Raw genomic sequence first — 42,664 nt, 5'->3', positions numbered from 1 at the left:
GGCGTCGAAAGCGCCCGGTGGGAGGGCGCCCGGCGAGTCGGAACCGGCCGGGCGCGCCCCCTGGCGCCAGAACGTCAGACGTTGACGCCGAAGTCCTGGGCGATGCCGCGCAGACCGGAGGCGTACCCCTGGCCGATGGCGCGGAACTTCCACTCGGCGCCGTTGCGGTAGAGCTCGCCGAAGACCATCGCGGTCTCCGTCGAGGCGTCCTCGCTCAGGTCGTAGCGGGCGAGCTCGCTGTTGTCGGCCTGGTTGACCACGCGGATGTACGCGTTACGGACCTGGCCGAAGCTCTGCTGACGGCTCTCGGCCTCGTAGATCGAGACCGGGAAGACGATCTTGTCGACGTCGGCGGGGACACCGGCGAGGTTCACCTTGATGACCTCGTCGTCGCCCTCGCCCTCACCGGTGGTGTTGTCACCGGTGTGCTCGACGGAGCCGTCGGGGCTCTTCAGGTTGTTGAAAAAGACGAAATTGCCGTCGGCGGCGACCTTGCCCTCGGCGTTCGCCAGCAGCGCGCTGGCGTCGAGGTCGAAGTCACCACCGGTGGTGGTGCGGGCGTCCCAGCCCAGACCGACGATGACCGCGGTCAGGTTGGGCGCGGCCTTGGTCAGCGAGACGTTGCCGCCCTTGCTGAGGCTGACTCCCACGAGTCCTCCAGTAGTTTTCTCAGGGGCCGGCAGACACCAGCGTCCCCGTCGTTCGTTGGCATCGGATCAACGATTGGATCCTAGTGACCGGTTCCCGGCCAAAACAGGCTTTTGACCGGGCGTCGCCAGGAGATCGTCTCAGAGCGCTTCGAGCGCCTTGACGTAGTCGTTCAGGTCGCGCGCGTCCGGGAGGCCGTTGACGACGCTCCAGCGGACGGTACCCGCCTTGTCGATCACGAAGGTGCCGCGCACCGCGCAGCCCTTGTCCTCGTCGAAGACGCCGTACGCCCGCGAGGTCTCCCCGTGCGGCCAGAAGTCGGACAGCAGCGGGTACTCCAGGCCCTCCTGCTCGGCGAAGACGCGCAGGGTGTGGATGGAGTCGTTGGAGACGGCGAGGAGCTGGGTGCCCTCGTTCTCGAAGCGGGGCAGCTCGTCGCGGAGCGCGCACAGCTCGCCGGTGCAGACGCCGGTGAAGGCGAACGGGTAGAACACCAGCACCACGTTCTTCTCACCGCGGAACTCCGACAGCCGCACGGTCCGGCCGTGGTTGTCCTTGAGCTGGAAGTCCGGGGCCTGGCTGCCGACCTCGATCGTCATGGAACACGCATCCCTTCGCCGCTTCTCCGCATCCCGGGCCGGGTCCGTCCGGGTGACACCCACCCTACGCAGGAGCCGCGGGCCGGCCCCGGAGGGGCCGTGGACGCCGGTCGCGGGCATACGAGGCCGGGTCGCGGGCGTACGAAGGCCCTCACGGGCGCGGTGTGCTCCCGTGAGGGCCTCGGGTGGTGCGAAACGTGGTTCAGCGCTTGGCCTTGGCCCCCTTGGGGGTGACCAGACGGCTGCCCGTCCAGTCCTTGCCCGCGCTGATGCTCTTGGTCTGGGCGAGACCGGCTGTCTGGGCAGCCTCATTGATGTCGCTCGGTTCGACGTATCCGTCACGGCCGGTCTTCGGCGTCATCAGCCAGACCGTACCGCCGTCCTCGATCAGACCAATGGCATCCACCAGCGCGTCCGTAAGGTCGCCGTCCTCGTCGCGGAACCAGAGCAGGACGACGTCTGCGACGTCGTCGTAATCCTCGTCGACGAGTTCCTGGCCGGTAGTGGCCTCAATGCCCTCACGGAGCTCCAGCTCGACGTCTTCGTCGTAGCCGATCTCCTGGACCACTTGTCCGGGCTCGAACCCCAGGCGTGCTGCCGGGTTGGTCCGCTCCTCCGCGTGGTCCGCGGTCGCGCTCACGGGTTGCCTCCTGATCATGTCTTCGGAAAATGCTGCAGCCACGCGCGTGCGCGGGGCGTAGGCCGTAGTCCACACGGGCCCGGCGAATCGCGCAAGTACCCAGTGTGCGAGACCGCCTATACGGTGACGTTCCCTGCCACGTCGCCGCAAGTTCCGGCATGTCTCTCCGGCGGCTTCCAGGGGCCTCCCCGAGGTCGCTCCATCCGTTTACGTCCTTCCTCAGCTTATGCGGTTTCGATCCGCCAATAGGAGTCGAACAGCCTTTGGGAACGCTTGGACGCCTTGGGCGTAAGGTTGCGGTTTGCCCGTACCCAGCCGTGTACTGCCCACACTCGTGCCCCGTGGACGAGTTTTCCGAACCTCCGGGTTACCCCCCGGTAGAGATGACGTTCGGGCCCTCGCGGTAGCACGATGGAAGCGGCGCACGCAGAGTTGGCGCACAGAGTTGACAGCGTCGTTCGGGGGGTACGTCCCCCGTAACAGGCCCCGTAGAGCACCATCGAACAGCGAAGGAACAGTGTGGCTTCCGGATCCGATCGCAACCCGATCATCATTGGCGGCCTTCCGAGCCAGGTCCCGGATTTTGATCCTGAGGAAACCCGGGAATGGCTCGACTCCCTCGACGCCGCCGTCGACGAGCGCGGCCGTGAGCGGGCCCGCTATCTGATGCTCCGGCTCATCGAGCGCGCGCGGGAGAAGCGCGTCGCGGTGCCGGAGATGCGCAGCACGGACTACGTGAACACGATCGCCACGAAGGACGAGCCGTTCTTCCCCGGCGACGAGGAGATCGAGCGCAAGGTCCTCAACGCGACCCGCTGGAACGCCGCCGTGATGGTCTCGCGGGCCCAGCGCCCCGGGATCGGCGTCGGCGGCCACATCGCCACCTTCGCGTCCTCCGCCTCGCTGTACGACGTGGGCTTCAACCACTTCTTCCGGGGCAAGGACCAGGGCGACGGCGGCGACCAGATCTTCTTCCAGGGGCACGCGTCGCCGGGGATCTACGCCCGCGCGTTCCTGCTGGACCGGCTGAGCGAGGCGCAGCTCGACGCGTTCCGCCAGGAGAAGTCGAAGGCCCCGAACGGTCTGTCCAGCTACCCGCACCCGCGGCTGATGCCGGACTTCTGGGAGTTTCCGACCGTCTCGATGGGCCTCGGCCCGCTCGGCGCGATCTACCAGGCGCGGATGAACCGCTACATGGAGGCGCGCGGGATCGCCGACACCTCCAAGTCGCACGTCTGGGCCTATCTGGGCGACGGCGAGATGGACGAGCCGGAGTCGCTGGGCCAGCTGTCCATCGCGGCCCGCGAGGGGCTGGACAACCTGACCTTCGTGGTCAACTGCAACCTCCAGCGCCTCGACGGCCCGGTGCGCGGCAACGGCAAGATCATCCAGGAGCTGGAGTCGCAGTTCCGGGGCGCCGGCTGGAACGTCATCAAGCTGGTCTGGGACCGTTCCTGGGATCCGCTGCTGGCGCAGGACCGCACGGGCATCCTGGTCAACAAGCTGAACACCACGCCGGACGGCCAGTTCCAGACGTACGCCACGGAGACCGGCTCGTACATCCGCGAGCACTTCTTCGGCGACGACCCGCGGCTGCGGGACATGGTCAAGGACATGACCGACCAGCAGATCCTGCACCTGGGCCGCGGCGGTCACGACCACCGCAAGGTCTACGCGGCCTACGCGGCGGCCAAGGCGCACAAGGGGCAGCCGACGGTCATCCTGGCGCAGACGGTCAAGGGCTGGACGCTGGGGCCGAACTTCGAGGGCCGCAACGCGACCCACCAGATGAAGAAGCTCACGGTCGAGGACCTCAAGCGCTTCCGGGACCGCCTGCACATCCCGATCACGGACAAGCAGCTGGACGAGGGCTACCCGCCCTACTACCACCCGGGCCGCGACTCGGAGGAGATCCAGTACATGCACGACCGCCGCCAGGGTCTGGGCGGTTACGTCCCGACCCGGGTCGTGCGGGCGAAGCCGCTGCCGCAGCCCGAGGACAAGACGTACGCGGCCGCGAAGAAGGGGTCGGGCTCGCAGTCGATCGCCACCACCATGGCGTTCGTCCGCGTACTGAAGGACCTCATGCGGGACAAGGAGATCGGCAAGCGTTTCGTGCTGATCGCCCCTGATGAGTACCGCACCTTCGGCATGGACGCGTTCTTCCCGAGTGCGAAGATCTACAACCCGCTCGGTCAGCAGTACGAGGCGGTCGACCGCGATCTGCTGCTCGCGTACAAGGAGTCGCCGACGGGTCAGATGCTGCACGACGGCATCTCCGAGGCGGGCTGTACGGCCTCGCTGATCGCCGCCGGTTCGGCGTACGCGACGCACGGCGAGCCGCTGATCCCGGTGTACGTCTTCTACTCGATGTTCGGGTTCCAGCGCACCGGTGACCAGTTCTGGCAGATGGCCGACCAGCTCGCGCGCGGCTTCGTGCTGGGCGCGACGGCCGGGCGCACCACGCTGACGGGCGAGGGCCTCCAGCACGCGGACGGCCACTCGCAGCTGCTCGCGTCGACGAACCCGGGCTGTGTCGCGTACGACCCGGCGTACGGGTTCGAGATCGCGCACATCATGAAGGACGGGCTGCGCCGGATGTACGGCGAGGCCAACGAGGACGTCTTCTACTACCTCACCGTCTACAACGAGCCGATCCAGCACCCGGCCGAGCCCGAGAACGTGGACGTCGAGGGCATCCTCAAGGGCATCCACCGCTTCGGCCCCGGCGAGAAGGGCGAGATCCCGGCCCAGATCATGGCGTCGGGTGTGGCGGTCCCCTGGGCCCTGGAGGCGCAGAAGATCCTCGCGGACGAGTGGAACGTCAAGGCGGACGTCTGGTCGGCGACCTCCTGGAACGAGCTGCGCCGCGAGGCGGTGGACGTGGAGCGCTACAACCTCCTGCACCCGGAGGAGGAGCAGCGCGTCCCGTACGTGACCAAGAAGCTCGAAGGGGCCCAGGGCCCGTTCGTGGCGGTCTCGGACTGGATGCGTTCGGTGCCGGACCAGATCGCGCGCTGGGTGCCGGGCGCGTACCAGTCGCTGGGCGCGGACGGCTTCGGATTCGCGGACACCCGGGGCGCGGCCCGCCGGTTCTTCCACATCGACGCGCAGTCGATCGTGCTGGCGGTGCTGACCGAGCTCGCCAAGGAGGGCAAGATCGACCGGTCGGCCCTGAAGACGGCTGTCGACCGCTACGAGCTCCTGGACGTGGCCGCGGCCGACCCGGGCGCGGCGGGCGGCGACGCGTAAGCGGGAAACGCTGTAGCGGGAGACGCTGTGAAGGGGCGGTGACGCGGGCGCGTCGCCGCCCCTTCGCGTGTCCGGGGCAGGCGGCCTCAGTTCTCCCAGATCTTGAAGGCGCGTACCTGGTACGGCGACCGGGGCGTCCAGGTGCCCCCGCCGGGGTACGTCTCGAACTCCCCCGTCTCCGCGCACTCGGCGGACTGGTAGGTCGTGACGGGCCGGCCGGTGCGGTTGGCGAGGGACTGGGCGTCACCGCCCTTCGGCAGCGGGACGCAGCTCTCGATGTCGGTGTCGGAGAGCTCGAAGGTGTGGCGGGCCCCGGTGAAGTCGGGCTTCTTCCAGAGGCAGAGCCTGCCCGCCTCACAGGCGCCGAGGCTGACGCCCGGGGGCCGCTCGGGCGCCGCTGCCGCCCGGTCGTGGGCCATGGCCTGGGGAACGAGTGCGGCGGTGGCCAGGGCGGCCGCGAGAACGGCCGTACGCGTGAGATTCGTGCGCGTGAGGTTCGTGCGCATGGTGGATCAACCCCCGTGGTCGGTCGGTGCTGTGCATGCTTCCGCCGATCACTCTGAGTCACCGAGCGCGGTGCGCGGAAGGCGTGGCGGGGGTGTTCCACCCTGATAGGCGACAGCCCCGCCGAAAGGATTCGGCGGGGCTGTGACCTGCGCTGTGTTGACGAACTGCGCCGTCGGCGACCGGTGTCGCGCCGGCGTCAGATGTGGCCGACTCCGGCACCCGCCTCGGCGTTCTCGCCGCGCTTGGTGAGGGTGGCGACGAAGGCGGCGACGACCGCGACGACGCCCGCGACCGTGAAGGCCAGGCCCATCCCGGACATGAAGGTGTCGTGGATGACCCCGCCGATGCGGTCGATGACGTCCGGCGTCATGCCGGGGGCCTTGGCGAGCGCGTCGGCCGGGACCATGCCGAACTCGGCGGCCTCCTCCAGCTTCGGGTCGGGGGCGCCGGGCAGTCCCGCGCCCGCCCAGTTGTCCGCGAACTCGGCGCTGACCTTGGAGGACATGACCGCGCCGAGAACGGCGGTGCCGAGCGCGCCGCCGACCTGCATGGCGGCCTGCTGGAGGCCACCTGCCACGCCGGACAGCTCCATGGGCGCGTTGCCGACGATGACCTCGGTGGCGCCGACCATGACCGGGGCGAGCCCGCAGCCGAGCAGGGCGAACCAGAGGGACATCGCGAAGGTGCCGGTGGACTCGCTGAGCGTGGTCATGCCGAACATCGCGGTGGCCGTGCAGACCATGCCGCCGACCAGCGGGACGCGCGGGCCGAACTTGGTGATCAGCAGGCCGGCGACCGGCGAGGAGACGATCATCATGGCGGTCAGCGGCAGCAGGTGCAGACCGCTGTCGACCGGGCTGAGGCCATGGACGCCCTGGAGGAAGAACGTCACGAAGAAGAGGCCGCCCATGAAGGCGAAGGCCATCAGCATCATGAGGACGACACCGGCCGTCAACGGGACGGAGCGGAACATCCCCAGCGGAACGAGGGGCTCCTTGACCCGGGTCTCCCAGAGGCCGAAGGTGATGAAGAGCGCGATGGCGGCGGCCAGCCAGGCCCAGGTCCGCCCGTCGCCCCAGCCCCAGGACTCACCGGCCTTGATGATGCCCCAGATGAGGGCGAACATCGCGCCCGAGAGCAGCACGATGCCGGGGATGTCGAAGGAGCGCGGCGCGTTGGCGGCGCGGTGGTCCTTGAGGATCACCAGGCCGAAGACGAGCGCCACGATGCCGACCGGCACGTTGATGAAGAAGACCGACTGCCAGCTGACGTGCTCGACGAGCAGACCGCCGACGATCGGACCGCCCGCGGTGGACGCTCCGATGACCATGCCCCAGATGCCGATCGCCATGTTCAGCTTCTCGGCGGGGAAGGTGGCGCGCAGCAGGCCGAGCGCGGCCGGCATGAGCAGGGCGCCGAAGAGGCCCTGGAGCACCCGGAAGAGGATGACCAGCGAGATCTCGCTGGAGAGACCGATCGCACCGGAGGCGAGGGCGAAGCCCGCGATGCCGATGAGGAAGGTCTGACGGTGGCCGAAGCGGTCGCCCAGCTTGCCCGCGGTGATCAGGGCGACGGCGAGGGCGAGCAGATAGCCGTTGGTGATCCACTGGACGTCGGCGAGCGAGGCGCCGAGGTCGCGTTGGATCGCGGGGTTCGCGATGGCGACGATGGTGCCGTCGAGGGCGACCATCATCACGCCGATGGCGACGGCGAAGAGGGTCAGCCAGGGGTGGCCGCGAAGCCCCTTGACCGGGGCGGGTCCTGCGTTGTCTTCGGGCTCCCGCGGCGCCTTCTCGACGGTGGTCTGACTAGTCATACGGGGAGACTAGTGACAGCCGCTGACAGTTGACAAACCAATTCACAAGTCAGTAACTGTCACGTAGCTCACACGTAGCGCACAGGTATGCTGAGCTGGACAAACACGGGAAAAGAGGGACCGGTACGTGACCGACGGGCAGACAGTCGAGCCCCGCGCCGGACTGCGTGAACGCAAGAAACAGCGCACCCGGGACGCCTTGTTGCGCGCCGCCCTCGAATTGTTCACCACCCAGGGGTACGAACGCACCACCGTCGACGAGATCGTCGACGCCGTGGAGGTCTCCCAGCGCACCTTCTTCCGCTACTTCGCGAGCAAGGAGGAGGTCACCTTCGCCGTGCAGGAGGTGGTCGAATCCCGCTTCATCGAGGAGCTGCGCCGGCGCCCCGCCGCCGAAGCGCCCTTCGAGGCCATGCGCCGGGCGGTGCTGTGCGCGTGGAACAGCATCGGCGAGGCGATCGAGGAGGTCATCACCGTCGACCTCCATATGCGGACCTACCAGATGATCGAGTCGACCCCCTCCCTGCTCGCCGCCCACATGCGGCGCGGCATCGCCCTGGAGAACCAGATCGCCCTGCTGATCGCGGAGCGCGAGGGGCTGGACGTGGAGCGGGATCCCCGGCCGCGGGTGGCCGTCGCCGCGTTCTCCGGGGTGATGCGGGTGACCGGCCAGCTGTGGGGGCAGGGGGTCGATCCGAGCGTGGAGGCGCTGCGCGATCTGACCGAGGAGTACCTCGACCAGCTCGTCCCGGCCCTCGCCCGCGACTGGCGTCAGGAGCAGTAGCGCGGGCGCGGGACGGCAGCGGCGGTAGCGGCGCGGGCACGGAGCGGCAGAAGCCGTCGCGTGACCACGGGACGGCCGTGACCCTCCGTGAAGAATCCGGGGTCAATCCTCCGCAGACGGGTGATGTAGCTCACCCGAATCACGGTCGTCGGCGTGCGTCTCCTAGGGTGTGGCGCAGTGACTTCCTTCGACACCTCCCCCACGTTGACCGTGTGGCGCGCGCTGCTCGCCGTAGCGGTCGTGTTCGTGATGCTGGCGACGACGGGCTGGAGCGCCATCCGGGATCAGCACGTCAACGGGGAGCGCGAGCTGGCTCTCGCCTCCTGGGCGCGGGACCGGATAGCGGGCCACTCGCTGCCGGAGGTGGGCGCTCCCGCTTACCGGATGGCCCACTTCTTCGCCACCCTCAGCTCGGGACAGCAGGTCGCGCTCGCGGGCAAGTACCCGTCCGTGGTGGGGAATCTGAACGGCGCGCCGGTCACGCTGCGCTACCACGCCAACCGGGTGGCCCTCAGACAGGCCGCGGCCGAGGAACAGGTGCGCGCGCACGACGAGAGGCTCTCGCCGGACGGGCGCGGTGAGGCGAGGGCCCGCCTCGAACGGTTCCGGTCGATGCTCGGGGGTGAGCGCCAGATCCTGGCCTTCGATCCGTCCGGGAAGGGCCGTGCGGCCGAGGTGTTCGGCAATCTCGACCGGGCCGCCCGGGTCTCCGTCGTCGTCCCGGGCGTCGACACCCATCTGCTGACCCTGGAGCGCAACAAACGCCAGTACGCGGCCCCCGTCGGCATGGCCAAGTCGCTGTACGGGGCGGAGCGCTCGGCCTCCCCGGGCACCCGTACGGCAGTCATCGCCTGGGCCGACTACACCGCCCCGGCCGGTCTCGGCATGGACGCGGCGCTGGGCGGGCTCGCGGCGGACGGCGCGGTCCGGCTGAACGCGATGGTCGGCGCGCTACCCGGCGGCTCGAAGGTCTCGCTGTTCTGCCACAGCTACGGCTCCGTGGTGTGCGGGGTGGCCGCGCACCGGGCCCCCGACCGGGTCGCCGACATCGCGGTCGCGGGCAGCCCCGGTATGCGGGCCGCCAACGCCGGACAGCTGGAGACCGGCGCCCGGATCTGGGCGACGCGGGACGGGGACGACTGGATCGGGGACGTACCGCACATGGAGTTCGGCGGGATCGGTCACGGGGCCGACCCGGTCGACCCGTCGTTCGGCGCGCGGATCGTCTCGGCGGCCGGCGCCGCCGGGCACAGCGGCTACTTCGAACCGGGCACCGAGAGCCTCGACAACTTCGCCGCGATCGGCGTCGGAGCGTACGGATCGGTCAGCTGCGCGAGCGCCGACAGCACGTGCCACAGCGGTATTTCCGGCGACCGGGAGAGCTGACGCGCGTAGAGGCGCGTGTCGGGCGGATTAATTGGGACTTACTCCGAGGGGGGACGCGGGCGACTGTGCCGCATACGATGAGGCACATGGGTGATGTGCTGGCCGGAATTCATGCCACCTGGGAGTTCGACACCGACTCCGTGCTCATCCGCTTCGAACGGGGCATCCGCACACCGAAGCTCTTCCAGAGCCTGCGGGAACGCCGCATCCCGTATGCGGCGCTGTCGTCGGTGACGCTGACCCCCGGGAAGCGGGGCACGGTGGTTCTGCGTGCCGTGCCGAGGGCGGGTGCCGATCCTCTGGTGGAGGCTGCCTCCGGGCAGCTCAAGGAGGGGTGCGACCCCTATCGCCTGGTGCTTCCGGCGGAGCGGGAGGTGCTCGCGGAGTATTACGCGGACGAGCTGCGGGCCCTGCTCGACCCGGCGTCCGACGAGCCCGCCGACCGCTTCCTGGTGGCGGCCCCCGAGGCCCCGATGAACTTCAAGGCGTACGACGGCCGGGCAGGCTTCGACGGCGAGCGGGTCTCCTTCCGGTGGTCGTGGACCGGGGCCTCCAGCGCCAAGTGGAAGGCCGGCGACCAGACCTTCAAGGTGAGCGAGTTGGCCGGAATCGTATGGCGCTCGCCCGAGGCCCTCGACGGATACCTGCGGCTGGTGCCCCGCGCGGCGGCCCCCGTCGATCACCGCACCGGCGGCAGCCTGGGCGATCTGCACGGTCCCGGCGGCTCCGGGAGCGCGGGCGGCGGGTCGGCGGACGGGGTGCCCGTCGCGTCTCCGGTCGCCCGGGCCGCGGACCAGGATCCGGCCGCCGTGCTGTTCGGCCTGGGGTACGGGCCGGTGCACGAGTCGCTGCCCTTCGCCGCCGCCGTCCTGGAATCCGTACGCCGGACCCAGCCCGCGCCCGCCGCCTCCGCCCCGGCCCTGGTGAACGCCGGGCGGCGCGATCCGGCGGACATCGCCGAGCGGATACATCACCTCGGCGAGCTGCACCAGGCCGGACTGGTGACGGACGCCGAGTACACCGCGAAGAAGGCCCAGCTGCTCGCGGAGCTGTGACGCCGCCCCGGAGTGCGTGCCCTGGGCGCATGCCCTGAGCCCCGGCCCTGAGTACAGGCCGCGCGAGTGCAGGCCGCGCCCCGGCCCTGAGTACAGGCCGCGCGTGCAGGCCGCGCCCCGTCCCCACTCCCGTACCCGTACCCGTCCCCGTCCCCGTACCGGAGTATGAGCCGGTCCGGCCGGGTCGGAACCCCGGTATGACGCCCCAGGGTCCTTCGCCTGCCTAGGCTGGCCGGGCCATGGCCACTTCTCCTTCCCCCTCCCCCGCCGGGCCCCCGCCGCCCGCCGACGGTCTGCTGAGCGCCGCCCGCCGCAATCTGCGCGAGCTGGCCCACGGGCTGTCCCACGCGTCCCATCCGTCCACCCCGCTGCTGGCCGACGCGCCGAAGCAGTGGCAGCGGCTGCTGCCGTACGTCGTGGTGCTCGCCCTGGCCGCGACCTTCATCCCGGTCACCATCACCGTCCTGGCCTCGCAGTACGGCGTGCCGGGCGCGCTGGCCGGGGCGCTCGGGGTGGCCCAGGCGGCCCCGTTGCTGATGCTGGCCCACCGGCCCCTCCAGGCGTGGTGGATCATCTTTCCGGCCGACATCGTGAGCGCGCTGGTGCTGCTGGCCCACGATCCCGGGCGGCACGACACCTGGCCGTGGCCCCCGCCGACCCTGGTCGCGTACCTCTTCCTGCTGCTGGCCCTCGGCCTGCGCGAGACCCGGCGGACCGTCGTCGCGGTGTGGGCGGCGACGGCGGCGGCCGGGGCGGTCCTGCATCTGATCGCGCCATCGGACCGCGCCACCGGCAGCGCCCTGCTGCTGCCGATCCTCGGCGCGGTGGTCCTGGTGATCGGCGCGGCGGTACGGGAGCGGGGCGAGGCGACCCGGCGGCTGGCCGAGCAGGAGACGATCAGCGAGGCGGAACGGGCGCAGCGCACGCTGCTGGAGGAGCGGACGCGGATCGCCCGTGAGCTGCACGACGTGGTCGCGCACCACATGTCGGTGATCACCGTGCAGGCGGACTCCGCGCCGTACCGGATCTCCGGGCTGCCGGAGCCCGCGCGGGAGGAGTTCGCCGCCATCGCGGCGGCGGCGCGGGAGTCGCTCGGCGAGATGCGGCGGCTGCTGTCGGTGCTGCGCAGCGACGGCACCGAGGGCGACCGGGCCCCACAGCCGGGACTGGACCGGCTCCAGCAACTGGTGGAGGCCACGGTACGGGCCGGGCTGCCGGTGGAGCTGTCGCTCGCCGCGGAGCTGGGCTCGGGGCGGGGCGAGGTGCCGCCGGCGGTGGATCTGTCGGCGTACCGGATCGTGCAGGAGGCGCTGGCCAATGTGGTGCGGCACGCGCCGGGGGCGCGCACCCAGGTCTCGGTCCGGGCGTCCGCGGGCCATCTGAACGTGCTGGTGGTCAACGGGCCCGCGCCGAAGCCCGCTTCGCCGCTGGAGAGCGCCGGGACCGGACACGGGCTGGTGGGGATGCGGGAGCGCGTACGGTTGACCGGCGGCACGCTGGACACCGGGCCGCTGCCCGACGGCGGCTTCCGGGTGGCCGCCCGGATGCCGCTGCCCCCGGCCGGATCCCCGGCCGACTCCCCTTCCGTACAACCTTCTTCGGAGGATCTGTGACCATCCGCGTGATCATCGTCGACGACCAGGCCATGGTGCGGGCCGGGTTCGCGGCGCTGCTGGCGGCGCAGAGCGACATCGACGTGGTGGGCGAGGCGGCGGACGGCCGCCAGGGTGTGGACGTCAGCCGCAACCAGCATCCCGACGTGGTCCTGATGGACGTCCGGATGCCGGAGATGGACGGACTGGCCGCCGCGCGCGAGCTGTTGAACCCGCCGGTGGGGGTGGTGCACCGCCCGAAGGTCCTGATGCTGACGACGTTCGACGTGGACGACTACGTGTACGAGGCGCTGCGCGCCGGGGCGTCCGGGTTCCTGCTGAAGGACGCCCCGCCCGCCGATCTGATCGCGGCGGTACGGGTGGTGGCGGCCGGGGACGCGCTGCTCGCGCCCTCGGTGACCCGGCGGCTGATCGCGGACTTCGCGGCGCAGCGGCCCTCCGGGGCGACGCGCACCGGGCAGGCGCTCCGGCTGAACGGGCTGACGCCGCGCGAGAGCGAGGTGCTGGAGCTGATCGCCCGGGGGCTGTCGAACCAGGAGATCGCGGGGCGTCTTGTGCTGGCCGAGCAGACCGTCAAGACGCACATCGGGCGGGTGCTGGCCAAGCTGGACCTGCGGGACCGGGCGCAGGCGGTGATCTTCGCGTACGAGTCGGGGCTGGTGACGCCGGGGGACGCGGGAGCGTAGTAGTCCCCGGCTCCCCCACCCCCTACCCCGGTATCACCCCGCAGTTGGCTCCCCGGTGTGACGTCGCGTCACCCGTCCTCTTCCTACCTTCCTCCCGGTCGCACCGCCCGGTGCGGATCCGGAGAGGGAGGGCACGATGCGCCGATACGCGAGGACGCTGGCCGCGTTCGCACTGGCCACCAGCGTGGTGGCGGGAACCGCCGGCTGGGTCTCGGGGGATGCGCAGCAGGCGCTGACCGGGCCGCCGCCGGGCAGTGCGCAGTGGCGGGAGGACGGGGCGCTCGGCACGGAACTGCCCGATCCGGAGCGCTCCACGCCTGACGAAGTCGCGGCCTTCTTCGCGGGGTTGAGCGTGCGTGAGCAGCAACTGCTGGTGGTGCGGCATCCGTCCGTCGTCGGGAATCTCGACGGGACGCCGCTGGAACTGCGCTACCGCGCCAACTCCCTTGCGCTGGCCGCCGCCGACGACCCCCGCTACCGTTCGCTGGCCGCCCCCGGCAGGCAGATCCTCGCGTTCGACCCGCGCGGACGCGGTCAGGTGGCCGAGGTGTTCGGAGACCTGCGCGCCGCGCACCGGGTCTCGGTGGTGGTGCCCGGGTCCGACAACGACGCCGGGACCTTCGACCGGAAGGTCGCCGCGCACGGGGCTCCCGCCGGGATGGCCAGGACCCTGCACACGGCGGCCGGTCCGGGGACGGCCGTCGTCGCCTGGGTCGGGTACACCACCCCGGTGGGCGTCGGCATCGACGCGGCCTCCGGCACCCTCGCGGAGGCGGGCGCGGGGCGGCTGACCCGGTTCACGGAGGGGCTGACGGCGGACGGGCTGCCCGCGCCCGCCGTGTTCTGCCACAGCTACGGCTCCGTCGTCTGCGGGCTCGCCGCACACCGCCTGCCCGCCACCGACCTGGTGGTCCTGGGCTCCCCCGGCATGCGGGCGGACGATGCCGCGGGGCTGCGGACGAAGGCCCGGGTGTGGGCGGCGAAGGACCCGACCGACTGGATCGACAACGTGCCGAACGTGCGCTTCGCGGGCCTCGGCCACGGCACGGACCCGACCGACCCGGCGTTCGGCGCCCGCCGCGTACCGGCGAACGAGGCCCGGGGGCATGCCGGTTACTTCGCGCCGGGGACGGATTCGCTGCGGACCTTCGCCGCCATCGCACGGGGCACGGCCGGGGCGGAAGGCGCTCATGTCCCGGCGGACACGCAGGCGCTGCACGGCTCGCACGCCGCGGCGCACGCGCCGGTCCTCGCGCCGGTCCTGGAAGGGGCCGTCCGATGAACGCCGTACGCAAGGACGCGCGGCAGCTCGCCGCCCGGATCGACGCCTCCACCCCCGCCCACCGCGACCGCGCCATCGACGGCCTGCGGGCCCTGGCGCTGCTCGCCGTGCCGCTCGGTCACTGGATGCTCGGCGGGTTCCGGCTGGACGCCGAAGGACTGCACAACGCGAGCCCGCTCGCCACGTTCGGCGCGCTCGCCCCCGCGAGCTGGGTGCTTCAGATGCTGGGCATCTTCTTCCTGGTCGGCGGGTACGCCGCGGTCCTCTCCTACCGCCGTCGGCCCTCGACCACGGCCGCCTGGCTGGGCGGCCGGCTGGCCCGGCTCGGCCGTCCCGTGCTCGGGGTGAGCGCCGTGTGGGCGGTGCTGCTCGCGGTGCTCTCCGCGCTGGGCGTGCCCGGCGACACCCTGCGTACGGGGTCGACTCTGGTGATCCAGCCGCTCTGGTTCGTCGGGGTGTACACCGTGGTCACGGCCCTCACCCCGGTCTGCGTCGCGCTGGCGCGGAGGCTCGGCGGCTGGGCGGCGCTCCCGCTGCTGGTCTCCGTCGCCGTCGTGGACTTCCTGCGCTACGGGCCGTTCGCGGAGGCGATGCCGTCCTGGCTGAGCGTGCTCAACATCCTGCCCGGCTGGCTGTTCGCGTATCAGCTCGGCGTGTCCTGGGGCGAGGGGCGCATCGGGAAGCGCGGGGCCCGGCTGCTGCTGGTCGGCGGCGGGGTGCTGTTCGCCGTGCTGCTGCTGGTCTTCCACTACCCGGCGTCCATGGTCGGGGTGCCGGGCGAGGCCCGGACGAACTCGCATCCGCCGTCGTTGTTGGTGGTGGCGTTGGCGGCGGCGCAGAGCGGGGCGGCGATCCTGTTGCGGGACCGGCTCGGGCGGCTGCTGCGCAAGCCGCTGCTCTGGGCGCCGGTCGTGGTGATCAACCTGTCCGCGATGACGATCCTGTGCTGGCACCAGACGGCGATGCTGGCCGCCGCCGTACCGGCCTCGCTGACGGGGGCCGGGGGCACGGCGGTGGCGGGGCTGACGACCGCGCCGGACACGGTGGGCTGGGCCCTCGCCCGGATCGCCTGGCTGCCGGTGTTCGCCGGGCTGCTGGTGCTGATCGCCCGGTACGCGCGCCGGTTCGAGGCCCCGTGGCGCGCGGGCACCCGCGCCGCGAACGCCCGCCGCGCGCTGGCGGGTCTGCTCGCGGCGGGGTTCGCGGTGTTCGCGCTGGGGCTGGCGTGAGCGGCCGAGGGTGCGGCCCGGGGCGTCGCTCCCCAGGGTGCCGTCTTCCGGCCTACTTCTCCCGCGCCGCCGACGTACTGCTCATGTCCGGGTACCGGTCCCCCGCCACCCGCCCCGCGATCGGCTCCAGCGCGGCCAGTTCGTCCGCCGTCAGGGTCAGCCGGGTCGCCGCGACGTTCTCCAGGAGGCGGCTGCGCTTGCGGGTGCCGGGGATCGGGACCACGTTCAGGCCGTGGACCTCGGCGCGCTGCTGGACCCAGGCGAGGGCCACCTGCGCGGCCGTCACCCCGTGCGCGGCGGCGATCTTGTGGACGGGCTCCAGCAGGGCCGCGTTCGCCTTGGCGTTGTCGCCGGTGAAACGGGGCTGGTGGGCCCGGAAGTCGTTCGCCGCGAGGTCCTTGCCCGCGTCGGTGAAGGCCCCGGTGAGGAAGCCCCGGCCGAGCGGGGAGTACGGGACGAGCGTGACGCCCAGCTCGGCCGCCGCGCCGACGGCGCTCTGCTCGACGTCGCGGCTGAAGAGGGACCATTCCGACTGGAGGGCGGCGATGGGGTGCACCGCGTACGCCTCGCGCAGCTCGGGGCCGGTCACCTCGCTCAGTCCGAGCTGTTTGACCTTGCCCTGCCGGACCAGCTCCGCCAGCGCGCCGATCGACTCGGCGAGCGGGACGGCCGGGTCGCGGCGGTGCATGTAGTAGAGGTCGATGACGTCGGTGTTCAGCCGGCGCAGGCTCGCCTCTACGGCGGTACGGATGTACGCGGGGTCGTTGCTGATGCCCCGGTAGTGGGGGTCGTCGGTGCGGACGAGGGCGAACTTGGTGGCGAGGGTGATCTCGTCCCGGTGGGCCCCGACGAACGGGGCGAGGAACTCCTCGTTTGCCCCGCGTCCGTAGGCGTCGGCGGTGTCGAGGAGCGTGACGCCGGCCTCCAGGGCCGCGTCCAGGGTGTCGCGGGCGGCGGCGAGGTCGGTGTCTCCGTAGAACTCGCTCATGCCCATGCAGCCGAGCCCCTGGACGCCGACGCGCGGTCCGCCCGCGCCCAGCTCCACGGTGGCGATCTTGTCAACAGTCATCAGGCGCTGTGCCTCTCCGGCGCCCGGCGGGCGCCCGCGTAGAACTCGATCTTGTGGTCGAGGACGGCGAGGGTGTCGTGGAGCTCCGCGATCCGCGTGATCACATCGCGGCGGGTCGCCTCCAGCAGCTCCTGCCGTGCCTCGAAGGTGGACTCCCCCTCGCGCAGCAGCTCCGCGTACCGCACCATGTCGGCGACCGGCATCCCGGTCATCCGCAGCTTGCCGACGAAGGCCAGCCAGTCCAGGTCGCGGTTGCTGAAGCGGCGCTGGCCGGTGTGCGAGCGGTCGACGTGGGGCATGAGCCCGATGCGCTCGTACCAGCGCAGGGTGTGCGCGGTGAGCCCGGTGAAGGCGACGACCTCGCTGATGGTGTAGCTGTCCTGGCCCGCGGGGCGTGGGTGCGGCTTCGGGGCGGCCGCGCAGACGTCCACCCCCGAGGAGGGCCGTGGCTGTGCGGTTGTCGCGGGAGTGCTCCGGGTGGTTCCGTCGATCACCGTCATGCCCTCCACGCTAAATCCTTGGAGTGCACTCGAAGCAAGCGGAAACGGGTGTCCTCCCCCGGCCGGATATCCGCTCTGCCCGAGATGAAGGAATGTTCATCCTGACTTCATGTTGGTACCGCCCGGGACCGTCAGGGTGAACGCATGGCTTTCTCACCTCGTCTGGCGGCCCTGGCAGCCGTCGTCGCCGTGCCGCTGGGCATAGCGGCCACCAGCTATGCCATGACCGACACCTCGGACGCGCCGAAGGTGCCCCCCACCGTCCGGCTGGAGGAGAGCCCGCGCGGCACACCGCCGCCGGGCGGGGACACGTCGCCGAGCGGGAGCACCTCCCCGAACGGCTTCCCGACGCCGAGCGATTCCGCCACCCCGACCCGTACGCCGGACAGCTCCGTCGTTCCGGGCCCCTCGGCGGCCGATGACGACGATGACGACGACTTCGGTGATGACGGTTAGCCGGTCGCCGCTGGGCTTTCCGAGGATTTCCGCCCGGGTACGGATCCTGCTGTGGCTGCTGGTCGTGATGGCGGTCGCGCTGGGCGCGGTCGCCGTCACCGTACGCTCGATCCTCCAGCGGGACGTGGACCACCGCATCAGCCAGCTGCTCACCCAGGAGACCGGCGAGTTCGCGAACTTCGTGCCGCAGGGGGTGGACCCGGACACCGGCGGCCGGTTCGACACCGCCGACCGGCTGCTGCGCATCTATCTGCAACGCCAGTACGCCGACCCGGACGAGGAGTTGCTGGGTCTGACCGGCCCGGCGGGCGACCGGCCCGACGTCATCCGGCAGCGCCGCGACCTGCCCCGGGACATCGCGCTGTGGCAGGACACCGACGCGCTCACCCGGATCCGCGCCGCCAAGGACTCCTTCGGCACGCTGGAGCGCCCGCAGGGCGAACTGCGGTGGGCAAAGGTTGAGATCGGGCCGTCCGCGGGCGGACAGCCCGGGGCGTTCGTCGTCGCCTTCCATCCGGAGCGCGAACGGGCCGTCGCCGACAAGACGTTCTGGATGCTGCTCGCCCTGTCCGGGGTGGCGCTGCTGATGACGACCGGGATCGGCTGGGCCGTCGCCGGACGCATCCTCGCCCCCGTCCGGCTGGTGCGGACGACGGCGGCGGAACTGACCGAGCAGGACCTCACCCGGCGGATCCCCGTGGAGGGCCGGGACGACATCGCGGCCCTCGCCGAGACGTTCAACGCGATGCTGGACCGGCTGGAGCGGGCGTTCGCCGCGCAGCGGGTCTTCGTCGACGACGCCGGGCACGAGCTGCGCACCCCGATCACCATCGTCCGGGGCCACCTGGAGCTGATGGGCGACGATCCGGCGGACCGGGAGGAGACGGTGCGGCTGGTCACGGACGAGTTGGACCGGATGAGCCGCATCGTGGAGGACCTGCTGCTGCTCGCGGGGGCCGAACGCCCCGACTTCGTGCGCCCGGAGCCCGTCCAGCTCGCGGAGCTGACCGCCGACGTGTTCGTGAAGGTGCGGACCCTCGGCGAGCGGGAGTGGGTGCTCGACGGGGTCGCGGACCGCGAAGTGCGCCTGGACCCGCAGCGGATGACGCAGGCGATGGTCCAGCTCGCGCAGAACGCCGTCCAGCACACCGTGCCCGGCCAGCGCATCCGGATCGGCTCCCGGTCCGAGGGCGACCGCGTCGAGCTGTACGTCGCCGACCACGGGCCCGGCATTCCGCCGGAGGACGCCGAGGTCATCTTCGAACGGTTCCGCCGGGGCACGTCCCGGCGCGGAACCCGCACCAGCGGGGCCGGGCTCGGCCTCGCCATCGTCAGGGCCATCGCGGAGGGCCACCACGGCCGCGTCGACCTCCGCCGGACCGAGGGCGGCGGAGCCACCTTCGTACTCACGCTGGAGACCGACTCATGAACCGCATCCTGATCGCCGAGGACGAGGAGCGCATCGCCTCGTTCGTCCAGAAGGGCCTGCGCGCCAACGGCTTCACCACCGTCGTCGCCGAGGACGGCGACCTGGCGCTCGGCCACGCGCTGACCGGCGGGTTCGACCTGATGGTCCTCGACATCGGGCTGCCCGGCCGGGACGGCTTCACCGTGCTGCGGGAGCTGCGCGAGGCGCGCGTCACGCTGCCGGTGATCGTGCTCACCGCCCGCGACTCCGTCCGGGACACGGTGGCCGGTCTGGAGGGCGGGGCCGACGACTGGATGACGAAGCCGTTCCGCTTCGAGGAGCTGCTCGCCCGGGTACGGCTGCGCCGGCGCACCGCCGCCCGCGCCCCCGAGGTCACCATGTTGCGCAGCGGCACCCTCGCCCTGGACCTGCGGACGCGCCGGGCCCGCGCGGAGGACCGGACGGTGGACCTGACGGCGCGGGAGTTCGTGCTGCTGGAGATGTTCCTGCGCCACCCGGGCCAGGTGCTGTCGCGCGAGCAGATCCTGTCGCATGTGTGGGGGTACGACTTCGACCCCGGCTCCAACATCGTGGACGTGTATGTCCGAGCACTGCGCCGGAAGTTGGGGGCGGAGCGGCTGGAGACGGTACGGGGGATGGGGTACCGGCTGCCCTAGGCCGCGGGGCTTGTTCATGGGCCCGAGATCAGTACGAACGGCCCCGCTTCCGCGAGCGGGGCCGCAGGCCTCAGCCCTTCTCGGTCGGCCCGGCGGCAAGCCGGCGTACGGCGCGCTTGATCGAGCCCAGCTCCTTCATCACCTGGTCCATCGCGGAGTCCATCAGCAGGACCGGATCGTCGGCGGACCAGAAGCGCACGGCCCGCGCCACCTGGTGCTCCCAGAAGTCGGGATCGTCGGCGGCTTCGAACCCGAGCTGTGCCGCGAGGTCGGCGAAACCGTCCCCGGGCCGGCCCGTCGCCTTGCGAACGACGAGCGCCGACAGCAGCGGCCGACCGTGCTGGTGCTCGTAGACACTGATATGGCCGAGCTTCGGATACAGACCGCGCATCTGGCCCTGCGACGTGTAGGGGTCCAGACCGTGCGGATCGACGCGTTGCACGAATTCCTTGTAGCCGATGCAGGCGGAAAGCGGGTCGGCCGGGTCGCCGACCTGCGCGAGGGAGCGCAGAAGGCGATGCATGTCGCGCTCGATGGGCGTGAGTGCGAGCACGCGAACTCCTGTCAGGGAGAGGGCCCGTGGGCCCTGATGTCCGTGGACGAAACGCCCGTAGGCGTGATGTGACGGTAACTCAGCCGCGCCCGCCCCCACTACGCCTCTGCCCCTGCCGCTTCACAGGCACCCGCGGACCGGAGCAGCCGACGCGTGAGATGAGAAGTCCTTCACGGGCCGCTCATCAGGTGCTCACCGTGCCTTCCGAGGCTGTACAGCGTGCCTCTCCCCCTCCGGCAGACCGTCGGCCTCTGCGCCGTTCTCGGACTCTGCGCCCTCCTCGCCGTCCCCGGCGCCGCCCCCGGCCTCAGCGCCGACGGGCGGCTCTCCCTCGCCGTCTTCACCCTGGCCACCGCCGCCTGGATCGCCACCCCGGTGGACGACGCCTACATCGCGCTCGGCGCGGGCCTGGCGCTGACGGTGACGGGGGTGATCAGTAGCGAGACCCTGTTCGCCACGTTGGGCGACGAGACGGTGTGGCTGCTGATCTGCGCCTTCGTGCTCGCGGCCGCCGTGACCCGGACCGGTCTCGCGGGCCGGGCCGCCGTCTTCCTGGTCGGCGGGGCCAGGACCGTACGCCAGTTGGTGCATCTGACCACGGCAGGGCTGGTCGTCACCGCGTTCGCCGTGCCGGCCACGTCGGGGCGGGCCGCGCTCGCCCTCCCGGTGTTCCTGGCATTGGCGGCCGCACTCCGTGAACGGACCCGCCTGGTCGTCATGCTGGCGCTCCTCTTCCCGACCGTCATCCTGCTCTCCGCCGTCGCAACGCTGATCGGGGCGGGCGCGCACCTGATCACGGTCGGGGTGCTGTGGGAGCAGACCGGGGAGCAGCTGAGCTTCGTCCAATGGCTGGTCCTCGGGCTGCCGTTGGCCGTCGTCTCGTCCCATCTCGCCGCCGAACTGGTGCTGTTGACGACGACCCGGCGCGCCGACCGGAAGGGCCCGGTCACCATCACGGCGGCGCAGATCCAGGAGCACTCCGAGACGGCCGTCGAGGGCCCGTTCACCCCGGCGGAGTCCCGGTGCCTGCTGTTGCTGGCGACGGTCGTCCTGCTGTGGTGCAGCGAGCCGCTGCACGGGGTGTCGCCCGCCGTGGTCGCGCTCATCGGCGCGCTGGTGGCGACCTCCCCAGCACTGGGGACGGTCCGCTTCAAGGACGGTCTGCGGACGGTCCCTTGGCCGCTGCTGCTGTTCATGGCCGCCACCATGGCGATGGGCGTAGCCCTCTCCGACTCGGGTGCGGCGGACTGGCTGATGGGGTGGATTCCGCTCGGGGCGTCCACGCCTCCCTGGCTCTTCCTGACCGGAGTGGTCGTCGTCAGCACGGCCGCCCATCTGGCGCTCCAGTCGCGCTCCGCCCGGTCCTCCGTCCTCGTCCCGCTGGTGGTCGCGGCGGCGGTCGGGGCCGGGGTCAACCCGGTCACGGCGGCGCTGGCGTCCACGGCCGCCGCCGGTTTCTGCCACACCCTGCCGTCCTCGGCCAAGCCGGTCGCGCTCTTCGCGGACGTGCCCCGCACCCCGACGTACACCCCGCGCGACCTGCTGCGGCTGTCCGCGTTCCTCGCCCCGCTCACCGCCGCCCTCGTCCTCGCCTTCGCCCTCGTCGTCTGGCCGCTGCTCGGCGTGCCCGTCCTCCTGGAGACCCAGCCATGATCCGTCACACCCACCGCATCGCCATCGCCCCCAGCGGGTTCAAGGAGTCCCTGTCCGCCGCCCGGGTCGCGGAGGCCATCGCCGCCGGCGTACGCCGGGTGATCCCCGACGCCGAACTCGACCTCATCCCCCTCGTGGACGGCGGCGAGGGTACGGCGGAGGCGCTGGCCCTGGCGGGCGGCGGGCGTCTGGTGCCGGTCACCGCGACGGGCCCGGTGGGCGACCCGGTCGCCTCGCACTTCGCGCTGCTGGGCGGCGGCACAACGCCCGGCCCGCTGACCGCCGTCGTCGAGATGGCGGCCGTCGCGGGCCTCGCCCTGGTCCCGCCGGACCGCCGCCACCCGGGGGCGACCACGACGTACGGCGTCGGCGAGCTGATCCGGGCGGCGCTGGACGCGGGGGCCCGGCGCGTCCTCGTCGGCTGCGGCGACTCCGGTACGTCGGACGGGGGCGCAGGCGCTCTCCAGGCGCTCGGGGTCCGGCTGACCGACCGGCACGGCCGCGAACTCCGCCGGGGCGGCGGGGCGTTGCACGAGCTGGAGCACATCGACCCGTCCGGCCTCGACCCGAGGCTGGCCGGCACCGAGCTGCTGGTGGCCTGCAACCCGTACAACGTGCTGTGCGGGAAGCGCGGGGTGGCCCGGGTGTTCGGCCCGCAGAAGGGGGCGACCCCGGCGGAGGTGGAGCTGCTCTCGGCGGGCCTGGAACGGCTGGCCGCCGTCCTGACCCGCGACCTGGCCCCGGCCTTCGCCTCGCAGGCCGAAGCCCCGATCGATCTGCGCACAGCCCCCGGCACGGGTGCGTCCGGCGGCCTGGGAGCCGGGCTGGCCGCCGTGGGCGCCCGGCTCCTTCCCCGGTATGACGTCCTCCTCGACGGTCTCGACCTGGACGCCCGCCTGGCCCGCGCCGACTTCGTGATCACGGCGGAGGGAGCCCTCGACCACCAGACCGTACGGGGGAAGATCCCGGCGGAGGTCGCCCGGCGGGCCCAGGCCTCCGGGGTGCCGGTCCTGGTGCTCGCCGGGACGATCGGGCCGGGTGCGCAGGACGTCCGGGCGGTGGGCGTGGACGCGTACAGCGCGATCCTGCCCGCGCCGATGACGCTGGTGGAGGCGATCGGCCGCAGCGGCGAATTCCTGACCGACGCCACGGAGCGCGCGCTGCGCATCATGGCGCTCGGCACCCGGCTGGCACCGCTGGACCCGCTGGCCGCGTGAGAGGGGCAACAAGCTCATGCGGAGGGTCCACTGACCGGGGGACGGGACGCGCTCCTCGTACAGTGCGGGCAGGAGGACGAAGTCGGCGATCGCGGACAGCAGGCCGAGCACGGTCGGTGTGCCTTCGGGGGCTGCCACGGTTTCCGGCAGTCTTCAGCTCAGGCTTCATCGGGTTCGGGGCCCCGTACGCAGCAGAACTCCGGGATCGTCGTTCGGCCTCAGCCTGCCGGGCTCACCTCGCCGATCGCGGTGTCCAGGATGGACAGGCCGAGGGAGAGCTCTTCCTCGGTGGCGGTCAGCGGTGGCGCGATGCGGAACACCCCTCCCATGCCGGGGAGTTGCACGATGTTCATGTGCAGACCGAGTTCGAGACAGCGGTGGGTCACCCGGGCCCCCAGTTCATCCGGGCTCTGCTTCGTCTCGCGATCGGTGACCAACTCCAGGCCCACGAGCAGGCCGCGCCCCCGGACGTCTCCGACGACATGGTGGCGGGACGCTATCTCATCCAGCCCCCTGCGCAGGAATCCCCCGAGGTCCCGGGCGCGCTCGTCGAGGCTGTTCGAGGCGAGGACGTCGAGGACGGTCAGCCCCACGGCGGCCGGCAGCGGGTCGGACACATGGGTGGTGAAGAACAGGAAACCGCGGTCGTGCGCCTCCTGCTCGATCTCGGCGCTGGTGATCACCGCGGCGAGAGGCAGACCCGCGCCCAGTGTCTTGGAAACCGTCAGGATGTCCGGGACGACACCGTCCCGCTCGAAGGCGTACCAGGTCCCGGTGCGGCACAAGCCGGTCTGGGCTTCGTCGAGGATCAGCAGCATCCCGCGCTCACGGCACTTCTCCTTGAGCGCCGCCAGATAGCCGGGCGGAAGGTCGATGACGCCGCCGGAGCTGAGGATGGGTTCCACGAGACAGGCGGCCAGGCTGCCGGTGGACTGGGCATCGATGAGGTCGAAGGCGAAGTCCAGCTGACGGCGCCAGTCGAGGCCGCCGTCGGCGGTGGTGAAGTCGGGACGGTAGGCGTTGGGGACGGGGATGGCGAAGTTGCCGGGCGCCGAGGGCCCGTAGCCCTTTCGGCCCGCGCTGTAGGTGGCGGACGCGGCGGCTTGGGTCATGCCGTGCCAGGACCGGGCGAACGAGACGATCTCGTGCTTGCCCGTGACCAGCTTGGCCATGCGGATCGCCGCCTCGTTCGACTCCGCGCCCGTCGTCAGCAACAGCGCCTTCTCCAGTGGAGCAGGCAGGGTTCCGGCCAGCCGCCGCGCCAGGTCCACGACCGGGCGGCTCAGCATTCCGCTGTACAGGTGATCGAGGGTGGCCACCTGCCGCTGCACCGTTTCCACGATCGCCGGATGGGAGTGCCCGAGGATCGCGCTCATCTGCCCCGAGGTGAAGTCGAGGATCTTCCGGCCTTCCGCGCTGTAGACGAAGCTCCCCGAGGCTCGTTCGATGAGCTCACGGGTGAAGCCTCCTCCGTATCGGACCAGATGTCGGTCGGCGTGCGCCCAGAACGTACGGGCGTCGGATGCGGTGGCGGGCGTCGTGGAAGCCATGCAAGCGACGGTAGAGCGGTCGCGAGCGCCCCGTCCATCACACATTTCCGGCGGTACTGTTCGGCAGAGCCGCACAATAGGGTGGTGACGTGATGAACCCCTGGAGGCTCCGGCTGCTCACTCAGCTGGACACCCTCGGCACCGTCCGGGCCGTGGCCCAAGCGGCCAGCCTGAGCCCGTCCAGCGTGTCCCAGCAGCTCTCCGTGCTGGAAACCGAGACCCGCACCCAGCTGTTCGAACGCACCGGCCGCCGGGTCCGGCTGACCTCGGCCGGAGTGATCCTGGCACAGCGGGCGAGGGCGATCCTGGACCATATGGACAGCGTGGAGACGGAGCTGCGCGGTTTCGCGGACGAGCCTTCCGGCCTCGTGCGTCTGGGCGCCTTCCAGAGCGCCGTGCACACCATGGCCCTGCCCGCAGCGCGACGGCTCGCACCTCGCCACCCCCACCTCCAGATCGAGCTCCTGGAGCTGGAGCCGCACCAGAGCGTCCCGGCCCTGCGCGTCGGTGACGCCGACCTCGTCATCACCACCACCGACTTCGGTGAACAGCCGCTCGGCCCCGATCTGGACCTCGTCCCCCTCGATGAGGACCCGGTCCTGCTGGTGCTTCCGCCCCACCATCCGGCGGCCGGGCGAGGGCCGGTGGATCTCGCGACCTTGGCCGACGAACCGTGGGCCTTCGACATCCCGCATTCCTACATGGCCAACCTGGCGACACGGCTGTGCCGGCAGGCACGTTTCGAGCCCCGGGTCGTGGGCCGGTTCAGCAACTACACGCTGACCCTGCAACATGTCGAGGCAGGACTCGCGGTCGCGCTGCTGCCCGCGCTCGCCGCACACACATCCCGGTACCAGGTGGCCACCAGAGAACTCACCACCCCCGTCTCCCGCACCATCACGGCGGCACTCCGACGCGGCACACCGCCCCGCGCGGCGGTACGTGCGGTGCTGGACGAACTACGCCCGGCACCCCGGACTGCGTCGACCACCCTCGGGTGAGCCCTCCGGACCTGCCTGGCTCCGGCCCGCGCCGGCCGCGAACGTCTGCCTTGCCGCCGGGCGTCACCGACGTCATCGTTCTCCTCCGGCGTCCGCTGTACGTCCTGCCCGTTTTCGTCGCCGGGTTCTCCCTCGTTCCGGTCCTGAGCCGGTTCGCTCCCCGTGACCTGCTGATGGCCCCCGACTACCCTCGTATGGAGTTCATCGGCGGATTCGTGCCGCCTGCGCCGAGGCCGGTGGGCGCATTCCTCGCCGCTTTCCTCCTCCTTCTCGACGTCGCCGGAATGCCCGCCGTCACGTACGCGGTGGAGTCACGGCGCTCGGCGTACACGACGTGAACCCCGAAGCCGACCCCGGAGGGCGGCCGAAGACGACCGGTTAGGCTCGGACGCATGGAGAGCCTGCGCATCATCGACACCTGGCCGGTCACGACGGCGGCGGCCGCCGTCGTACGAGCGGACGGCACGGTCCTCGGCACGCACGGGCCGACCGACCACCGCTTCCCCCTCGCCTCGGTCACCAAGCCGCTCGCGGCCTACGCGGCGCTGGTGGCGTACGAGGAGGGGGCCGTCGAGCTGGACGAACCGGCCGGGCCCGAGGGCTCCACGGTGCGCCACCTCCTCGCCCACACCAGCGGCCTCGCCTTCGACGAGCACCGGGTGACGGCCCCGCCCGGCAACCGCCGCCTGTACTCCAACGCGGGCTTCGAGGTGCTGGGCGACCACATCGCGAAGGCGTCCGGCATCCCGTTCGCGGAGTACCTGCGCCAGGCGGTCCTGGAGCCGCTGGCCATGACGTCCACGACCCTGGACGGCTCCCCGGCACGCGACGGCGTCTCCACGGTCGCCGACCTGGTCCGCTTCGCCGCCGAGGTCCAGGCCCCGCGCCTGCTCGACCCGCGTACGGTCCTGGAGGCCCAGAGCGTCGTGCACCCGGGCCTCAAGGGCGTCCTGCCGGGTTACGGCCACCAGAGCCCGAACGACTGGGGCCTCGGCTTCGAGATCCGCGACTCCAAGTCCCCGCACTGGACGGGGAACACATCCTCCCCCGCCACCTTCGGGCACTTCGGCCAGTCGGGCACGTTCCTGTGGATCGACCCGGTGGCGGGCGTCGCCTGCGTCGCGCTGACCGACCGCGCCTTCGGCCCGTGGGCGGCGGAGGCCTGGACCCCGTTCACGGACGCGGTCCTGGCCGAGCTGACCTGAACCGGCTGCCGCCCAGCTCGGGCGGCGTCAGGCACTCGAACCAGACGGTCTTCCCGCCGCCGTCCCACCGCTTGACGACGCCCCACTCGTCGGTGACGGCGTTGACCAGGACGAGCCCCCGGCCCCCGTCGTCCAGCGGATCGCCCGTGACGGCGAGCGGCACGGCGGGGCTACTGTCCGCGACTTCGACACGAACACCCTCGCCGCGCGGCAGCCGGAAGATGAAGGTCTGGCCGCGCCGGTCGGGCACGTGCTGCACGACGTTGGCGATCAGCTCGGTGAGCGCCAGCTCGGCCGCGTCGGCGAGGAACGGCAGCTCCCAGGTCTTGAGGTAGAGGCGCAGGACGCGGCGCAAATGCTGGGCCGAGTGCTCGCCCAGGGCGAAGTCGGCGCGGTAGACGGGCTCCCCGGGATTCCTCCGGGGGACAACTACGTGATTCATGTCACCAGGCTGCGGTGCGGTGGCTACGCTCGGCTACGTACGGAAACGAACGCCGCGAGGCGTTGCACCCCGGAGGTCCGCGCCGTGGCCAACATCCAGACCCTCGATCCCGACGCCTCCCCGCTCGCCTACTACGGCTCGGAGTTACGCCGTCAGCGTGAGGCCCAGGGGCTGACGCAGCCGCAGTTGGGCACGATCATCTTCTGCACGGGCTCGCTGATCGGCCAGATCGAGACGACGAAGAAGATCCCCACCCGCGATTTCTCGGAGCGGGTGGACGCGGCACTGGGCACGGACGGGGTCTTCTCCCGGCTGGTCGGCCTGGTCCTGCGAAGCCAACTGCCCACGTGGTTCCAGCCGTACGCGGACATGGAGGCGAAGGCGACGTACATCTCCACGTACCAGGCACAGGTGGTCTACGGGCTATTGCAGACAGAGGAGTACGCGCGGGCGGTCCTGGCCACCGGCATGCCGGACGACCTGGAGGGTCTGCTCGCCGCCCGGATGGAGCGCCAGCGGATCCTGGAGAGGGCGAAGCCGCCGCTGGCGTGGGCGATCCTGGACGAGGCGGTGCTGTACCGGCCGATCGGCGGCCACGAGGTGATGCGGGCCCAACTCCAGAAGCTGTTGGACTACGCGGCGCACCGCTGGATGCGGATCCAGGTGCTGCCGTTCGAGGCGGGCGAACACGCGAGCTTGGCTGGCTCGTTCACCGGAATGCGCTTCGACGATGACCCGGACATCGTCTACACCGAGGACCTCATCTCCGGCCATATGACGGCCAACCCCGAGACGGTCAGGGAGGCGTCACTCCGATACGCTCACCTCCAGGCCACCGCACTCTCCGTCGAGGAATCGGTGGCGCGGATCAGCCGCGTGATGAAGGAGCGTTATGGAGCACGGCCCTGACCTGGCGAACGCGGACTGGCGCAAGTCGAGCTACAGCGGGAACACCGGCGGCGAGTGCGTCGAGTGCACGGTCATCGACGGCGCGGCCTGGCGGGCCTCCTCGTACAGCGGCAGCACCGGCGGCGACTGCGTCGAGGTCGCCGCCAACCCCGCCTGCGGCTCCGTCCCCGTCCGCGACAGCAAGAACCCGACCGGCCCCGCGATCGTCCTCGGGGCCGGCGCCTGGCAGGCGTTCGTGGACGGGCTGCGCTGACGCAGGCACATACATCCAGTGAGGCGTCGGCCGAGGCCACCAGGCACCGCCGCCTTGACAGGCTCCTTGACGGGAACGCTGACCGTAGGAACGCCAGGGGCCACGGGACCGGTCGCAGGGGGGCGAGGAAGCTCGTGGTACGAGAGTGCTGGTTCTGCGGGAACGTCACACCGGCGGCGTGGCATGACCGCGTCCTGGGGTTGCACCAGGGCGTCGAGACCGCCATGACTCCGTGGATCGTCGTTCTGCGCACCACGTGGCGCCAAGAAGTCGTCCATGTGCCGCGCTGCGCGCGCTGCCACACCGGCCATCAGATCGAGCAGACCGCGGCCGGGGTCTCCCTGGCCGTGCTCATCGCCTACGCGGCCAGCGGCCAACTCGACCACCTCCTCGGCATCTTGCCGACTTCCACGGGAGAACGGATCGTCGCAGGGGTCTGGGCTGCCGTCGCCTGCCTGCCCGGGCTCGGCTGGATCGCCATGAGGCAGGGTTGGCTGCCATGGCAGCGCCTGGCACCCCGCCGCCTGAGCTACGCCCGCCACCACCCGGAGTTCCTCCGGCACCGGGACGAGGGCTGGAAGCCCCGGCCGGGGCCCTTCCCCTACTGGGCCAACCCGCCGAGCCCCCATCGCCCTCCGCCGCTGGGCAGGTTCCGGCGATGGGTGGGGCGCGCCATCGATCTGGTCGGAGCGGCCTGCGTCATCGCCATTCCCATCACCTACTTCCAGGGCTACGAAGAACTGGCCGGAGTTCTCATCGTGGCGACGGCAGGTGTGTTCTTCCTCTCCTCGAAGATCAAGCTTGAGAAGTGAAGGCGACCGGCGTGGAGTCTCCACGAGACGCGAGTCGCTGACGAGGCGGTCCCCCTCGCCGACTGACGACCGGCGCCGCGCCCGGGTACCGGGGCGCTGCTAGATTCGTCCGCCATGCGATCACGAGAGTACGACCTCGAATTCCGGGAGCAGGCCGCCCGCATACGCAACTGGGGGACGGGCCTGTTGATCCTGGCGGGCCTGCTCTGGAGTTGGTGCGCCGTTCTGCTGCTGACCGACTACGAGGTCGAAACGCGCGTCGGCAGCACGAAGGAGTGCGAGGCGCGGCTGTTCACGGAGAGCGGCACCGCCAACGAGGGCGTGTGGGCCCAGGATTACTGCGCGGACGAACGCGACTGGCCCGAGGCGCTGGCCGTGCTGGGGCTCTCCATCCCCGTGGCGCTCGTGGGAACCGCGCTGGTCACGACCGGCAGTGTGAGCCGGCGGATGAGCGGGCACGCCCAGGCGATGCGTGAGCTGGACCGGCTCGCGGAAAGGCGTGAGAAGGAGTCCCAGGGGTGACCGCAGGCCCCGGGAAGCCTCCGGGAATTCGGTCGCGCCCCGCGAGGCGAGCCGTTAACTTCCCTCCGGACACCGAAGATTGACCAAGGCGTCACGACGAGGGAGCAGCGGATGAGCGGCCAGGGTCCGCGGACCGACCGACTGAGCATTCTGATCGAGCAGTTCGACCAGGCACGGGAGATGGCCGAGGTCCGGCTGCGGGGGCTCGGGGACGAGGAGTACCTCTGGGAGCCCGCGCCCGGCAGCTGGTCGATCCGGCGCCGGGAGGAGGCGGTGACGCCCCGGGCGTACGGTCCCGGCGCCTGGGTGCTCGACAAGGGGGCGCCAGAGATTCCGGCGAGCGAGTACGCGGAGGTCGCGCGGCAGGCGGCGGACGGAATGTCCGTCGCGAAGATCGCCGAGGACTGGAGCGTGAGCGTGGAGCGGGTCGAGGAGGTCCTGGCGTTCACCGGTGAGCCGGAGCCCGACGTCGTACCGATCACCACCATCGCGTGGCGGCTCGGGCATCTGCACTCCGACTTCGCGGGCCGCTGGGAGTGGACCTTCGGCGAACGGCGGCAGGACCCGCACCTCCTGGTCGACTTCACGCCGTCCGCCTCGCTCGCGCTGGAGCGGTTCTGGGCGACGCTCGACCGCCACCGCACGAGCATGGCCACCCTCACCGAGGAGCAGCTCGACACGGTCGGCCTCTCGCAGTACCCGTACGGCTCCGACCCCGACGACGCCTACGTCAGCACGCTGGCCAACGCCAACCTGGAGCTCATCCACCACATGGCCGAGATCGCCCTGCTGCGTGACCTGTGGCGGGCCCGCCGGGCCGGGTGACGTACCGCCGGGCGGGCAGGCCGCAGCATGGCCCCCTGCCCCGCCGAGGCCGACGCGCCGGGCCCGCAGCGCCGTGCGACTCCTCAGGAGCACTCGATCGCCTCCGGGCAGGGCTGAACTGCCTGCCGTGCGTCTGATGGCCCTCTCACCTCTGCGGTATGCGCACGGCACGGTGAGGCTGGGGTACGCCGGTGGCCGACGGCACCCAACTCCTGCGGCGCCCCCGCCCAGGGGCCCCCGCCACCGGTGTGAGGAGCACACTGTGGCGAAGGCGTATCTGGTGGGCAGCGGGGTCGCATCGCTGTCGGCGGCGGCGTTCCTGATCCGGGACGGCGGATTCGCGGGCTCGGACATCGTGATCCTGGAGGAGCAGGACCGCAAGGGCGGCAGCCTGGACGCAGCGGGGTCGCCGGAGGCCGGCTACACCATGCGGGGTGGCCGCATGTTCGAGATCCACTTCGCGTGCACCTACGACCTGCTGGGCTCGATCCCGTCCCTGGACGACCCCTCGAAGTCGGTCACCGAGGACACGTTCGCCTTCCACGAGGACTTCGCCTGGGACGACCACGCCCGCCTCGTCGACGCCGGCGGCAAGGTGGTGCCCTCGCACTCGATGGGCTTCTCCGAGCGCGACCGCCTGGAGCTGATCACGTGCTCCGCGACGCCGGAGAGCCGGCTGGACGGAAAACGGATCACCGACTGCTTCAGCCCGGAGTTCTTCACCACGAACTTCTGGTGGATGTGGTGCACCACCTTCGCGTTCGAGCCGTGGCACAGCGCCATCGAGTTCCGCCGCTACCTGAACCGGTTCATCCACCTGTTCAAGACGTTCGACTCGATGTCAGGGATCTACCGGACTCGGTTCAACCAGTACGACTCGATCGTGCGACCTCTCGTGGCCTGGCTGAGCGGCCAGGGCGTGACCATCCAGCTCGACACCAAGGTCACCGACCTCGCCCTCGCCGAAGCGGACACCCTCACCGTGGAGTCGATCAGCTGGAACCGCGCCGGCCGGGCGGAGACCGTACCGGTGGGCGAGGACGACCTGGTCATGGTCACCAACGGCTCCATGACCGCGAGCTCCACGCTCGGCTCCACCGACACCGCCGCCACCCTGGACACCTCCGACTCCTCCGGAGCCTGGCACCTGTGGCAGACCCTCTCCGACAAGCACCCGGGTCTGGGGAATCCGCGGGTCTTCAACTCCTCCGTCAGCGACTCCACGTGGGAATCCTTCACCGTCACCACGAAAGACCCCACGTTCTTCGAACTGATGGAGAAATTCGCCGGCAGCGAGGCCGGCAAAGGCGGCCTGATCACTTTCAAGGACTCGTCCTGGCTGCTGACCATCGTGCTCAACCACCAGCCTCACTTCCGCGAGCAGCCCGAGGACACCTTCGTGTGGTGGGGCTACGCCCTCTTCCCCGACAAGGAAGGCGACTTCGTGCGCAAGCCGATGCGCGCGTGCACCGGCCGCGAGATCCTCCAAGAGGTCATGGGGCACCTGCGCTTCGAAGAAGGCCCGCAGATCGTCGAGCACTCGACGGTCATCCCCGCCCTCATGCCCTACATCACCAGCCAGTTCCTGGTCCGCAAGGCAGGCGACCGCCCCCAGGTCGTTCCGGACAGCTCCACCAACCTCGCCTTCATCGGCCAGTACGCCGAAGTCCCCGACGACGTCGTCTTCACCGTCGAATACTCGGTCCGCACCGCCTGGACCGCCGTCGCACAGCTCCTGAAACTCGACAAGCAGCCCCCGCCCGTCTACAGGGGCCAGCACAACCCCAAGGTCCTGGTCGAGGCACTCGCGACCATGCACCGGCGCTGAACCCGCACCAAGCGGGGCCGCGTGATCAAAGATCACGCGGGGATCGGAGCTCAGCCCGCCAGCTCCCACACCAGCAGCTCCGCCGGCCCCGCCACCGCGACCGCCGCCAGGCCCTCCGCGCCGGTGATCCGGGCGGCGTCGCCGGGGCCCAGCTCCTCACCGTCCAGGGCGACCCGGCCCCGTACCACGTGGACGTACAGGCGCACCGCGTCCGGGACGGCCGTGCGTTCGTCCTCGGTCAGGCGGCGGACATGGAGCATCGCGCCCGCGCCGGGCAGGGCGTACGGGGTGGAGTCGGCGATGCCGGGGACGAGCGTGTACGAGGGTTCGCCGCCGGGCTCCAGGGGGGCCAGCCACATCTGGAGGAACGTCAACGGGTCGGTGCCGTCGTTGCGTTCGACGTGGCGGACCCCGGAGGCGGCGCTCAGGTGGGCCACGTCCCCGGCCCGGACGACGGTGGAGTGGCCGGCCGAATCGCGGTGGGTCAGCTCGCCCTCGACGACCCAGGTGACGATCTCCGTATGGCTGTGCGGGTGCTCCTCGAACCCGGCGCCGGGGGCGAGGCGTTCCTCGTTGCAGGCCAGGATCGGGCCGAAGCGGAGGTTGTCCGGGTCGTAGAAGGGGCCGAAGGAGAGGGCGTGCCGGGTGTCGATCCCGGCGGCCTCGTCGCCGCCCCGGTAGCGGTCATCGGACCGGTGCACGGATATCACCCGGCCACGGTAACCGGGGCCTCCCCGAGCTGTTCCGCTACCCGCCGGTACGGATCCGGTGACGGCAGCCCGGCAGCCCCGCCCGGTATTTCGCTACCCGCCGGTACGGGGCACCGTCGCCCCGCCCCACCGATCCACCGGCCCGATAAGGCAGTCTTGTCCTCGTGCCCCGACCCGATCCTGAGCAGCCCCCCGCCCACGACGCCCACCTGCACGCCGCGACCCTGAAACGGCTGGAGCAGTCCTCCGGCCGGCTGGCCGCGAACGCGATTGCCCGCATGGACGAATCGCTGCCGTGGTACCGGGCGATGCCGCCGGAGAACCGGTCCTGGATCGGCCTGGTCGCCCAGGCCGGTATCGCCGCGTTCACCGAGTGGTTCCGGCATCCCGAGACCCCGCAGGCGATCTCGACCGATGTGTTCGGCACCGCGCCGCGCGAACTGACCCGGGCCATCACCCTGCGGCAGACCGTGGAGATGGTGCGTACCACGATCGAGGTCATGGAGGCCGCGATCGAGGAGGTGGCCGCCCCCGGCGACGAGTCGCTGCTGCGGGAGGCGCTGCTCGTCTACGCGCGCGAGATCGCCTTCGCCACCGCCCAGGTCTACGCCCAGGCCGCCGAGGCCCGGGGCGCCTGGGACGCCCGGCTGGAGTCGCTCGTGGTGAACGCGGTGCTCTCCGGCGAGGCCGACGAAGGGGCCGTGTCCCGGGCCGCCGCGCTCGGCTGGAACTCCCCCGAGCACGTCTGCGTCATCCTCGGCACCGCGCCCGACGGGGACAGCGAGCTGACCGTGGAGGCGATCCGGCGCGCCGCCCGGCACGCCAAGCTCCAGGTCCTCACGGGGGTCCTGGGCAACCGGCTCGTCGTCATCGCGGGCGGCAGCGACAATCCGCTCCAGGTCGCGAAGGGCCTGATCGGGCCGTACGCGGCCGGGCCGGTCGTCGCCGGGCCCGTCGTCCCCGACCTGCTGGCCGCCACCCGGTCCGCGCAGGCGGCGGCGGCCGGACTGAAGGCGTGCTCGGCGTGGCAGGACGCGCCGCGCCCGGTCCTGGCGGACGATCTCCTCCCGGAGCGCGCGATGGCCGGAGACCCGGCCGCGCGGGACCAGTTGGTGGAGGAGATCTACAGACCGCTGGAGGAGGCCGGTTCGGCTCTCCTGGAAACGCTGAGTGTCTACCTGGAGCAGGCGAGCAGTCTCGAAGGCGCCGCCCGGATGCTTTTCGTGCACCCCAACACCGTGCGCTACCGGCTGCGACGTGTGACCGACGTCACCGGATGGTCACCCTCCGATGTGCGTTCCGCGTTCACGCTGCGGATCGCCCTGATCCTGGGGCGCTTGGCCGCAGCGGATCCTCAGTCCTAGACTTTTGTTGGACTTCAACAATTCCCCCGACGGTTCTTCGTCCCTGTCCCCACGGGCGTGCGGAGCCGTCCACAAGAGAGAGTGTGAGGGTGCTCGTACTCGTCGCTCCCGGCCAAGGCGCTCAGACGCCCGGCTTCCTGACTCCCTGGCTCGACCTCCCCGGTGCCGCCGACCGCATCGCGGCCTGGTCCGACGCCATCGGGCTCGACCTTGCCCACTACGGCACGAAGGCCGACGCGGACGAGATCCGCGACACGGCCGTGGCCCAGCCGCTCCTGGTGGCCGCCGGACTGCTCTCGGCGACCGCCCTGGACGCCGCGTCCCCCGACGTCGTCGCGGGCCACAGCGTCGGTGAGATCACCGCCGCCACGCTCGCCGGTGTCATCGAGGACGAGGCCGCCCTGCGCTTCGTCCGTACCCGCGGGCTCGGCATGGCCGAAGCCGCCGCCGTCACCGAGACCGGGATGGCGGCCCTCCTCGGCGGCGACCCCGCCGTCACGGTCCCGCACCTGGAGAAGCTCGGCCTGACCCCGGCCAACGTCAACGGCGGCGGCCAGATCGTCGCCGCCGGCACCGCCGCCCAGCTCGCCGCCCTGGAGGCCGACAAGCCCGAGGGCGTACGCCGGGTCGTCGCGCTGAAGGTGGCCGGCGCGTTCCACACGCACCACATGGCCCCGGCCGTGGAGAAGCTGCGCGCCGCGGTCGGCGACCTCACGGTCTCGGACCCGACCGTGCGCTACGTTTCCAACGCCGACGGCCACACCGTGGCCACCGGCACCGAGGTCATCGCCCGGCTGGTCGGGCAGGTCGCCAACCCGGTCCGCTGGGACCTGTGCATGGAGACCTTCCAGTCCCTGGGCGTCACCGCACTCGTCGAGCTGAGCCCCGGCGGCACGCTGACCGGGCTCGCCAAGCGCGCGCTGCCCGGCGTGCAGACACTCGCCCTCAAGACCCCCGACGACCTCGACGCGGCCCGCGCGCTCATGTCCGAGCACGCAGGCGTCTAAGGAGCGAGCATGTCGAAGATCAAGCCCAGCAAGGGCGCCCCGTACGCACGGATCCTCGGGGTCGGCGGCTACCGCCCGACCCGGGTCGTGCCGAACGAGGTGATCCTCGAAACGATCGACTCCTCCGACGAGTGGATCCGCTCCCGCTCCGGCATCGTCACCCGCCACTGGGCCTCCGAGGAGGAGACCGTGGCCATGATGTCGATCGAGGCGTCCGGCAAGGCCATCGCCGACGCGGGCATCGACCCCGAGCAGATCGGCGCGGTCGTCGTCTCGACCGTCTCGCACTTCAAGCAGACCCCGGCCGTCGCCACCGAGATCGCGCACAAGATCGGTTCGGGCAAGCCCGCCGCCTTCGACATCTCGGCCGGCTGCGCGGGCTTCGGCTACGGCCTCACCCTCGCCAAGGGCATGGTCGTCGAGGGCTCGGCGGAGTACGTCCTCGTCATCGGCGTGGAGCGGCTCAGCGACCTCACCGACCTGGAGGACCGCGCGACCGCCTTCCTGTTCGGCGACGGCGCGGGCGCGGTCGTCGTCGGTCCCTCCCAGGAGCCGGCCATCGGCCCGACCGTGTGGGGCTCCGAGGGCGACAAGTCCGAGACCATCAAGCAGACGGTCGGCTGGAACGAGTTCCGCCTCGGCGACGTCTCGCAGCTGCCGCTCGACTCGAAGGGCGAGGTCAAGTTCCCCGCCATCACGCAGGAGGGCCAGGCGGTGTTCCGCTGGGCCGTCTTCGAGATGGCGAAGGTCGCCCAGCAGGCGCTGGACGCGGCCGGGATCTCCCCGGAAGACCTGGACGTCTTCATCCCGCACCAGGCCAACATGCGGATCATCGACTCGATGGTGAAGACCCTCAAGCTGCCGGAGCACGTCACGGTCGCCCGTGACATCGAGTCCACCGGCAACACGTCCGCCGCCTCGATCCCGCTCGCCATGGAGCGGCTCCTGGCGACCGGTCAGGCGAAGAGCGGCGACACCGCGCTCGTCATCGGCTTCGGGGCGGGTCTCGTCTACGCCGCGACGGTCGTTACCCTCCCCTAGGCACACCGGACCTTTTGGTCCGTAGCTACGAACACCGAAGAAACCCACCGAAGGAGCGCCAAGATGGCCGCCACGCAGGAAGAGATCGTCACCGGTCTCGCCGAGATCGTCAACGAGATCGCCGGTATCCCGGTCGAGGACGTCCAGCTGGACAAGTCCTTCACCGACGACCTGGACGTCGACTCGCTGTCCATGGTCGAGGTCGTCGTCGCCGCCGAGGAGCGCTTCGACGTCAAGATCCCCGACGAGGACGTCAAGAACCTCAAGACGGTCGGCGACGCCGCCGACTACATCCTGAAGCACCAGGGCTGACCCCAGCCCGGCTGTGTCGCCACCCGGCGGTGGCGCCGCTGATTCACGACCCTCTACACGTGGAGAAGATTTTCCAGTGAACTCGACCAATCGCACCGTGGTCGTCACCGGTATCGGCGCAACCACTCCGCTGGGTGGCGACTCCGCATCGACCTGGGAAGGTCTGATGGCCGGCCGGTCCGGCGTCAAGCCTCTCGAAGGCGAGCGCTTCGCCGAACTGCCCGTCCGGATCGCCGCCCTCGCGGCCGTCGACCCGGCCGACGTCCTTCCCCGCCCGCTCGCCCGCAAGCTGGACCGCTCGGCGCAGTTCGCGCTGATCGCGGCCCGTGAGGCCTGGGCGGACGCGGGCTTCACCGCCAAGGCCGGCGAGGACGAGGCCGTCGCGCCCGAGCGCCTCGGCTCGGTCATCGCCTCCGGCATCGGCGGCGTGATCACCCTGCTCGACCAGTACGACGTGCTGAAGGAGAAGGGCGTACGCCGCGTCTCCCCGCACACCGTGCCCATGCTCATGCCCAACGGCCCGGCGGCCAACGTCGGCCTGGAGGTCAACGCCCAGGCCGGTGTCCACACGCCCGTCTCCGCCTGCGCGTCCGGCGCGGAGGCGATCGGGTACGCCGTCGAGATGATCCGTACCGGCCGGGCCGACGTCGTCGTCGCCGGTGGCACCGAGGCGGCGATCCACCCGCTGCCGATCGCGGCGTTCGCCAACATGATGGCGATGTCCAAGAACAACGACGAGCCCGAGAAGGCCTCGCGCCCGTACGACACCGGCCGGGACGGGTTCGTCCTCGGCGAGGGTGCGGGCGTCGTCATCCTGGAGTCCGCCGAGCACGCCGCCGCGCGTGGCGCGAAGGTCTACTGCGAGGTGCTGGGCCAGGGTCTGTCGGCCGACGCCCACCACATCGCGCAGCCCGAGCCGACCGGGCGGGGCATCGCCGCCGCGATGCAGAACCTGCTGGACTCCAGCGACCTCAAGCCGTCCGAGGTGGTCCACCTCAACGCGCACGCCACGTCGACGCCGCAGGGTGACCTCGCGGAGATCAAGGCGTTGCGCAAGGTGCTGGGCGACGACCTCGACCATGTCGCGATCTCCGCGACGAAGTCGATGACGGGGCACCTGCTGGGTGGCGCGGGCGGCATCGAGACGGTGGCCACCGTCCTGGCGCTGCACCACCGGATCGCTCCGCCGACCATCAACGTCGATGACCTCGACGAGGCCATCGAGGCGGACATCGTGCGGGGTGAGCCCCGGGTGCTGCCCGAGGGGCCGATCGCGGCGATCAACAACTCGTTCGGGTTCGGTGGGCACAACGTGGTGCTGGCGTTCCGGTCCGTCTGAAGCTCTACGCAGTGAAGCCCGCTTCCCGGTGTTCGGGAGGCGGGCTTCATCGTTCTTCGGGGCTCTGCCCCGGACCCCGCTCCTCAATCGCCGGAGGGGCTTGATTTTGCGCCTCGGTCACCGCGGGGTGAAGAACAGCAGGAGGAGCTTGATGTGCCCCCGGTCACCGCTGGGTGAGGGACGCCTGACGGGCTTGAGCGGGCTACACCACCTGGTGCAGCCAGCGCACCGGCGCGCCCTCGCCCGCGTGGCGGAAGGACTCCAGCTCGTCGTCCCACGGCTTGCCGAGGAGGGAGGCGATCTCGGCCTCCAGGTCGCTCTCGCCGCGCACGGAGCGGGCCAGCGCGGCCCGTAGCCGGTCCTCGGGGATCAGGATGTCGCCGTGCATGCCGGTGACGGCGTGGAAGATGCCGAGGCCGGGGGTGGAGCTGTAGCGCTCGCCCTCGGCGGTGGGGCACGGCTCGGCGGTCACCTCGAAGCGCAGCAGGTCCCAGCCGCGCAGGGCGGAGGCGAGCTGCGAGGCGGTGCCGGCGCGGCCCTTCCAGGAGAATTCGGACCGCCAGGTGCCGGGCGCGGCCGGCTGTCTGATCCAGTCCAGCTGGACCCGCACACCGAGGACGCCCGCCACTGCCCACTCGACATGTGGGCACAGCGCGCGCGGTGCGGAGTGAACGTACAGGACTCCACGTGTCGTCACCGGAACCTCCCGTGTGGGACGAGGTACGCCTTTCCCAGCGGCCTCGCGTCCGTACCGCCTCTTTCCGGCCAGAGCCCGAGGTTGTCATCAGTAAACAGCATCGGGAGTTAATCTCCAGAAAAGGGACAGTATGTGACGTGACGTAATGTACCGGAGCCGTCCGTGTGCGCGGGCGGGCGGGACGCCACTGGTTCGACGGGGAAAAGCTACCGTGCGCCGGGGCCGCCCGTGTGACGTACCGTCGGTCTCAGGCCCCTGATTCGCCGGGTTTCACCCGGCAGGGCGCGCACGGCCCCGACCTGGGGATCGTGTGCTTGCCGGGGGCATGTCCAGAGGCATACGCCAAGGGTTGACCGGAGGGGATCCGACTGATGCCGGAGCGTGTGACACGCCCACGGATGCGTACCGCTGCCGCCGCGCTGACGGCGCTCTCGTCTCTCGGCGTCGCCGCGCTGGCCGGATGCTCCGGCGGCGGCTCGGAGAGCGGCGTGTCGCGGAACGCGCCGGACGCCTCGCGCAGCGCGTCGCCGTCCCCCTCCCCCACCCCGGACTGGAACCCGCGGCCCGGGTCGATCGCCGCGGTCGGGGACTCGATCACCCGGGGGTTCGACGCGTGCTCGGTGCTGGCCGACTGCCCCGAGGTGTCGTGGGCGACCGGCACGGACGGCGCGGTGCGCAGTCTCGCGGTCCGGCTGCTCGGCCCGTCGAAGGCGGCGGACCGCAGTTGGAACCACGCGGTGTCGGGATCCCGGATGGTGCAGTTGCCCGAGCAGATGGCGCTGGCGGCGAAGGAGCGGCCGGAGCTGGTGACGGTGATGACGGGCGCGAACGACGCGTGCCGGGACTCGGTGCGGCTGATGACGCCGGTGGCGGACTTCCGGGCGTCGTTCGAGGCGTCGATGCGGCAGCTGCGGGCCGGGGCGCCGAAGGCTCAGGTGTACGTCTCCAGCGTGCCGGACCTGAAGCGGCTCTGGTCGACGGGGCGGGTGAACGAGCTGGGCAAGAAGATCTGGGACCTCGGGATCTGCCAGTCGATGCTGGCCGACGCGGACGACCTGGGGCCCGCCGCCGTGGCCCGGCGGGACGCGGTGCAGGACCGGGTGGTGGCGTACAACGAGGTGCTGCGGGACGTGTGCGCGAAGGATCGTTACTGCCGCTACGACGGCGGGGCCGTGTACGACTTCCGTTTCACCGGGGCGCAGCTCAGCCCGTGGGACTGGTTCCACCCGAGCCGGGACGGCCAGGCCCGGCTGGCGGAGATCGCCTACCGCAACATCACGGCCGCCGAGCCGTCCGCGTAGGGTCGGTGGGCATGACCACAGGCAGGACCGCAGGCACGGTGACGTACACGGAGGACTTCGGCGTCCTCGCGGACGGGTCGCCCGTCCACCGGTGGACGCTGGAGCGGGACGGGGTCCGCGTGCGGATCCTGACGTACGGCGCGACCGTGCAGTCGGTGGAGGCGCCGGGGCGGAACGGCTCCCGGGCTCCGGTGGCGCTGGGACTGCCGGAGGTCGGGGGGTACGAGGAGTTCCCCGGCCCCTACTTCGGCGCGGTGGTCGGGCGGTACGCGAACCGGATCGGGGGCGCTGCCTTCGTCCTGGACGGGCGCACGCACCGGCTGACGGCCAACGAGGGCGGCAACCATCTGCACGGCGGGGTCAGGGGCTTCGACAAGCGGGTGTGGGACGCGGTGGCGGTGCCGGGCGGGGTGCGGATGTCCCTGGTCTCGGCGGACGGAGACGAGGGGTATCCGGGGCGGCTCGACTTCTCGGTGACGTACACCCTGGGGCCGGGCGGGGCGCTGTCGCTCGATCACCGGGCGGAGACCGACGCGCCGACCGTGCTGAACCCGACCAGCCATCTGTACTGGAACCTGGCGGGCGCGGACAGCGGGAGCGCGCTGGGGCAGCAACTGCGGATCGCGGCGGGGCACTTCACGCCGGTGGACGCGGCGTCGGTGCCGACCGGTGAGGTGACGCCGGTGGCCGGGACGCGGTTCGACTTCCGGGAGAGGCGGGCGGTGGGCGCGGGGTACGACCAGAACTTCGTGCTGGAAGAGGGGGCCCGGGGCGTGGACGCCGTCGCCGCCGAGCTGTACGACGCCTGGTCCGGGCGGGTGCTGACCGTACGGACCACCGAGCCGGGGCTCCAGCTGTACACGGCCGACCACTTCGACGGGCGGCCGTACGGGCCGTGCGCCGGGATCGCCCTGGAGACCCAGCACTTCCCGGACTCACCGAACCGGCCGGAGTTCCCGTCGACGGTCCTCCGGCCGGGCGAGGTGTTCGTCTCGCACACCGCGTACGCGTTCTCGGTGCGCTGAGACGCTCCTGCTTCGGGGCTCCGCTCAGCGGGCCAGGCCCAGGGTGACGCCGAGGCCGACCAGGACCGAGCCGATCGAGCGGTTCAGGGCCTTCTGGCGGCGCAGCATGGCGCCGCGCAGCCTGGAGTGCGAGAAGAAGAGGGCGACCAGGGCGAACCAGCCGAGGTGGGCGGCCGACATGAACAGGCCATACCCCGCCTGCTGCCACAGGGCGGTCTCCGGGCCGACGACCTGGGTGAAGGTCGCGACGACGAACAGGGTCGTCTTCGGGTTGAGCGCGTTGGTCAGGAAGCCGCTGCGCAGCGCCCCGAGCGGGGAGAGTCCCGGCCGGTCCGACAGGTCGACGTCGAGGTCGGCGCGGGCCAGAAAGGTGCGCACCCCGATGTAGATCAGGTAGGCGGCGCCCGCCAGCTTGACCGCGGTGAACAGGGCGGTGGACGAGGCGATGAGCAGTCCTACGCCGAGCATCGTGTACGTGACGTGGACCAGGACGCCCGCGGCGACCCCGGCGGCCGCGAGGACGCCGGTGGTGCGCCCGTACAGGTAGCTGTTGCGGACGACCATGGCGAAGTCGGCTCCCGGGGAGACGACCGCGAGGACGGTGATGGCGGCGACCGCCAGCAGCTCGGTCACGCCGACCACGCCCGGGGGGCCGGAGTGTCACCGCTGTCGGCGGTTCCGGGGCCGGGGCCCGGGTCCGCCGCCGCGTCCGGGTCGACCAGGTCGCGGGCGAGCAGGGTGGCCCCGGCGACGGCTCCCGGCATCAGGAACACCGCGACGAACGGGATCAGGAAGGCGAGGACCAGCGGCACGCCGAAGCCGAGCGCCAGCATCCGACGGCCGCGGAGCAGGACCAGGCGGTCCTTGAGGACCATGCCCCGGCGCTGGAGGGCGACGGCGGTCAGTTCCTCGGCCAGGAAGTAGCCGGAGACGCAGAAGCCGATCGCGGGCACCACGGTCTGGCCGACGACCGGGATGAAGCCGCAGGCGAAGAGGATGATCCCGTACAGGGCGACGCGCAGCAGGATGCGCAGGGAGTCGCGGGCGGAGATCCACAGCTCCCGCCAGAGCGGCAGTCCGGACTCGGGGACCTCGCCGCCCTCGCTGCGGTCGACCTCCTCGGAGAGCGACTCGTAGAAGGGCTGGCCGACCAGGAGGGTCACGGCGGTGAAGGTGATGACCGCGAGGAACAGGCCGAAGACGAAGACGAGCGCGGTCAGCCCGGTGCGCAGCAGTCCCTGCCAGGGCGAGGACCAGTCGTCGGCGAACGGGGTCGCCCAGCCGACGAAGTCGTCGGCTCCGTAGCCGAGTCCGATCAGCGCACCGGCGTAGACGACGAGGGTGACGAGTCCGGGCAGCAGCCCGAATCCGAACCATCGCCCGTGCTGGGCAACCCAGCGTTGCCCCTTCATCAAGTAGCCGAAGCCCGCCCCGAGATCACTCATGGGCGTCAGCGTACTGGCGTGGGGAAAGGCACGAGGACCGCACCCC

The 42,664-nt window shown here is 71.3% G+C and carries 43 protein-coding genes; 29 read left to right on the top strand and 14 right to left on the bottom strand.

Annotation, left to right across the window (positions count from 1 at the left end; genetic code table 11):
* Positions 1-74: 74 nt before the first annotated feature.
* The 3 genes from ACFWM7_RS08785 to ACFWM7_RS08775 form a co-directional block, all read right to left on the bottom strand.
* Positions 75-650: a TerD family protein gene (locus ACFWM7_RS08785; protein WP_010057498.1), complete on the bottom strand. Its 576-nt coding sequence runs from the start codon at positions 648-650 to the stop codon at positions 75-77.
* A gap of 138 nt (positions 651-788) precedes the next feature.
* Positions 789-1,247, bottom strand: coding sequence for a peroxiredoxin (locus ACFWM7_RS08780; RefSeq protein ID WP_205084771.1), 459 nt, complete (start codon positions 1,245-1,247; stop codon positions 789-791).
* A 202-nt stretch (positions 1,248-1,449) separates the two neighbouring features.
* Positions 1,450-1,887 carry a DUF3052 domain-containing protein gene (locus tag ACFWM7_RS08775; RefSeq protein ID WP_205084770.1) on the bottom strand — a complete coding sequence of 146 codons (438 nt, stop codon included), beginning with the start codon at positions 1,885-1,887 and terminating at the stop codon, positions 1,450-1,452.
* 519 nt (positions 1,888-2,406) lie between these two features.
* Here ACFWM7_RS08775 and aceE point away from each other — a divergent pair.
* On the top strand, positions 2,407-5,139 hold the full coding sequence (gene aceE, locus ACFWM7_RS08770) for a pyruvate dehydrogenase (acetyl-transferring), homodimeric type (RefSeq protein ID WP_383256848.1): 2,733 nt from the start codon (positions 2,407-2,409) through the stop codon (positions 5,137-5,139).
* Between the two features lie 86 nt (positions 5,140-5,225).
* On the opposite strand, the gene ACFWM7_RS08765 is transcribed toward aceE, so the two are convergent.
* Entirely contained in the window at positions 5,226-5,645 is a 420-nt protein-coding gene (locus ACFWM7_RS08765; RefSeq protein WP_383256845.1) for a peptidase inhibitor family I36 protein, read from the bottom strand.
* A 197-nt stretch (positions 5,646-5,842) separates the two neighbouring features.
* Entirely contained in the window at positions 5,843-7,339 is a 1,497-nt protein-coding gene (locus ACFWM7_RS08760; protein ID WP_383256860.1) for an MFS transporter, read from the bottom strand.
* A 250-nt stretch (positions 7,340-7,589) separates the two neighbouring features.
* On the opposite strand from ACFWM7_RS08760, the gene ACFWM7_RS08755 reads away from it, so the two are divergent.
* The 7 genes from ACFWM7_RS08755 to ACFWM7_RS08725 all read left to right on the top strand — a co-directional run bounded on the left by ACFWM7_RS08755 (position 7,590) and on the right by ACFWM7_RS08725 (position 15,497).
* Positions 7,590-8,246, top strand: coding sequence for a TetR/AcrR family transcriptional regulator (locus ACFWM7_RS08755; protein ID WP_383256843.1), 657 nt, complete (start codon positions 7,590-7,592; stop codon positions 8,244-8,246).
* Positions 8,247-8,423: 177 nt separating this feature from the next.
* Positions 8,424-9,632 carry an alpha/beta hydrolase gene (locus ACFWM7_RS08750; protein WP_383256840.1) on the top strand — a complete coding sequence of 403 codons (1,209 nt, stop codon included), beginning with the start codon at positions 8,424-8,426 and terminating at the stop codon, positions 9,630-9,632.
* Positions 9,633-9,718: 86 nt separating this feature from the next.
* Positions 9,719-10,687 (top strand): DUF4429 domain-containing protein, encoded by a 969-nt coding sequence (locus ACFWM7_RS08745; protein WP_383256838.1) that lies wholly within the window; start codon positions 9,719-9,721, stop codon positions 10,685-10,687.
* Between the two features lie 239 nt (positions 10,688-10,926).
* Positions 10,927-12,300, top strand: coding sequence for a sensor histidine kinase (locus ACFWM7_RS08740; protein ID WP_383256835.1), 1,374 nt, complete (start codon positions 10,927-10,929; stop codon positions 12,298-12,300).
* Positions 12,297-12,986, top strand: a complete 690-nt coding sequence (locus tag ACFWM7_RS08735) for a response regulator (protein ID WP_383256832.1) — start codon at positions 12,297-12,299, stop codon at positions 12,984-12,986. The genes ACFWM7_RS08740 and ACFWM7_RS08735 overlap by 4 nt, the downstream gene beginning before the upstream one ends.
* A 136-nt stretch (positions 12,987-13,122) precedes the next feature.
* Positions 13,123-14,268 carry an alpha/beta hydrolase gene (locus tag ACFWM7_RS08730; protein ID WP_383256829.1) on the top strand — a complete coding sequence of 382 codons (1,146 nt, stop codon included), beginning with the start codon at positions 13,123-13,125 and terminating at the stop codon, positions 14,266-14,268.
* A complete protein-coding gene (locus tag ACFWM7_RS08725; protein WP_383256827.1) occupies positions 14,265-15,497 on the top strand; it encodes an acyltransferase in 1,233 nt (410 codons plus the stop codon). Before ACFWM7_RS08730 ends, ACFWM7_RS08725 begins: the two co-directional genes overlap by 4 nt.
* Before the next feature lie 52 nt (positions 15,498-15,549).
* Here the strand turns inward: ACFWM7_RS08725 and ACFWM7_RS08720 are convergent, their stop codons facing one another.
* Both ACFWM7_RS08720 and ACFWM7_RS08715 read right to left on the bottom strand, forming a co-directional pair.
* Positions 15,550-16,566 (bottom strand): aldo/keto reductase, encoded by a 1,017-nt coding sequence (locus tag ACFWM7_RS08720; RefSeq protein ID WP_383256824.1) that lies wholly within the window; start codon positions 16,564-16,566, stop codon positions 15,550-15,552.
* Positions 16,566-17,066 (bottom strand): MerR family transcriptional regulator, encoded by a 501-nt coding sequence (locus ACFWM7_RS08715; RefSeq protein ID WP_383256822.1) that lies wholly within the window; start codon positions 17,064-17,066, stop codon positions 16,566-16,568. Before ACFWM7_RS08715 ends, ACFWM7_RS08720 begins: the two co-directional genes overlap by 1 nt.
* Positions 17,067-17,210: 144 nt before the next feature.
* Here ACFWM7_RS08715 and ACFWM7_RS08710 point away from each other — a divergent pair, with 144 nt between their 5' ends.
* The 3 genes from ACFWM7_RS08710 to ACFWM7_RS08700 are packed head-to-tail and all read left to right on the top strand — an operon-like array spanning position 17,211 to position 19,607.
* On the top strand, positions 17,211-17,522 hold the full coding sequence (locus ACFWM7_RS08710) for a small hydrophilic protein (RefSeq protein WP_383256818.1): 312 nt from the start codon (positions 17,211-17,213) through the stop codon (positions 17,520-17,522).
* Positions 17,512-18,951: a sensor histidine kinase gene (locus ACFWM7_RS08705; RefSeq protein WP_383256857.1), complete on the top strand. Its 1,440-nt coding sequence runs from the start codon at positions 17,512-17,514 to the stop codon at positions 18,949-18,951. Before ACFWM7_RS08710 ends, ACFWM7_RS08705 begins: the two co-directional genes overlap by 11 nt.
* Complete coding sequence (locus ACFWM7_RS08700) at positions 18,948-19,607, top strand: response regulator transcription factor (RefSeq protein ID WP_006124207.1); 660 nt, start codon at positions 18,948-18,950, stop codon at positions 19,605-19,607. The genes ACFWM7_RS08705 and ACFWM7_RS08700 overlap by 4 nt, the downstream gene beginning before the upstream one ends.
* 70 nt (positions 19,608-19,677) lie before the next feature.
* On the opposite strand, the gene ACFWM7_RS08695 is transcribed toward ACFWM7_RS08700, so the two are convergent.
* On the bottom strand, positions 19,678-20,160 hold the full coding sequence (locus ACFWM7_RS08695) for a hypothetical protein (RefSeq protein WP_383256815.1): 483 nt from the start codon (positions 20,158-20,160) through the stop codon (positions 19,678-19,680).
* Between the two features lie 219 nt (positions 20,161-20,379).
* Here ACFWM7_RS08695 and ACFWM7_RS08690 point away from each other — a divergent pair, with 219 nt between their 5' ends.
* Positions 20,380-21,813, top strand: coding sequence for an SLC13 family permease (locus ACFWM7_RS08690; protein ID WP_383256811.1), 1,434 nt, complete (start codon positions 20,380-20,382; stop codon positions 21,811-21,813).
* Entirely contained in the window at positions 21,810-23,030 is a 1,221-nt protein-coding gene (locus tag ACFWM7_RS08685) for a glycerate kinase (RefSeq protein ID WP_383256808.1), read from the top strand. The genes ACFWM7_RS08690 and ACFWM7_RS08685 overlap by 4 nt, the downstream gene beginning before the upstream one ends.
* A gap of 218 nt (positions 23,031-23,248) precedes the next feature.
* Here ACFWM7_RS08685 and ACFWM7_RS08680 read toward each other — a convergent pair whose 3' ends face one another.
* Entirely contained in the window at positions 23,249-24,580 is a 1,332-nt protein-coding gene (locus ACFWM7_RS08680; RefSeq protein ID WP_383256806.1) for an aspartate aminotransferase family protein, read from the bottom strand.
* 92 nt (positions 24,581-24,672) lie between these two features.
* Between ACFWM7_RS08680 and ACFWM7_RS08675 the strand changes: the two genes are divergently transcribed.
* The 3 genes from ACFWM7_RS08675 to ACFWM7_RS08665 are packed head-to-tail and all read left to right on the top strand — an operon-like array spanning position 24,673 to position 26,786.
* The gene (locus ACFWM7_RS08675) at positions 24,673-25,581 is read left to right on the top strand and encodes a LysR family transcriptional regulator (RefSeq protein WP_383256854.1); all 909 of its coding nucleotides are present in this window, start codon (positions 24,673-24,675) and stop codon (positions 25,579-25,581) included.
* Positions 25,582-25,631: 50 nt separating this feature from the next.
* A complete protein-coding gene (locus ACFWM7_RS08670; protein WP_383256803.1) occupies positions 25,632-25,919 on the top strand; it encodes a hypothetical protein in 288 nt (95 codons plus the stop codon).
* A gap of 54 nt (positions 25,920-25,973) precedes the next feature.
* Positions 25,974-26,786: a serine hydrolase domain-containing protein gene (locus ACFWM7_RS08665; protein ID WP_383256800.1), complete on the top strand. Its 813-nt coding sequence runs from the start codon at positions 25,974-25,976 to the stop codon at positions 26,784-26,786.
* Here the strand turns inward: ACFWM7_RS08665 and ACFWM7_RS08660 are convergent.
* Positions 26,755-27,228: an ATP-binding protein gene (locus tag ACFWM7_RS08660; RefSeq protein ID WP_383256797.1), complete on the bottom strand. Its 474-nt coding sequence runs from the start codon at positions 27,226-27,228 to the stop codon at positions 26,755-26,757. The two genes, ACFWM7_RS08665 and ACFWM7_RS08660, sit on opposite strands and share 32 nt — an antisense overlap.
* 84 nt (positions 27,229-27,312) lie before the next feature.
* Here ACFWM7_RS08660 and ACFWM7_RS08655 point away from each other — a divergent pair, with 84 nt between their 5' ends.
* The 6 genes from ACFWM7_RS08655 to ACFWM7_RS08630 all read left to right on the top strand — a co-directional run bounded on the left by ACFWM7_RS08655 (position 27,313) and on the right by ACFWM7_RS08630 (position 32,377).
* The gene (locus ACFWM7_RS08655; protein WP_383256792.1) at positions 27,313-28,137 is read left to right on the top strand and encodes a Scr1 family TA system antitoxin-like transcriptional regulator; all 825 of its coding nucleotides are present in this window, start codon (positions 27,313-27,315) and stop codon (positions 28,135-28,137) included.
* The gene (locus tag ACFWM7_RS08650) at positions 28,121-28,390 is read left to right on the top strand and encodes a DUF397 domain-containing protein (protein ID WP_383256790.1); all 270 of its coding nucleotides are present in this window, start codon (positions 28,121-28,123) and stop codon (positions 28,388-28,390) included. The genes ACFWM7_RS08655 and ACFWM7_RS08650 overlap by 17 nt, the downstream gene beginning before the upstream one ends.
* A gap of 224 nt (positions 28,391-28,614) precedes the next feature.
* Complete coding sequence (locus ACFWM7_RS08645; RefSeq protein WP_383256787.1) at positions 28,615-29,202, top strand: hypothetical protein; 588 nt, start codon at positions 28,615-28,617, stop codon at positions 29,200-29,202.
* 114 nt (positions 29,203-29,316) lie between these two features.
* Positions 29,317-29,724, top strand: coding sequence for a hypothetical protein (locus tag ACFWM7_RS08640; RefSeq protein WP_383256784.1), 408 nt, complete (start codon positions 29,317-29,319; stop codon positions 29,722-29,724).
* Between the two features lie 111 nt (positions 29,725-29,835).
* Entirely contained in the window at positions 29,836-30,549 is a 714-nt protein-coding gene (locus ACFWM7_RS08635) for a DinB family protein (RefSeq protein ID WP_383256782.1), read from the top strand.
* 262 nt (positions 30,550-30,811) lie between these two features.
* Complete coding sequence (locus ACFWM7_RS08630) at positions 30,812-32,377, top strand: oleate hydratase (RefSeq protein WP_383256780.1); 1,566 nt, start codon at positions 30,812-30,814, stop codon at positions 32,375-32,377.
* 50 nt (positions 32,378-32,427) lie between these two features.
* Here the strand turns inward: ACFWM7_RS08630 and ACFWM7_RS08625 are convergent, their stop codons facing one another.
* Complete coding sequence (locus ACFWM7_RS08625; protein WP_383256778.1) at positions 32,428-33,087, bottom strand: pirin family protein; 660 nt, start codon at positions 33,085-33,087, stop codon at positions 32,428-32,430.
* Between the two features lie 164 nt (positions 33,088-33,251).
* Here ACFWM7_RS08625 and ACFWM7_RS08620 point away from each other — a divergent pair, with 164 nt between their 5' ends.
* The 5 genes from ACFWM7_RS08620 (at position 33,252) to fabF (ending at position 38,150) form a co-directional block, all read left to right on the top strand.
* Positions 33,252-34,451: a CdaR family transcriptional regulator gene (locus tag ACFWM7_RS08620; protein WP_010064382.1), complete on the top strand. Its 1,200-nt coding sequence runs from the start codon at positions 33,252-33,254 to the stop codon at positions 34,449-34,451.
* 89 nt (positions 34,452-34,540) lie between these two features.
* Entirely contained in the window at positions 34,541-35,458 is a 918-nt protein-coding gene (locus ACFWM7_RS08615) for an ACP S-malonyltransferase (RefSeq protein WP_383256774.1), read from the top strand.
* A 9-nt stretch (positions 35,459-35,467) separates the two neighbouring features.
* A complete protein-coding gene (locus ACFWM7_RS08610) occupies positions 35,468-36,499 on the top strand; it encodes a ketoacyl-ACP synthase III (RefSeq protein WP_383256772.1) in 1,032 nt (343 codons plus the stop codon).
* A 63-nt stretch (positions 36,500-36,562) separates the two neighbouring features.
* Positions 36,563-36,811: an acyl carrier protein gene (locus tag ACFWM7_RS08605; RefSeq protein WP_014045780.1), complete on the top strand. Its 249-nt coding sequence runs from the start codon at positions 36,563-36,565 to the stop codon at positions 36,809-36,811.
* Between the two features lie 76 nt (positions 36,812-36,887).
* The gene (gene fabF, locus ACFWM7_RS08600) at positions 36,888-38,150 is read left to right on the top strand and encodes a beta-ketoacyl-ACP synthase II (protein WP_383256769.1); all 1,263 of its coding nucleotides are present in this window, start codon (positions 36,888-36,890) and stop codon (positions 38,148-38,150) included.
* 202 nt (positions 38,151-38,352) lie between these two features.
* Here fabF and ACFWM7_RS08595 read toward each other — a convergent pair whose 3' ends face one another.
* A complete protein-coding gene (locus ACFWM7_RS08595; RefSeq protein ID WP_003969374.1) occupies positions 38,353-38,847 on the bottom strand; it encodes a DUF3145 domain-containing protein in 495 nt (164 codons plus the stop codon).
* A gap of 398 nt (positions 38,848-39,245) precedes the next feature.
* On the opposite strand from ACFWM7_RS08595, the gene ACFWM7_RS08590 reads away from it, so the two are divergent.
* Together ACFWM7_RS08590 and ACFWM7_RS08585 are read left to right on the top strand one after the other, a co-directional pair.
* Positions 39,246-40,148 carry an SGNH/GDSL hydrolase family protein gene (locus ACFWM7_RS08590; RefSeq protein WP_383256766.1) on the top strand — a complete coding sequence of 301 codons (903 nt, stop codon included), beginning with the start codon at positions 39,246-39,248 and terminating at the stop codon, positions 40,146-40,148.
* Positions 40,149-40,159: 11 nt separating this feature from the next.
* Positions 40,160-41,173 carry an aldose epimerase family protein gene (locus tag ACFWM7_RS08585; protein WP_383256760.1) on the top strand — a complete coding sequence of 338 codons (1,014 nt, stop codon included), beginning with the start codon at positions 40,160-40,162 and terminating at the stop codon, positions 41,171-41,173.
* 24 nt (positions 41,174-41,197) lie between these two features.
* Here ACFWM7_RS08585 and ACFWM7_RS08580 read toward each other — a convergent pair whose 3' ends face one another.
* Entirely contained in the window at positions 41,198-41,806 is a 609-nt protein-coding gene (locus ACFWM7_RS08580; protein ID WP_383256757.1) for a LysE family translocator, read from the bottom strand.
* The gene (locus ACFWM7_RS08575; RefSeq protein WP_383256753.1) at positions 41,803-42,618 is read right to left on the bottom strand and encodes an EI24 domain-containing protein; all 816 of its coding nucleotides are present in this window, start codon (positions 42,616-42,618) and stop codon (positions 41,803-41,805) included. Before ACFWM7_RS08575 ends, ACFWM7_RS08580 begins: the two co-directional genes overlap by 4 nt.
* Positions 42,619-42,664: the final 46 nt, after the last annotated feature.

The organism is Streptomyces sp. NPDC058375, from assembly GCF_042723425.1.
Classification (GTDB): domain Bacteria; phylum Actinomycetota; class Actinomycetes; order Streptomycetales; family Streptomycetaceae; genus Streptomyces; species Streptomyces durocortorensis.
The sequence above is the reverse complement of the archived record's forward strand: the minus strand, read 5'-3'. Positions and strand labels throughout refer to the sequence as shown.

Bases quoted from the DNA above. Each gene is read 5' to 3' on its own strand.
- ACFWM7_RS08640 (WP_383256784.1), top strand. From the start codon at position 29,317: ATGCGATCACGAGAGTACGACCTCGAATTCCGGGAGCAGGCCGCCCGC.
- ACFWM7_RS08645 (WP_383256787.1), top strand. From the start codon at position 28,615: ATGACTCCGTGGATCGTCGTTCTGCGCACCACGTGGCGCCAAGAAGTC.
- ACFWM7_RS08715 (WP_383256822.1), bottom strand. From the start codon at position 17,066: ATGACGGTGATCGACGGAACCACCCGGAGCACTCCCGCGACAACCGCA.
- ACFWM7_RS08740 (WP_383256835.1), top strand. From the start codon at position 10,927: ATGGCCACTTCTCCTTCCCCCTCCCCCGCCGGGCCCCCGCCGCCCGCC.
- ACFWM7_RS08585 (WP_383256760.1), top strand. From the start codon at position 40,160: ATGACCACAGGCAGGACCGCAGGCACGGTGACGTACACGGAGGACTTC.
- ACFWM7_RS08610 (WP_383256772.1), top strand. From the start codon at position 35,468: ATGTCGAAGATCAAGCCCAGCAAGGGCGCCCCGTACGCACGGATCCTC.
- ACFWM7_RS08745 (WP_383256838.1), top strand. From the start codon at position 9,719: ATGGGTGATGTGCTGGCCGGAATTCATGCCACCTGGGAGTTCGACACC.
- ACFWM7_RS08660 (WP_383256797.1), bottom strand. From the start codon at position 27,228: ATGAATCACGTAGTTGTCCCCCGGAGGAATCCCGGGGAGCCCGTCTAC.
- ACFWM7_RS08605 (WP_014045780.1), top strand. From the start codon at position 36,563: ATGGCCGCCACGCAGGAAGAGATCGTCACCGGTCTCGCCGAGATCGTC.
- ACFWM7_RS08720 (WP_383256824.1), bottom strand. From the start codon at position 16,566: ATGACTGTTGACAAGATCGCCACCGTGGAGCTGGGCGCGGGCGGACCG.
- ACFWM7_RS08725 (WP_383256827.1), top strand. From the start codon at position 14,265: ATGAACGCCGTACGCAAGGACGCGCGGCAGCTCGCCGCCCGGATCGAC.
- ACFWM7_RS08705 (WP_383256857.1), top strand. From the start codon at position 17,512: ATGACGGTTAGCCGGTCGCCGCTGGGCTTTCCGAGGATTTCCGCCCGG.
- ACFWM7_RS08650 (WP_383256790.1), top strand. From the start codon at position 28,121: ATGGAGCACGGCCCTGACCTGGCGAACGCGGACTGGCGCAAGTCGAGC.
- ACFWM7_RS08730 (WP_383256829.1), top strand. From the start codon at position 13,123: ATGCGCCGATACGCGAGGACGCTGGCCGCGTTCGCACTGGCCACCAGC.
- ACFWM7_RS08635 (WP_383256782.1), top strand. From the start codon at position 29,836: ATGAGCGGCCAGGGTCCGCGGACCGACCGACTGAGCATTCTGATCGAG.
- ACFWM7_RS08700 (WP_006124207.1), top strand. From the start codon at position 18,948: ATGAACCGCATCCTGATCGCCGAGGACGAGGAGCGCATCGCCTCGTTC.
- ACFWM7_RS08780 (WP_205084771.1), bottom strand. From the start codon at position 1,247: ATGACGATCGAGGTCGGCAGCCAGGCCCCGGACTTCCAGCTCAAGGAC.
- ACFWM7_RS08680 (WP_383256806.1), bottom strand. From the start codon at position 24,580: ATGGCTTCCACGACGCCCGCCACCGCATCCGACGCCCGTACGTTCTGG.
- ACFWM7_RS08765 (WP_383256845.1), bottom strand. From the start codon at position 5,645: ATGCGCACGAACCTCACGCGCACGAATCTCACGCGTACGGCCGTTCTC.
- ACFWM7_RS08760 (WP_383256860.1), bottom strand. From the start codon at position 7,339: ATGATGGTCGCCCTCGACGGCACCATCGTCGCCATCGCGAACCCCGCG.
- ACFWM7_RS08575 (WP_383256753.1), bottom strand. From the start codon at position 42,618: ATGAGTGATCTCGGGGCGGGCTTCGGCTACTTGATGAAGGGGCAACGC.
- ACFWM7_RS08665 (WP_383256800.1), top strand. From the start codon at position 25,974: ATGGAGAGCCTGCGCATCATCGACACCTGGCCGGTCACGACGGCGGCG.
- ACFWM7_RS08685 (WP_383256808.1), top strand. From the start codon at position 21,810: ATGATCCGTCACACCCACCGCATCGCCATCGCCCCCAGCGGGTTCAAG.
- ACFWM7_RS08710 (WP_383256818.1), top strand. From the start codon at position 17,211: ATGGCTTTCTCACCTCGTCTGGCGGCCCTGGCAGCCGTCGTCGCCGTG.
- ACFWM7_RS08675 (WP_383256854.1), top strand. From the start codon at position 24,673: ATGAACCCCTGGAGGCTCCGGCTGCTCACTCAGCTGGACACCCTCGGC.
- ACFWM7_RS08590 (WP_383256766.1), top strand. From the start codon at position 39,246: ATGCGTACCGCTGCCGCCGCGCTGACGGCGCTCTCGTCTCTCGGCGTC.